This is a genomic window from Micromonospora wenchangensis (assembly GCF_002210435.1).
GTDB lineage: Bacteria > Actinomycetota > Actinomycetes > Mycobacteriales > Micromonosporaceae > Micromonospora > Micromonospora wenchangensis.
This window is the reverse complement of sequence record NZ_MZMV01000016.1, coordinates 1-57,671: the sequence shown is the minus strand read 5'-3', so window position 1 is coordinate 57,671 and position 57,671 is coordinate 1. Positions and strand designations below refer to the sequence as shown.

Sequence of the window (57,671 nt, the reverse complement as noted above, 5' to 3'; positions counted from 1 at the left end):
ACAGAAGCTCTGGCGCATCGAGCGGGGCCTGACGTCGGCCAAGACGCCTGACGTCCGGGTGCTCTGCGAGCTTTACCAGGCCACCCCCGACCAGACGAGCGTGCTGCTGGGGCTGGCCGAGGTGAGCCGGGCCGAGGGTTGGTGGCACGCCCACGGAAGTGCCGTGCCGGCCTGGTTCTCGCTCTACGTCGGCCTGGAGAACGTCGCCAGCAGCATTCGCTACTACAACGCCGAGCTGGTGCCGGGGCTGTTGCAGACCCCCGCCTACGCCACCGCGCTCTTCCAGCACAACCGACCCGAACTGGGCGAGGAGGAGCAGAAGAGAGCGGTGAGCTTCCGCCTCCAGCGGCAGGGGCTGCTGGCCCGGCGACTCCCCCCGGCCCCCACGCTGACGGTGATCCTCAGCGAGGCGGTGCTGCGCCGCCCGGTGCCGGGCCGGTCGGTGATGACCGACCAGCTCCGGCACCTGGTGGCCGTCGGCGAGCGGCACAACATCATGGTCCGGGTGTTGCCGCTGGCCGCCGGGCCGCCACTGGCCGCCGAGGCCGGCACCTTCGTGCTGCTCGATTTCCCGCCCTCGGCGCTCGGCAGCCCGAGCGAGCCGCCGACCGTCTACGTCGAAGGGCTCACCGGCGCGCTCTACCTCGACCAGCCGGCGGAGATCGCCGCCTACGAGCGGGTATGGAAGGGGCTGGATTCCCTCGCCCTCGACGCGGGACAATCGACCGAGCTGATCGACGCGATCCGGGGAGAGTGCCATGAGTGACCTGACCGGCGCCCGCTGGCGCACCAGCACCCGCAGCGGCACCAACGGCGGCGAGTGCGTCGAGGTGGCCGACAACCTCCCCGGCATCATCGGCATCCGGGACAGCAAGGACCCGACCGGCCCGGCCCTCACCGTCCCACCCACCGCCTGGTCCGCCTTCGTCACCGACGTCAAGGCGCACCGGCTCACCCCCTGACGGCGGTCCGGTCGGCCCACGGTGCGCCTGCGGAACCCGTCCGCGTGGCGGTCAGCTCACGGTGCGCTTGCCGAGCGCCTGGTCGACGGCCTGCCCGAGGGCGGTGACCACCAGGGCGACCGACGGGCGGACCACCGACTCCTCCAGGCTGATCGTGCCGGAGAACCCGGCCCCGCCCGCGATCTCCTCCAGCCGACGCCTGGCGTCCTGCGCGGCGCTGCCGGTCAGGCCCAGCGCCGGTTCCATCCGCAGCACCGCCACCAGGGTGGCCAGCGCCGACGTCCGCTCGTCGGGAAGCTGCTCGCCGGCCAGCGCCTCGGCCAGCCGCCGTCGACTGTCCTGCTCCACGGACGGGTCGGTGGTCGGGTAGCGGTGCACCACGATGAAGTCCAGCTCGGTCTCCTCGACGTCGCGCACCACACCCCGGTCGACGAGGTCGCCGAGGATGCGGTCACGCAGGCCGTGCCGCAGCCGCTGCACCCAGGAGGAGGGGCTGTGTGGGGTGTCGGCGGCCATCCGGCCCAGCACTCCGTCCAGGATGGGTTCGCCGACCGGCGTCGGGTCGGTCACCGCCAGGTTCCCATCGACGTACGCGATCCGGCCGGCAAGGGCCAGCTCGACCAGGACGGCAGCCGCCATCCCCAGGTCGAGGCTGATCCGGGGCATGGTCGCCTTGCCGGTCTCATCGTCATACGCGAGGAGCAACAACTCCTCGGCCAGCGCAACACCAGTCATGGCCCGAGACGGTAGCGCCTGAACGCACCCCGCGCTCACCGACTCGCTCTCCGTGGGAGGGCAACCCGCACGACCGGCCCGACCACTCCCCCACGACCTGCCGGCCGGCCGCCTGCCCACGCCGGCCGCACCGGCCGCCGGCAGGTCGGAAACACCGGCGGTGGGCAGGTCAGAAGCGGGGCATTCCGCCGAACTGACGGTCACCGGCGTCACCGAGGCCGGGGACGATGAACATGTTGTCGTTCAGCCCCTCGTCGATCGACGCGGTGACCAGCCGCAGTGGCAGCCCCGACCGTTCCAGCCGGGCGATGCCGACCGGCGCGGCGAGCACGCAGAGCACGGTGATGTCGGTGCAGCCCCGGTCGGCGAGCAGCCGGCAGCAGTGCTCCAGCGAACCGCCGGTGGCCAGCATCGGGTCGAGCACCAGCACCGGCAGGCCGGCCAGCTCCCGGGGCAGCGACTCCATGTACGCGCGCGGCTCGTACGTCTCCTCGTCGCGGGCCAGGCCGACGAAGCCCATCGACGACTCCGGCAGCAGCCCGAGCGCCGCGTCGGCCATCCCGAGGCCGGCCCGCAACACCGGCACCAGCAGTGGCGGGTTCGCCAGCCGGGTCCCCTCGGCACCGGTGACCGGGGTCTGCACCGGGTACTTCTCGACGGGGAAGGTGCGCGCGGCCTCGTACACCAGCATGGTGGTGAGTTCGTGCAGCGCGGCCCGGAACGACGACGAGTCGGTCCGGGCGTCCCGCATGGCGGTCAGCCGGGACTGGGCGAGCGGGTGGTCAATGACGTGTACGTCCACGATCGCCCAACCTACCGGTCGCGGTCGGCCGGCAGTACGGGTGCGCGGCGGGCGGCGACGTCGCTCACCCCCCGGCCGGGTGGGTCGGGCCGGTCACCCCGAGAGGTTGTGACCAGGATCACCCGGGTCGCGGCTGCGTAGTATTCGGGGCATGACGGCGACAACGACGTCGGCCCGGTCGGACCTGTCCGAGCTGGGGCGATCCGAGACCGCTTTGCGGACCTTCCTGCACGGCCTGCCCGGGGTGGACCAGGTCGGCGCGGAGCAGCGGGCGGCACAGCTCGGCACCCGCTCGATCAAGACCACCGCCAAGGCGCAGGCGATCGACCTGGCCATCCGGATGGTCGACCTGACCACCCTGGAGGGGGCCGACACCCCGGGCAAGGTCCGCGCCCTGGCCGCCAAGGCGCTGCGGCCGGACCCGGCCGACCCGACCTGCCCGCACGTCGGCGCGGTCTGCGTCTACCCGGCGATGGTGCCGCACGTGGCCGAGGTGCTGCGTGGCAGCGCCGTCCACCTGGCCAGCGTGGCGACCGCGTTCCCGTCCGGGCAGGCGCCGCTGGACGTCAAGCTCGCCGACACCCGGGCGGCCGTCGCCGCCGGGGCCGACGAGATCGACATGGTGATCAACCGGGGCGCGTTCCTGGCCGGGCGTTACCAGGAGGTCTACGACGAGATCGTGGCGACCAAGGAAGCCTGCGGGGACGCCCACCTCAAGGTGATCCTGGAGACCGGCGAGCTGGCCACCTACGACAACGTCCGGCGGGCCTCCTGGCTGGCGATGCTGGCCGGCGGCGACTTCATCAAGACCTCCACCGGCAAGGTCCCGGTCGCCGCCACCCTGCCGGTGACCCTGGTGATGCTGGAGGCGGTCCGCGACTTCCGGGCCGCCACCGGGCGGCAGGTGGGCGTCAAGCCGGCCGGTGGGATCAAGAACACCAAGGACGCGATCAAGTACCTGGTGATGGTCAACGAGACCGTCGGCGGTGACTGGCTGGACCCGGACTGGTTCCGGTTCGGCGCGTCCAGCCTGCTCAACGACCTGCTCATGCAGCGCACCAAGCTGACGACCGGCACCTACTCCGGTCCCGACTACTTCACCCTGGACTGAGCATGATGTTCGAATACGCCCCTGCGCCCGAGTCGCGCGCGATCGTCGACATCAGGTCGTCCTACGGTCTGTTCATCGACGGTAAGTTCGTCGACGGCGAGACCCTCGACAAGACGGTCAACCCGGCCACCGAGGAGGTGCTCGCCGAGGTCACCTGGGCCGGCACCCAGGACGTCGACCGCGCGGTCCGCGCCGCCCGCAAGGCGTACGACAAGGTGTGGGGTCCGATGCCGGGCCGGGACCGGGCCAAGTACCTGTTCCGGATCGCCCGGATCGTCCAGGAACGCTCCCGCGAGCTGGCGGTGCTGGAGTCGCTGGACAACGGCAAGCCGATCCGGGAGTCCCGGGACGTCGACCTGCCGCTGGTCGCCGCGCACTTCTTCTACTACGCCGGCTGGGCCGACAAGCTGCCGTACGCCGGGTTCGGGGCCGAACCGCGACCGCTCGGGGTGGCCGCGCAGGTCATCCCGTGGAACTTCCCGCTGCTCATGCTGGCCTGGAAGGTCGCCCCGGCGCTCGCCGCCGGCAACACGGTGGTGCTCAAGCCCGCCGAGACCACCCCGCTGACCGCGCTGCTGTTCGCCGAGATCTGCCAGCAGGCCGACCTGCCGGCCGGCGTGGTCAACATCGTCACCGGCGCCGGCGACACCGGCCGGGCGCTGGTGGAGCACCCGGGCGTGGACAAGGTCGCGTTCACCGGCTCCACCGAGGTCGGCAAGGCCATCGCCCGGTCGGTGGCCGGCACCGGCAAGAAGGTCACCCTGGAGCTGGGCGGCAAGGCCGCCAACATCGTCTACGACGACGCGCCCGTCGACCAGGCCGTCGAGGGGATCGTCAACGGCATCTTCTTCAACCAGGGCCACGTCTGCTGCGCCGGCTCCCGGCTGCTGGTCCAGGAGAACGTCGCCGAGCAGGTGCTCGACGCGCTCAAGCGGCGGATGGCGCTGCTGCGCGTCGGTGACCCGCTGGACAAGAACACCGACGTCGGGGCGATCAACTCGGCCGCCCAACTCGCCCGCATCCGGGAACTCTCCGACGCCGGAGCGGCCGAGGGCGCGCAGCGCTGGTCGCCGCCGTGCGAGCTGCCCGAGCGGGGGTTCTGGTTCGCGCCGACCATCTTCACCGGGGTCACCCAGGCCCACCGGGTCGCCCGCGAGGAGATCTTCGGCCCGGTGCTGTCCGTGCTGACCTTCCGCACCCCGGCCGAGGCCGTCGAGAAGGCCAACAACACGCCGTACGGGCTGTCGGCCGGGATCTGGACCGACAAGGGCTCCCGCATCCTGTGGACCGCCGACCGGCTGCGCGCCGGGGTGGTCTGGGCCAACACGTTCAACAAGTTCGACCCGACCTCGCCGTTCGGCGGCTACAAGGAGTCGGGTTACGGCCGCGAGGGTGGCCGGCACGGGCTGGAGGCGTACCTCAATGTCTGAGCGGGTCGCGGTACGCAAGACGTACAAGCTCTTCATCGGCGGGAAGTTCCCGCGCAGCGAGTCGGGACGGTCGTATCTCGTGCAGGACTCGAACGTGTCACTGGCCTCCCGCAAGGACGCGCGGGACGCCGTGGTCGCCGCCCGCGCCGCCGTGAAGGGCTGGGCCGGGGCTACCGCGTACAACCGGGGTCAGATCCTCTACCGGGTGGCCGAGATGCTGGAGGGCCGGCGCGAGCAGTTCGTCGCGCTCGGCGTCCCCGGCGACGAGGTGGACGCGGCGGTCGACCGCTGGGTCTGGTACGCCGGCTGGGCCGACAAGCTCCCCCAGGTGTACGGCGGCGCGAACCCGGTCGCCGGGCCGTACTTCAACCTGTCCGCGCCGGAGCCGACCGGGGTGGTGGCCGTGGTGGCCCCCGAATCCCCGGCGCTGCTCGGCCTGGTCAGCGTGATCGCCCCGGCCATCGTCACCGGCAACACGGTGGTGGTGGCGGCCTCCCCGTCGGCTCCGCTGGCGGCGGTGACCCTGGCCGAGGTGCTTGCCACCTCGGACCTGCCCGGCGGGGTGGTCAACCTGCTCACCGGCCGGATCACCGAGACCGCGCCGACGCTGGCCGCGCACCTCGACGTCAACGCGATCGACCTGGCCGGGGTGGCCGACCCCGAGCTGGCTACCGACCTGGAGGCCAGGGCGGCGGAGAACCTCAAGCGGGTGCTCCGGCCGACCCCGGCCGACCACGACTGGACGGGCGACCCGGGCCTGGGCCGGATGACCGCCCTGCTGGAGACCAAGACGGTCTGGCACCCCAAGGGGGTGTGACCGGCCGGGTCACGGGTGCCGGGTCAGCGGCCCACCGCCAGCGCGACGACCGGACGGTCGAACGTGATCGGGGCGGGGGCCGCACCGGGGGCCGCGTTGATCCGGTAGACGGTGCGGGAGTTGTTTCCCGCCTGGCAGCCGAGGTAGAAGACGGACTCGCTGTCCCGGGACCAGGCGACCGGGTAGCCGGTGCAGTAGTTGGCAGGCGTCAGGCTCCACAGCCGGGCGCCGGCCGGCGAGTAGCCGTACACCCGGCCGCTGTCCGTGCCGAACGCGATCGTCGCGCCGTCCGGCGACCAGGCGGCGGGGCTGAAGCCCTCGTCGCGTCCCCCGGTGTGGAGGGTCTTCTTCCCGCTGCCGTTCGTGGCGCTGGTGTAGAGCGTCGCGGGCTGGGTGGCGGTGGTCACCGCCCACCGGTCGCTGGTCGGGTTCCAGGACGGCGGCCCGTCCCACCGGTTGGCGCTGACCCGGGTGGGGGTGCCGCCGCCGGCGGGGACCACGTATGTGCCGTCCGACGGGCAGGTGTAGTTCCCGAAGCTGCTGCTCCGGGAGAAGCTGACGCTCGCGCCGTTCGGGGACCACACCGGGAACGTGTCGAAGGTGTCGATGCCTGTGCACTTCGGGTCCTGGGCGGTGAGCTGGCGGTCCTGCCCGGTCGCCACGTTACGGACGAAGAGCGGCTTGCCCCGGCCGGAGAAGGTCCGCTCGTAGACCACCTCGGTACCGGCCGGGTTGACCGCCAGACCCGTCACCCCGCCGGAGAAGGTGCCGCCGATCTGCCGCCTGCCGCCACCCCGGTCGTCGGTCTGCACCAGGCGCAGCGAGGTGTAGCAGTCGCTGCTCACGCACTCCACCGCGTAGAGGTGCTGCGGCCAGGGGGCGTGGGCGAGGGTCCGGCGGTAACGCAGGATCGACGGGTTGCTCTGGTCGAAGCCGAGCGAGGGCAGGGCGATGCCCGCCCCGGCGTCCAGGCCACCGGTCAGCGTCCACCACGGTTCGGCGGCCGGATTCGCCGACAGGCCGACGGTGCCGTCCGCCGTCAGGTACGGGCCGGCCACCCCGTACAGGAAGAGTTCGAGCCGGGGGCCCACCCGCGCGGCCACCGACGCGCCGCCGGACGGGGTGGGCGTCGTGTAGGTGAAGCTGCTGTTCGTACGGGCGATCGGCCGCAGGCCGGTGGCCCCGGACCAGGACAGCCCCAGCGTGCCCTCGGCGTGCTGGTTGGCACCGGCGGTGACCTGGGCGCTGACGGTGCCCTCGGCCGACAGGTAGAACTGCACCTGCGGGGTGACCACCACCGGCACCGGCCCGATGCTGAACGTGATCGGCGTGAACCGGATCGGCGTGGGCAGCAGCGGCACCGGCCCGAGGTGGCAGCCGCTCGCCGCCTTCGCGGTGGCGGTCAGCGCGGCATCCTGGGAGAGGGTGCCGGTGAACGTCACCGACTGCACCGAGAACCAGCCCCACTCGACCGAGAGGTCGACCGACGGGCTCACGCTGACGCTACCCACCACCGCGACCGACCCGCCCCCGGAGCAGCTCACCGTGCGGTTGATGCCCTGCCCCACCGGGCTGGTCGCCTCCCGCCCGGCGAGCCGTCGACGCAACCGGTCCGGGGTGAGGGGGGCGGGCCCCGCCCCGGCCGGCGTCCCGGCGGCCACGACGTCGTCGGCGGACAGCGGGGCCGACATCGCGAAATGCCCGGCCCCGAACGCCTCCTGCAACGTCGCCGGTTCGGTGGCCAGCACCCGGTTGCCCTGGGCGTCGGTGCCCGTGTCGACGACCCTGACCAGCAGCCCGTCGGGGGTCGCCGCGCCGGGCCCGGCGGACAGCACCTCACCCGGTTGCGGCGTCGCCGCCGTCGGGGCCAGCACCACCTGGCGGTCACCGTCGGGTGCGCCGGTCACCGCGCGGACGTCACCGGCGCTCACCTGGCGGGTGCTGCTGGGCACCGCCGTGTCGCCGAGGAAGTAGCCGACCACGTCCACGACGACGTGGGTGGCACCGGCCGAGTTGTGCACCAGCGCGCCGCCGTCGACACCGAGCGGGGCGACGGAGAGGTTGGGCACCACCGTGCCCGGGGTGAAGTTGAGGTCCGAGGCGGTCGGGCGGGCGGTGACGGACGGGTAGACGGTCAGGAACCCGGCGCTGGTCGGCTGGACCGCCGTCACGTTGGCGACCAACCCGGTGGGCGGCAGCGCGGCGGTGGCCGCCGGAAGGCCGGCCCGTCCCGCCACGGCCACCGGGAGGGAGGCACCCCCGGCGACCGGCCCCTTCCCGGCCCCCAGGCCGCTGCGGGTGTCGACGATCCGGGTCGGCGGGACGCTGGCCAGGTAGGCCCCACCGACCGACGGGTCGGACCCGTCGCTGAACCAGCCGGTGACGTCGACGACGAGCGGGGTCGATCCGGCCCGGTTGTAGAAGCTCACCCTGCCGTCGGCCCCGACCGGCACGATCACCCGGTTGGCGAGGACCTGCCGCGCCACGAAGTTCAGCGTCGAGGCGGTCGGGCGGGGCTGCCCCGTCGGGTAGGCCGTCACGAACCCGGCGGTGTCGGCACCGGCGACGGTGGTGTTGAGCACCACGGCCGACACCCCGGAGGCGGGCACCCCGCCGGCCCCGGTCACCTGGACGTCGAGCTGCCCGTCCGGGCCGGGGGTGACGCCGCCGAGCCCGGCGCGGGTGTCGACCAGGCGGGCGGGGGCCAGGCCGTGGAACAGGCCGGCGGCCGGTGAGGCCGTACCGGCCGTGGAGAACCAGCCGGCGACGTCGGCGACCAGGTGGGTCGGGGCGGAGGAGTAGAGCACGACGGTGCCGTCCGCGCCGACCGGCACCACGGCCAGGTTGGCCACCGTCTGCCCCCGGGCGTAGTTCACGTTCGAGGCCGTCGGCCGGGCCGTGCCGCCCGGGTACGCCGTGACGAAGCCACCGCCGGCCGGGGCGGTGACCGTGACGTTCAACGCCACCGCCGCCACCGCCGTACCGGGGACGCCACCGCGCCCGGCCACGGTCAGGGTCACCTGCCGGGTGGCACCGGCCGGCGCGCCCAGCCCGGAGCGGGTGTCCAGTAGCCGGGCCGGGGGCACCGCGACCAGGGAACCGCCGGGCGCGGCCACCGTGACGGCCCCACCGGCCCGGGTGGGGGTCGACTGCTCGGCCCCGGCCAGGGCGGTCACCTGGGCGACGTAGCCGGTGTTCGGGCGCACCCCGGCGAGCACGGCGCGGTGCGCGTCGGCCGGAAGGTCGAGGGAGAGCCCGGCGGGGACCGTGCTCACCCGGTAGCCGGTGATGCCGCTGCGGTCGGCGGGAGGTGTCCACTCGACCCGCAGGGCCAGCCCGTCGACCTCGGCCGCGACGGAGACGGGGGCGGCCGGCACCCCGGCGGCGGACGCCGGCACGGCCGGGAACGACCCGAGAACCGTCGCGGCGAGGACGACGGTCAGCCGACGGACGTGAGCCTTCACGGTGCCTCCTTCACAGACTGGAGATCGTCTACCAGCCGGGGTCGGACCTCCGACAGTGGACGGTCCGGCAACGGACAGCGCCGGGCCGGATCAGGTCCGAACGGCCCCGGTCGGCCTCAATCGGCCGGCGTCCGCACCGACCCGAGGGGCCACCCGCTTCCACCCGACGGCCCCGGATCGTCCGTGCGGTCCGGCCGGGTCGGTCGGTCGCCAGGTGGTCCGACAACCGGTCGTACTACCGGGGGTAGGATTACCTGGTGACTCGGCTGGGCGATCTTGAGCGGGCGGTGATGGACGTGCTCTGGGACGGGGTCCCGGGCACGTCGGACGGGGTGACCGTGCGCGAGGTCGCCGAGGCGCTGGACGGACGCGAGTTGGCGTACACGACGGTGATGACCGTGCTGGACCGGCTCGCCGGCAAGGGCATGGTGCAGCGCGAACGCGAGGGGCGGGCCTGGCGTTACCGGGCCGCCGCCAGCCGCGAGGCGCACATCGCCCAGCTCATGCTCGACGCCCTCGACCTCGGTGGCAGCCGGGACGCCGCGCTGGTGCGTTTCGCCCGCTCGGTGACCGGCACCGAGGCCGAGGTGCTGCGGGCGGCGCTCGGCGCGGAGGCGGGGCTGACCGGCCCCGCACCGGCCGGACCCGACGCCGGGTCGACCGGGGCCGGGCTGACCGACCGGGTCGGGGACCCGCGCGCCGGCCGGCCCAGGGCCGTCGACGAGGCCACGGACCGGTAGGGCGAGCGCCGTGGCGTACGCCGTGCACTTCGCCGGGGCGGTCCTGGCCTGCTGGCTGACCGCCCAGGTGCTGGCCCGCGCCACCTGGACGTGGCGGGCCCCCCGGGTCGCGATCGTCTGCTGGCAGGCGGTCGGGTTGGCGCTCGGCCTGTCCGCGATGGGCCTGCCGATGGCGTTGGGACTGACCGCGTACGACCGGCCGACCGGCGGGGCGCTGCTGGCCCTCGCCGACGACCTGGCCCACGGCACGCTGCCGGCCGGGGTGACCGCCGTCCACCTGGGCCTGGTGGGGGTGGGCTTCGGCATCGGCGCGGTGCTGCTCGGCACCACCGCCCGCAGCGTGCACTCCACGGTGCGGGCCCAGCGTCGGCACCGGGACCTGCTCACCCTGGTCGCCCGCCGGGACCCGGCGATCCCCGGCGCGCTGGTGCTCGACCATCCCGGCGCCGCCGCGTACTGCCTGCCCGGGGTGCGGCCCCGGGTGGTGGTCAGTGCCGGCACCCTCAGCCTGCTGGACCGGGCCGAGTTGGCGGCGGTGCTCACCCACGAGCGGGCGCACGCCCAGGAGCGGCACGACCTGGTGCTGTTGCCGTTCACGGCACTGCGCCGGGCGCTGCCGTGGTTCCGCTGGGTCGGTGCCGCCCACGAGCGGGTCGCCCTGCTGGTCGAGATGCGCGCCGACGACAAGGCCCGTGCGCTGCACGCCGAGGCTCCGCTGGCGGGGGCGCTGCGCCGGTTCGCCGCCGCCGGGCACCGGATCGCCCCGGCCGGCACGCTCGGTCTCGGTGACCGGGACCTCGACGTCCGGGTGCAGCGGCTGCTGGTCGCGGACCGGCCGCCCCGGCTGCTGGGGGCCGCCGCGCTGGCGGTGACGACCACCCTGGCCGCCCTGCCGATCTCGCTGTTCCTGAGCTGACGCCCCGCGTACCGGGCGGCGGTTCCGCGCGCGCCTATAGGTAGCCAAGCTACGTGTAGCATCCCTACGACAAGCGGGACTACCTCTGGAGAGGTCCATGGACACCCTGCTCCTCGCGCGCCTCCAGTTCGCCACCACCACCTCGATCCACTTCCTCTTCGTGGCGGTCACCCTCGGCCTGGTCACCCTGCTGGTCGGCCTCCAGACCACCTGGGTGCTGACCGGGGACCCGAAGTGGGAACGGCTGACCCGGTTCTGGGGCCAGCTCTACGTGATCAACTACGTGCTCGGCATCGCCAGCGGCCTCGTGCTGGAGTTCCAGTTCGGCCTGAACTGGAGCGGGCTGTCGCGCTACGTCGGCAACGTCTTCGGGGCCCCGCTGGCGATCGAGACGCTTGTGGCGTTCTTCCTGGAGTCGACGTTCCTCGGCATGTGGATCTTCGGCTGGCACCGGCTGCGGCGGGGCGTACACCTGGCGCTGCTCTGGGGGGTCGCGCTCACCGCGTACGCCTCGGCCTTCTGGATCATGGTGGCGAACGCCTGGCTCCAGCACCCGGTCGGCTACCGGGTGCGCGACGGGGTCGCCCACCTCACCGACTTCGCAGCGCTGCTCACCAACCCCACCCTCGGCATGGCGCTGGGCCACGTGATCGCCGCCAGCCTGCTCACCGGCGGCATGCTGATGGCCTCCGTCAGCGCCTGGCACCTGATCCGGCGGACCGCCGACTTCGCCCTGCACCGCACCGCGCTGCGGATCGGGCTGGTCACCGCCGCCCTGTCGGTCAGCCTGGTGCAGGGATTCGGCTTCGCCCAGTTCGGGCCGGTCGGCGAGCTGCAACCCACCAAGTTCGACGCCGGCCCGACCGCCGACGCCCGGATCGCCGAGTGGACCACCCGGTTCGGCCCCGGTGACTACACCCCGCCGGTGCTGTCCAACGTCGGGCTCGGCTTCATGATCCTGATCGGGTTCACCCTGGGCTGCGTGTGGCTGCTGCTGCCGCTGCTCTGGCGGGACTGGCTGATCCGGCTGCGGTTCCCGCTCTGGCTGACCCTGCTCGCCCTGCCGCTGCCGTTCGTCGCGGTGATCCTCGGCTGGCTCGCCCGGGAGGTCGGCCGGCAGCCCTGGGCCGCGTACGGGCTGCTCCCCACCGACCAGGCCGTCTCCCGCGTCGACCCGGGCCTGATGCTCGCCTCGCTGATCGGCTTCAGCCTGCTGCTCGGCGCGCTCGCCGTCACCAACTGGACGCTGCTCGCCCGGCACGCCGCCCGGGGCGCGGTCGACCCGGCGCTCGGCCGCCCGCCCGGCACACCCGACGACGACCGCTCCCGGCCCATCCCCGCCCTCGCCTGAGAGGACCCCCGATGCCCCTGCTCTGGTACGCCCTGCTCGGTCTCTTCTTCGCCGGCTACCTCGTCCTCGCCGGCTACGACTACGGGGTGGGGCTGCTGCTCGCCCGGCGCGACACCCCGGCCGCCCACCGCGCCGGGCTCACCGCGCTCGGCCCGTTCTTCCTCGGCAACGAGGTGTGGCTGGTGGCCACCGTCGGCATCCTCTTCGGCGCGTTCCCCACCCTGGAGGGCGAACTCCTCTCCGGCCACTACCCCGCCGTGGCCGGGGCGCTGGCCGGGGTGATCCTGGTCACCGTCGGGGTGCAGCTACGCAGCCGGCCGAGCGGCCCGGCCGCCCGCCGCGGCTGGGACCGGGTGATCGTGGCCGGCAGCGCGCTGGCCGCCTTCGGCTGGGGCGCCCTGCTCGCCGGGCTGCTCCAGGGCCTGCCGATCGACGCCGCCGGCCACGTCGCCGGGCAGACCCACCTGGCTACCCCGTTCGTCGCCGCCACCGGGCTCGCCCTGCTCGCCCTGGCCGCCGCGCACGGTGCGACGTTCCTCACCCTGCGCCTGCCGGCCGCCGACGCCCCGGCGACCGCCCGGCTGGCCCGCCGGCTGCTCGTCGGGGCGCTCGCCGCGGTCGCCACGGCCACCGCGCTGGGCCTGCTCTCCGACCGGGTACGCGCGGCGACCCGCCAGCCGCTGCCCGCCGTACTGCTGGTGGTGGCGCTGGTCGGGGCGCTGCTGGCGGCCCGCGCGGCGCTGCGCCGGGGTCGGCCCGGGGTGGCCCTGGCCGCCACCGGCGCGGCCCTCGCGCTACCGGTGGCCCTCGTCGGCGCGGCCCGCTGGCCGGCCGTGCTGGTCTCCACGGTCGACCCGGCGGCCACCGTGACCGTCACCGACGCGGCGGCCAGCGGGTCGACGCTGCGGCTGCTGGGCTGGCTGCTGCTGCCCCTCCTGCCGGCCCTACTAGGCTTCCAGGCGATGAGCTGGTGGGTGTTCCGGGGACGGACCGACGGCAGGGCACCGGTGTACTGGTGAACCGCCGTCCCTTCGACCCGCGTCTGCTGCGCCGGGTCCCCGCGGCCCGGCGCGACCTCGCCGTGCTCGCGGCCCTCGGCGGGCTCACCGCGCTGCTGGTCGTCGCACAGGCCACCGCCCTGGCCACGGTGCTCGCCGCCGCCGTCCACGGCCGGCTCGCCACCGGCGCGCTCGCCGGCTTCGTCGCCGCCGTCGGCGGCCGGGCCCTGGTCACCTGGGGGCAGGGCACCGTCGCCGCGCGGGCCGCCGCCACCGTCAAGGCGACGCTCCGCGCCGACCTGCTCGCCGCCGTCGGCCGGCACGGGCCCGGCTGGGTCGCCGGCCAGCGGGCCGGGCAGCTCGCCACCCTCACCGGGCGCGGCCTCGACGCCCTGGACGCCTACTTCACCGGCTACCTCCCCCAGCTCGTGCTCAGCGTCACCGTGCCCGCCGCCGTGCTCGCCCGGTTGGTCTTCGCCGACTGGAGTTCGGCCCTGATCATCGTGCTGACCCTCCCGCTGATCCCGGTCTTCGGCGCGCTGCTCGGCTGGCAGGCCCAGGCCGCCACCGAACGGCAGTGGCGGCGGCTGTCGATGCTCGGCGGGCACTTCCTGGACATGGTCGCCGGGCTGCCCACCCTGCGCGCGTTCGGCCGGGCGCGGGCGCAGACCGGGGTGGTCCGCCGGATGGCCGACGGGCACCGCGTGGCAACCATGGGGACGCTGCGCATCGCCTTCCTCTCCGCGCTGGTGCTGGAGCTGGTCGCCACCCTGTCGGTGGCGCTGGTCGCGGTGCCGGTCGGCATCCGGCTGCTCGACGGCGGGATCACCCTCGCCACCGCGCTGCTGGTGCTGCTGCTCACCCCGGAGGCGTACCTGCCGTTGCGGGCCGCCGGCAGCCGGTTCCACGCCAGCATGGAGGGGCTGACGGCGCTGGACGAGGCACTGACCGTCTCCGCCGTACCGGCCGGAGGTGCCCCGGTGGCCACCGGACGCGTCCGGACGCCGTCCGGCGACGGCGAGATCGTCCTCTCCGGCGTCACCGTCGCCTACGAGCGGACCACCGCCCTGCGGGACGTCACGCTCACCATCCGGCCCGGCGAACGGATCGCCGTCGTCGGGCCGAGCGGTGCCGGCAAGAGCACCCTGCTCGGCCTGCTGCTCGGCTTCGTCACCCCGACCGCCGGCCGGATCACCGTGGCCGGGGTCGACCTGGCCGACGTCGACCCCGACGACTGGCGTCGGCAGATCGCCTGGGTGCCGCAGCGCGCCCACCTGTTCGCCGCCACGCTCGCCGACAACATCCGGCTCGGCGCACCCGACACCCCCGACGCCGACCTGGCCCGCGCGGTCACCGACGCCGCGCTGGACGAGGTGGTGACGGCCCTGCCCGACGGGCTGGGCACCCTGCTCGGCGAGCGCGGCCACGGACTGTCCAGCGGCCAGCGGCAGCGGGTCGCCCTGGCCCGCGCCTTCCTCCGGGCCGCCCCGCTGGTGCTGCTCGACGAGCCGACGGCCCGGCTGGACACGGCGAGCGAGACGACCGTCCTGGACGCCACCCGGCGGCTGGTCGCCGGGCGTACCGCCCTGCTGGTGGCGCACCGGCCGGCCCTGCTGGCGGACGCCGACCGGGTGCTGCACGTCGACGCCGGCCGGGTCACCGAGCTGACCCCGACCGCGGAGGCCGGCCGGTGAGCACCGCCCCTGCCCCCGGCGCGGGAGGCCCGCCGCCGGGCACCGGACCCGAGCGGGTGGTGCTGCGGCTGGCCCGGCCGTACCTGGGCCGGCTGGTCGGGGCCGGGCTGCTCGCGTCGGCCACCGAACTCGCCGGGCTGGCCCTGATGGCCACCGCCACCTGGCTGCTGATGAGCGCCGCCGGCCAGCCACCGCTGGACCGGCTCACCGTCGCCATCGTCGCCGTCCGGGCGCTGGCCGTGAGCCGGGGCGTGCTGCGCTACACCGAACGGCTCGCCGGTCACGACGCCGTGCTCCGCATGATCACCGACGTGCGGGCCCGGGTCTTCGCCAGCCTCGCCGCCCGCCGCGGGCAGGCCGGTCAGCGCAGCGGGGACGCCCTGAGCCGGCTGGTCTCCGACGTCGAGGCGGTGCAGGACCTGCTGCTGCGGGTGCTCGTGCCCGGAGCGGCGGCCGCCCTGGTCGGGGTGCTGGCGGTCGGCGGGGCCGCGCTGGTCTCGCTGCCCGCCGCCGGGGTGCTCGCGGTCGGGTTGCTGGTCGCCGGGGTGGCGCTGCCGGTGCTGGCCACCGCGCTGACCCGCCGGGCCGCCGACGAGGTCGCGCCGCTGCGCGGCGCGCTCGCCACCGACGCCGTCGACCTCACCCACGGTGCCGCCGACCTGGCCGCCTTCGGTGCCACCGACCAGGCGCTGCGGGCCGCCACCCGGCGCGCCGACCGGTTGGCCCGGCTGGAGCGCCGGCTCGCCGCGACCGGGTTCGCGGTGGACGCGGCCGGGGTGCTGGTCGCCGGGCTGACCGCCGCCGGGGTGGTGCTCGCCGCGCTCCGCGCCGACGTGTCCGGGGTGCTGGTGGGGGTGCTCGCCGTCGGCACCCTCGCCGCGGTGGAGATCGCGTTGGCGCTGGTCGGCGCGGCACGTCAGCACACCCAGCTCCGCGCCGGCCTGGCCCGGGTGGCCGCCCTGCTCGACGACGCCCCCACCGCCGACGCCGACGGTGACCCCGGGGCCGGGTCCGGTCGGCGGCCGACGCCGGAGCCCGGCACCGAGGCGGCGGACGTGCGGTTCGAGGGGGTCGTCGTCCGGTACCGGGAGGGGGCCGCGCCCGCGCTGGCCGGGTTCGACCTCGACCTGCCCGCCGGACGCCGGATCGCGGTGGTCGGGCCGAGCGGGGCGGGCAAGAGCACCCTGGCCGCCGTCCTCACCGGATCGGTACGACCCGACGCCGGCCGGGTCACCCTCGCCGGCCGGGACGTCTCGGCGTACCCGCCCGAGGAGCTGCCCCGGATGGTCGGTGGCCTGCTCGCCGAGGCGTACGTCTTCCACGCCTCGGTCCGGGAGAACCTGCTGCTCGGCCGGCCGGACGCGGGCGAGGCGGAACTCGTCGACGCGACCCGCGCCGCCGGCCTGCTGGACTGGGTACGGGAGCAGCCGGAGCGCTGGGACACCGTGGTCGGCGAGGAGGGCGGTCAGCTCTCCGGGGGGCAGCGGCAGCGGCTCGCGCTGGCCCGGGCACTGCTCGCCGCGCCCGGCGTCCTGGTGCTGGACGAGCCGACCGAGGGGCTCGACCCGGTCGCCGCCGACGCGGTGCTCGCCGGGACGCTGGCGGCCACCCCCGCCGGCCGCTCGGTGCTGGTGATCACCCACCGGCTCAGCGGCCTGGCCGGGCTGGACGAGATCGTGGTGCTCGACGCCGGGCGGGTCGTCCAGCGGGGACGGCACACCGACCTGGTGGCCGCCCCCGGCTGGTACCGGGACCAGTGGCTGCTCCAGGCGGCCGCCGAGCGCGGCTACCTGGCCCTGACGCCCTGACCCGTCGCGGCGTACCGGGCCGGCCCCGGAGCGCGGGTCCGGGGATCTCCCCGACGCGCGGGCGCACCGACGCGTGACAGGGTGGTGCCATGCGTGCCTGCGACGGGACGGGGATCGACGAGCGGCTGCGGGACCTGGGGTCCCGGCTGCGGGGTCCGGCGCGGCTACGGGCCGGACTGCTCCGCGAGGTACGCGACGCGCTGGACGACGCCGCCGAGGCGTACCGGGAGCGGGGGCTGCCGGCACGGGAGGCCGAGCGGCGGGCCGTGGCCGACTTCGGTACGCCGGCCGAGCTGGCCCCGACGTACCAGGCGGAACTGGCCGCCGGGGCGTTGCGCGGGCTGTCCCGGCGGGCGCTGCTGATCGCCGTGGTGCTGACCCTCGGCGGTGACCTGACCTGGCGGGGGTCGAGCTGGAGCGGCGGGCCGCCCCCACCGCCGGGCTACCAGGTGCTCGCCGCTTCGATGGACGGGATCTGGCTGGTCGTGGGCGGGCTGGCGCTGGCGGCCCTGCTGGGCGGGCGTTGGGCGGCCCGACGGGGCCGGACCGCCGCGCCGGCCGGGCGGGTGCTCGGGCTCGGGTTGGCCGGCACGCTGGTCGTCGGCGCGCTCGCCGGGGTGGCGCTGTTCGCCTGGTCGGCCGGGCTGTGGGAGGCGGCCCTGACCTGGCCGCCGATGATCATCGGTTCGGTGCTGGCCGGCGCCGCCTACTTCACGCTCTTCCGGGCCACCCGGCTGTGGCTGGTGGCCGCCCGCTGACGCCACGTCCCGGCGGCCGCCCGCCCGGCCGGCCCGGGGTCAGACCGGCGGTCAGGCCGGCGCGGACGGTGGGGCGGCGGGGTCGAGGAACCGGCCGACGGTCGCGCTGAACTCGCGCCAGCCGGCCCGTTCACCGGCCAGCGACGCCCGGCCGGAGTCGGTGAGCCGGTAGGTGCGCCGCTCCCGACCGTTGACGGTGCTCCAGGAGCTGGCCACGCGACCGGCCCGCTCCAGCCGGCGCAGCGCGGGATAGATGGTGCCGGTCGGCAGGTCGAGCTGCCCGTCGCTGCGGACGCGCAGGGCCTCGATGACGGCGTAGCCGTGCAGCTCACCCTGCTCCAGCACGGCCAGGAGCAGGGCGTCGAGGTGACCGTGCAGCGCCTGAGCCTTCATGCGTAGTTACGCTACTTGTCGGCCCGCCGGACCGCCAGCGGGACACGGGCCCCGGACGCCATCGGGGTGCCGCCTCCCGGTGCCGCCGAGGTGCGGGTTCGCGCCGCCGCCGGGGTGCGGGGTCCGCCGACGCAGGGACGCCCATTAGGGTATGTGCCCAGAGTCACTCGGCGACCGCGCGGCCGCCGGGTGGGCAAACCCGACGCACACGGAGGTCAGCGTGGTCCGCCAGTCGCCCCAACGGCCCGACGCCGACGAACCCGAGCTCGACGACACCGACGGGCCGGCCGGGCCCGACGTGGAGCCCGGCCCGGTCGACCGCTCGCTCTGGGACGAGCTGAACATCGATCCGGTCGAGATCGCCCTGCCCGCCGGCACCGGCTTCACCCTCCGGGCGTACCGGCCGGCACGCGAGCTGACCCCGACGGACGTCGTCGAGCGCGACGAGGACGACCCCTTCCTGGCCCGCCGTCAGGTCGTCGAGGCCGAGGACGACGACGAGGTGGTCATCCTCGACGAGGAGTTCGCCGCCCTCACGGCGGAGGACGACGAGGCGGACGCCAAGGCCGGGGGCGACGGCAAGCGGGCCGACCGCAAGCGCGACACCGCCGACGCGGACGGCGACACCGACACCGTCGACCCGGACGCCGACGCCACCGACGACGACACGGACGCGGACACCGACGGCGACGAGGAAGCCGACGCCGAGGGCGACGAGGAGGTGCCGGTCTTCCTGAGCCACAAGGGCCGGCTGCTGCTGTTCAAGACGCCCGAGTCGTTGGTCAGCTTCGTCCGCTCCGGCGCGCCCAACGACATGTCTCAACTGGACGGTTGGAATGAACTGTCCGAACGGGTGGAGCCCGCCGACATCGCCCCGCGCGACGAGGACACCTACGAGCTCGACCTGGTCGTGGAGAACCTGCGCGGCGGGCACGACACGTGGGATCCCACCCTGCTCATCGAGGCCGGCGAGGTCGCCCGCGACCTGTCGTACGCGCTGCGGCTACCCGCCGTGCTGGACATGCTCTCGGCCGGTTCCAGCCTGGACGACCTCGACGAGGCGCTGCGCGCTTCTGTCAACGGCGGAGTCGGTGGTTTTCTCGGCCGTAGGCGGCTGAAAAAAATCGGGGCCCAGACCGCAAGCTTGGGATGGCGCACCATTGTCGGCAAGATCTCTGCCGTCGTGGACTGGCGCGACTGACCCCGAGCGGGGAGCATCAGTGGCTGGCAGTGAATAGACCGGTGTCCCGGGAGGAGGACGACGCCTTGGCGCTCGTGCGCGTGTACTGCGGTCTGGCCTCGGCAGATCCGGCCGACCGACCGGCCTCGGCCGGATCGACGCTGACGTCCGCCGTGGTCGACGACGCAGGCCGTCTGCTGCATGTCTACGAGATCAGCGACGACGCGGCCGGCTACGCCCGGCTCGTCACGCTGTTCGTGGAGCGGTCGGGCGGGCCGAGTGGCGTGGCGATCGCCGCCGACAGCGACGACCACGCGGTCACCTCACTGCTGAGCGCGGCCGGCCGTCCACTCGCGATCGCCGACGACGACTCGGTCGACGACTTCGCCGAGCGGTTCGCCGACGACGACTCCCTGGAGGAGATGCAGTCCGCGCCGGCCGAGCGGCGGGCGGTGGGCCTGGCCCGCGCCCTCCAGGCCGGCGCGCTCTCCGCGGTCACCCTGCCGACCCCCCGGGACCTGGCCGGTTTCAAGCAGGTCCTCGCCGCCCACGCCGCCCTGTCCAGCGGCCGGCACTCCGCCGCCGTGGCCCTGCGCGAGGTGCTCCGCGAGCTCTACCCGGCGGCCCTGCGGGCCTACCCGGACCCGGCCGAGCCGGTGGCGCTGGCCGTCCTCGACGCGTTGCCCGAGCCGAACATGCTCACCGGCACGTCGGCCCGGGGCCGGGACATGTCGGTGGCCGCCGAGGCGGTCACCGCACGGCTCACCGCCGACGGCGTCGCCGAGGCGGGGGAGATCGAGGCGGCGGTGACCGCGCTGCGGGTGGCCATCTCCGAGACCCCGCGCCGGGCCGCCGTCAACCGGGCGCTCACCTCCGCCGTCGCCGAGACCGTCAGGCAGTCGGTCGCCGCGGTCCGCGCCTGCGACGCCGGCTGCGAGGCCCTGGTGGGCGCGCTCGCCACCCGGGTCAGCGCCCCGAGCCCGTTGCCCGGTCGCCGCGCCGCCGCCCGTCGGGGCGAGCAGGTCGCCGAGCTGACCGGGATCAGCGGCACCGGTCCCGGGCTGCGTCCGGTCCGGCCCGCCGAGCCGGCACCACCGGTACCGACCGGTCGTCGTAGCCGCCCCGAGCCGGTCCCCGGCAGCGGTATGCCGACCGCACCCCGACCGCTCGGCCCGCCGCCGGTGGCACCCGCCCCGATCACCCCGCCCCCGGTGGCCCCGGCACCGGTCACCCCGGCCGCCGCGGCCGGCCTGCCGACCTCGGTGCCGCCCGCGCGTACCGACCCGGGCATGCCGGCGGTCCGTCGCGGGTCGGACGCGCCGACCACGATGATCCCGCCGATCCGTCGCGGGATGGACGCCCCGGCGAACCGGCCGGTGTCGGCCCCGCCGCCGCCTCCCCCGGGGATCACCCCGATCGCTCCGGCGCAGCGCGGCACCGTGCCACCCGCCGAGGCCGGTGAGCCGTTCCGGCCGACGCTGACCACCGCCGCGATCAACAACGCCCGCGCCGAGCGGCAGCGCACCGTGATCCCGCCCCGGCCGAAGACCACCGGTGCGCTCTCCACCCCCACCGGCGGATTCAGCGCCACCGACCTGAACGTCCCGGTGCCGGTCAGCCGGCCCGAGCCGGAGCAGCCCACCGCCCCGCCCGGGTCGCGGGCGAACTGGCCTCTGGTCAACAACCCGGAGGACCCGGCCGACAGCTCCGCCAACAACCCGGTGGTGCCGGGGTACGGCGAGCGGGCCGGCCGGTCGGCCGACGCCCCCACCGACACCGGTGCCGGGCGGCGCATCACCCCGCCGTGGCTCGCCGACGACCTGCCGCAGGAGCCGCCGATGTTGCGGCTGGTCGAGCCGCCGCCGCTGGCCGACCGGGCCCTGCGGGACGGGCTGGACACCCCCGCCGACCCGCACCTGGACACCCCGCCGCTGCGGCTGGTGGACCGGGACGAGGCCGGCCGGGCCGGGCGACCCCACCGGGCCGAGCGGGCGGAACAGCTGGACCGCCCCACCCGGGCCGAGCGACCGGGTCGGCTGGACCGCCCCGCCGACCGGCTCGACCGCCCGGAACGTCTGGACCGGGCGGAGCGGCCGGAGCTGCTCGACCGGGTCGAGCGGCCGGCGCGCGGTGAACGGCCGGGCCTGGAGCGGCGACCGGAACCGGTCGAGCGCCGTCCCGCGCCGATGGAGCACCGCCCGCCGCCGGTCTCCGACGAGGGCGACGGCGACCTGCTGATCTTCGCCCAGGCCAAGTCGGCCTGGTTCGTCGGGCACGGCGACGAGAGCGACCTGCAGTGGTCGTCCACCGCGGACACCGGTTGGCAGGCCGCCGAGAAGGTGGCGCAGCCGGCTGTCGGCGCGGAGACATCCGCCGGGCTGCCCAAGCGGGTTCCGCAGGCCAACCTGGTGCCCGGTTCCCCGCTGCGCGAGGAGCGTCCGCTGCGGATCGTCAGGGACGCGGCGAGCCTCGCCGAGAACACCACCGGTTACTTCCGTGGTTGGCGTCGCGGCCAGGAGATCGGCGGTTTCGCCGTCGGCGGCCGACCCGGCCGGGAGGCGGCCGGCGGCTGGGACTTCAGCCGCGACCCGACCGAGCGCGACGACGACCGGGAGTACGAGTTCCGCTCCGCCGGCTACCGCTCCTGACCCTCTGACGGCTCACCGCTGGCCCGACCGGTTCCTCCGGTCGGGCCAGCGCCGTCGTGCGGGCCTGACCGCACCCGCCCCACCCCGGGACTCTCTCCTAAGGTCGTCGACCCCGCACAGCGGCCCGCAGAGCCGGCGCACGGGCCGGGGCACCGCAGGCCCTCCCCACCACCGCACGCGGGCCCGGGGCACGGGAGCACGACGGCGCAGGGCCGCCGGTCTGCTCCCGGCGTACGGGTCGGGAAACACGGACGCGCCCGGTCGCGGCCGGAGCCGCCACCGGGCGCGTACGAGGTCGGTCAGGCCGGGGCGACCGCGCGCGAACGACGCATGGTCAGCACGTACTCGACCAACGAGATCAGCACGTGCTTGGTCGACTCCCGGTTACGGGCGTCGCACGCGACGACCGGCACGTCGGTCGAGATCGCCAACGCGTCCCGGACGTCCTGCGGGTCGTGATACTGCATCCCGTCGAAACAGTTGATCGCCACCAGGTACGGCAGCCGCCGGTGCTCGAAGAAGTCGATCGCCGCGAAGCAGTCGGCCAACCGGCGGGTGTCGACCAGCACCACGGCACCGATGGCACCCCGGACCAGTTCGTCCCACATGAACCAGAACCGCGTCTGACCGGGTGTACCGAACAGGTACAGGATCAGATCCCGGTCGATCGAGATACGGCCGAAGTCCATCGCCACCGTGGTCGTCGTCTTGCCCGGCACCTGCCGGGTGTCGTCGACGCCCACACCGGCGGAGGTCATGATGGCCTCGGTGGTCAGCGGCGTGATCTCCGAGACCGAGCCGACCAGCGTCGTCTTGCCGACGCCGAACCCACCGGCGATAACGATCTTCGCCGACGTCACGCGCCCGTTCGGGGCAGGCGGCCGCTGCGACATGTCAGAGCCTGCGAAGTCCACTCAGCACCCTCTCCAGCAGTTCAGTGCCCACCGCGTCGTCCGAGTCGTCCAAGATGGTCGGCTCGTGGACCGCGACCAGGCCGTCCGTCGCCATGTCGGCGATGAGCACCCGGGCCACGCCGAGCGGAAGCTGCATCCGCGCCGCGATCTCGGCGAGCGACTGCACACGTCCGTCACACAGCGCGGCGATGTACTGGTGCTCCCGGCCCTGACCGCCGTTGCCACCGGCAGCAGCGCGACCGCGCACCGTCGTCTCGACGAGCGCCTCCAGGGCGATGTCGAGCCGGGGACGGGTACGACCGCGGGTAACGGCGTACGGCCGGACCAACGCACCTGTCGGTTCGTCACGATCGACCATGTCGCCGCTCACCTCCTTCGTCCCCGGCACCGGCTCTCGCCCGGTGGAACCCGTCGTTCTTGTCGTTCCGTGCCGACCAGGCGGTCAGCCCGGTCAGCCCATCATCCCGACAGCCGTACGGGCCTGCGGCGTGAGCGCGTCACCGACCCGGTCGACCAGCAGCGCCATCTCGTACCCGACCTGACCGACGTCGCAGCTGCGCGCGGCCAGGACGGCGAACGACGAGCCGTCCGAGATGGACATGAGGAACAGGAAACCGTTGTCCATCTCGACGACGGTCTGCAACACCGCGCCGCCCTCGAAGCAGCGGGCCGCGCCCTGGGTCAGGCTGACCAGGCCGGACGCGATCGCGGCCAGCTGGTCGGCCCGGTCCCGGGGCAGGTCACGCGACGAAGCGAGGAGCAGGCCGTCGGCGGAGACCGCGACCGCGTGCGCGACACCCGGCACCCGGTCGGCGAAGTTGGCCAGCAGCCAACCCAGATCCTGCGTACTTGTCATCCTTCTTGCTCCTTCTGCCCGCTCCCGCCCGCCAGGCCGGAGCCAGACGACGAGGATTGCTGCCCGCCCGGAGTCGCGTCCGGGTTGGTGGGGTTGTCCGAGGTGGTCCGGCCGCGTTGCACACCTCGATGGTAGGCCGAGAGCAGACCCCTGACCGCTTCCGGCGTCCGCCGCTGCACCGACGTGGTCGGCTTCTCGATCGCCCCCGGCACGAGCTGCGCCATCGGCGTCCGCTTCGGCAGGCCGGTCTGGGTGGTGCCGGCCACCGGTGCCTCGGTCGCGGCCACGGCGGCCCGCCAGCCCTCGTCGGCGGCGGTCTGCCAGCCGGCGGGCGGCGCGGCGGAACGTCGGGTCGCCGGGCCGTCGCCGCGCCCGGGGAACCCGCCGCCGTTCACTGTCGACCCGTTGTCACGCGGCACGCCCCCGGCCGGCGCAGTGTCTGCCATCGGTGCGCTACCTGTCGTCCCTGGTGCGGTGTACTGGGCCGGGTGACCGGCGGTGTCGACGGCCGCATGGGTGGCCGTCGTGCCGTTGGCCGCCTGCTTGGCGCCGGCCGCGTCCTCGGGGCCGGGCTTACGGGTACGGAACCAGGCCGACTCCAGCTCCCGGAAGATCGGCAGCTCCATCGTCTCGTCCGCGTACCGCTGCTGGGGAACCTGCTGCGGTGCCGACGGCCGGTTGACCGGCGTCGTCTGGGCGGCCCGCACCGGCGGGGCGGGCTGCCGCGTGACCGGTGCCGCCGGCTCGGAGCGGGGCACCCGGGGCAGCTCGGTGGTCATGTCCAGCGCGGCGGCGAGCCGCTCGGGAACCGGCGGGGTGGCCGTGTCCCGCTCCGGGTTCGCCACCGGCGGCCAGGCCGGCGGGGCGGCGGCGCCCGGCGCGGCCCCGCCCGAGGTGGGCCGGGACGGCAGCGGGCCGGTGGGCGACCCGGAGACCGGCGCGACCGGACCCGGCTGACCGGAGTACGGGGACGCCGACACCGGGTAGCCCGGTGCGGGCTGACCCGACACCGGGTAGCCGTAGGTCGGCTGGCCGGAGACCGGCTGACCGGAGACCGGCTGGCCGGACACCGGGTAACCGGAGACCGGCTGACCCGAGACGGGCTGGCCGGACACCGGCGCGACCGGGTACGCGGGCGGCAGCGGCGGGGCCGACACCGGCGGTACCGGCGGCGAGCTGTACGGCCGGGCCTCGGGGCTGCTCGGCAGCTGGCGCGGGATGACCGGCTGCTGGCCGGTGCTGTCCGGGTCGTCGGTGCTCCGCCGCTGCGGCAGCGGGTCGATCGCCTGCCCGTTGGTGGCCCGCGGGTTGGTGAAGCCGTCACCACCGTTGATCCCGCTGGCGCCGGTGAGGTCGGACCAGGCGGGCATCCCGCGTCCGCCGTTGGCGGGGGCGGGCGAGCCGTTGCGCGGTGCCGGGTCGAAGGGCCGGCCGCCGAGGGTGACCTGGTTGCCGGAGTCGCCCGGCCGGGGGGCCGGCGGTTGGCCGTTGCCGAGCGCGGGAAGCGCACCGAAGGTCGACGGGGTGCCGGCACCGCCGAAGGCCGACGCGGCACCGGAGCCACCGAACGCCGGGGCAGCGCCGCCGAACGCCGGGGCGGACCCGCCGCCGAACTGCGGGCCGCCGGCCGGCAGTCCCGGCGTGCCGGGGGCCCGGCCGCTGAGGGCCCGGGGTACCAGCACCGACGTGGGCAGGACGACCTCGGCCACGGTGCCCCGGTCGGTGCCGGGCCGCAGCTCGACCTTGACGCCGTGCCGGGACGCCAGCCGGGCCACCACGACCAGGCCCATCATCCGGGAGACGGCCACGTCCACCTGGGGTGGCGTGGCGAGCCGCTCGTTGAGGTCGGTCAACTGCTCGGCGCTGATGCCGATGCCCCGGTCCTCGACGTAGAGCGACGCGCGGTCGCCGACCCGCCGGGCCTCGACCATCACCTGGGAGTCCGGCGGGGAGAACGCGGTCGCGTTGTCGAACAGCTCGGCGACCAGGTGCACCAGGTCGTTGACCGCGTGCGCGGAGACCTCGATGTCCCGGTCGATGACCCCGAACTCGATCCGGGTGTAGTGCTCGACCTCGGACTGGGCGGCGCGCAGCACGTCGATCAGGGCGGCCGGTTCGCGCTGCACCCGGGTCGAGTCGGCACCGGCGAGGACCAGCAGGTTCTCGTCGTTGCGGCGCATCCGGGTGGCCAGGTGGTCGAGCTGGAACAGCTCGGCCAGCCGGTCCGGGTCCTCCTCGCCGCGCTCCAGCCGGTCGAGGTGGCCGATCAGCCGGTCGACCAGGATCTGCGAGCGGCGGGCGAGGTTGACGAACATCGTCGCGACGGAGGAGCGGAGCGCGGCCTGCTCGGCGGCCGTCCGGACGGCCTCCAGGTGGACGGCGTTGAACGCCTCGGTCACCTGGCCGAACTCGTCGCGGCTGCGGACCGGCAGCGGCTCGGCGATCTGGTTGGCGAGCTGGGCCGGGGACTGCTGGCCGGTGAACTGCGGGTCGCGCAGCCGGGCCACCGCCTGCGGCAGGCCGAACTGGGCGATGGACAGCGCGCCCTGGCGCAGTTCCCGCAGGGAGCGGGCCATCGACCGGGCGACCAGGTAGGCGAAGAGGATCGCCAGCAGCAGCATGCTCAGCAGCAGGCCGGTCTCCAGGAAGACCTGACGCTGCACGTCGGAGCGCAACTCGTCGGCCTTGGCCACCACGTCGCTGTCGAGGCGTACCTCGACGGCCCGGTTGAGCTGGGCGTACGCGACCATGGCCGCGTCCCACTGGTCGGTGCTGAAGGTGAGGCCGTCGAGCTTGTCGCTGTTGAGCGCGCTGACCTGGCCGGCGTAGATGTCGGCCTGCCGCCGGTCGGAGCCGGAGACGGTCTGGTCCTGGAACTCGCGTTCGGCGCGGCTCGCCACGGCCTGGAAGCTCTGCAGGGCCTGCTGTTCACCGGTGTTGCTGGAGATGTACAGCTCACGCAGGGCCGGGGTGTACGCCCGCTGGAGCAGCACCTGGTGCACCGCGATCCGGCGGACGGAGGCGTACTCCTTGGCGCGGGCCATCGCGGCGGCGGCGCGCATCTGGTCGCTCAGGTCGTTGTCGCCGGCGAGCTGGGTGGCCGAGTCACGGATGGTGATCAGGTTGTTGATCAGGCCGGTGTACCGGCTGACCGCCTCGCTGAGCCGCAGTTTGCCGTTGTAGACCTGGCTGCGGATGCCGGGCATCTCGGTCAGGTCGCTGTCGATCCGGTCGAGCTGCGTCTCCAGGGTGGCCGGCAGTCCCTCGATCTCGGCACGCTGCTGCGAGTACGGCGCCTTGGACTGGTCGACCCGCTGGTTGACCCGGTTGTACGCCTCCTGGTATTGGGCGCGGGCCTGCCCCTTGGGCGAGCCGAGCAGGAGGACCGCGTTGGTGCGCTCGTCCTGGAGGGTGTTGACGAGGTCGCCTGAGTAGCCCACCAGGTTGGCCAGGTCACCGGCCCGGTTGGCGTTGTTGAGCGTCTGCAGGTGGTCCACCAGGCCGCTGGTGCCCACGACGACCGTGGCGATGGTCGGCACGATCATGATCAGCCCGAGCTTGGACCAGATCGGCATGTCGCGGAGCCGGCCGGCCGGCCGACGCAGACGCGACAGGAAGGAGTTCGCCGTCGTTGGCCGTTTGCTCACGTCACCGCCCTCGCGATTACAGCGTCTCCGCGTTGCCACGGGCAACGCCCAGCGGCCGACCCGGCGGGTCGGACCTCCGAGATTCCATCACGCCTCCCCTGAAAGAGAAAGCCCAGGTTGTCGGTCGCCGGAGGTGTGATGAGATGTTGATGCAATTTGATCGCAATCCGTCTTTCCGGAGTTACCCAAAGTAATGGAATATCGCCACCGCGTCGTCCTCCTCGCCGGTCCCTCCGGGTCCGGAAAGTCGTACATAGCGCAACGAACCGGCCTTCCCGTGCTCTGCCTGGACGACTTCTACAAGAACGGTGATGACCCTACGTTGCCGCGACAGAACGGACTGGTCGACTGGGACGCGCCCGAGTCGTGGGACGCGGGAACGGCGGTGGAGACAATTGCCCAACTGGCCCAGCAGGGCCGGGCCGATGTGCCGGTCTATGCGATCGGTGCCGATCGACGGGTGGCCACCCGGCCATTCGAGGTGACCGGATCGCCACTCTTCATCGCCGAAGGGATTTTCGCCGCCGAGATCGTCGCGGAATGCCGCCGCCGCGGGCTGCTCGCCGGGGCGTACGCGCTGCGCCGGCCGCGTGGGGCGACCTTCGTCCGGCGGCTGGCCCGCGACCTGTCCGAACAGCGCAAGGCACCGCGGGTGCTGATCCGGCGCGGGCTGGCGCTGCTGCGCGCCGAACCGGCGGTGCTGCGGCGGCAGACCGGCCTCGGTGCCGAGGCGGCCCACGCGCGGGAATTCCTGCGCCGGGTGGCCGACCTGGTCGCCGGCCACCCGCACCGCTGAGTCAGCCGATCAGCTTCGCGTACGCCGGCTTGATCACCTCGTCGATGATCGCCAACCGCTCGTCGAACGGGATGAAGGCGCTCTTCATCGCGTTGACCGTGAACCACTGGAGTTCCTTCCAGCCGTAGCCGAAGTTCTCCACCAGCAGTGCCATCTCGCGCGACATCGAGGTGCCGCTCATCAGCCGGTTGTCGGTGTTCACCGTCACCCGGAACCGCATCTCCCGCAGCAGCCCGATCGGGTGCTCGGCGATCGACGCCACCGCCCCGGTCTGCACGTTCGACGACGGGCACAGCTCCAGCGGGATGCGCTTGTCCCGCACGTACGCCGCCAGCCGGCCGAGCTTCGGCACCGGCCCGGGGGTGATGTCGTCCACGATCCGCACCCCGTGGCCGAGCCGGTCCGCCCCGCACCACTGGATCGCCTGCCAGATCGACGGCAGCCCGAACGCCTCACCGGCGTGGATGGTGAAGTGGAAGTTCTCCCGCTGGAGGTACTCGAAGGCATCCAGGTGGCGGGTGGGCGGGAACCCGGCCTCGGCGCCGGCGATGTCGAAGCCCACCACCCCGGCGTCACGGTGCCGCACGGCCAGCTCGGCGATCTCCTGCGACCGGGCGGCGTGCCGCATCGCGGTGAGCAGGGTGCCGACCCGGATCGGGTTGCCCGCCCCGGCGGCCTCCGCGCTGCCCTCCACGAAACCGGCGACGACCGCCTCGACCACCTCGTCCAGGGTGAGGTTCTGCTCCAGGTGCTGCTCGGGGGCGAACCGGACCTCGGCGTAGACCACGCCGTCGGCGGCCAGGTCGAGCGCGCACTCCCGGGCCACCCGACGCAACGCCGGGGCGGTCTGCATGACCGCGACAGTGTGCGCGAACGTCTCCAGGTAGCGCTCCAGCGAGCCGGAGTGCGCCGCCTCCGCGAACCACCGGCCGAGCGTGTCGGGATCGGTGCTCGGCAGCTCGTGCCCCACCTCGGCGGCCAGCTCGACGACCGTCGCCGGCCGCAGGCCGCCGTCGAGATGATCGTGCAGCAGCGCCTTCGGGACCTTGACGATGTCCTCGTATCGGATTGCGACCATCCCCCGACCCTAGTCACGCCCCCCGACCGCCCGCGATCAGGCTCGCGCGCGCCGCCCGGCCCGCACGGTCCGCACGTCGGGCGCACGTCGGGCGCGCAACGTCGCCGATACGGCGGTGTCCGCGCGAACGGATGCCGCCACCTCGTCCCACCTGCGCCGGGCAGGATTCCCGAGGTCGGGAGGCACCTCCGCGCCGGGCAGGGCTCCCGAGGCCGGGAGGGACGCCCGCGCCGGGCAGGCACACCGTCGGCCCGGTCGGGGGTGCGCCGTAGGCTGCTGCGGGTGACCGCGCCGCACCCGTTCGAGCAGCCCGTCGACGCGACGCACCCGCAGATCGTTGCCCGGCTGCGCTGCCCGGTCTGCGCCCTGCCGCTCGCCGCCGCCACCGACACCCGCGCCCTGCGCTGCCCCCGCCGGCACAGCTTCGACCTGGCCCGCCAGGGGTACGTCACCCTGCTCGCCGGCCGCGCCCCGCACGTCGGGGACACCGCCGACATGGTCGCCGCCCGGGCCGACTTCCTGGCCGCCGGGCACTACGACGTGATCTCCTCCGCCCTGGCCGAGGCGGCGACCTCCGCCCTGGCGACACCGACCGGCCCCGCCGGGGCGAGCGCACCGACCGGCCCCGCCGGGGCGGACGGGCCGGAGCGGGCGGGCTTCGGGGCGTACCCGCTGGTGGTGGAGGCCGGGGCGGGCACCGGCCGGCACCTCGCGGCGGTGCTTTCGGCATGGCCGGACGCCGTCGGCCTGGCCCTGGACGTCGCCAAGCCGGCGCTGCGCCGCGCCGCCCGCGCCCACCCGCGCGCCGCCGCCGCGCTCGCCGACACCTGGCAGCGGTTGCCGCTGGCCGACCGGTCGGTGGCCGTGCTGCTCGACGTCTTCGCCCCGCGCAACGGCGACGAGTTCCACCGGGTGCTGCACCCGGCCGGGGTGCTGCTGGTGGTCACCCCCACCGACGCCCACCTCGCCGAGCTGGTCGACGTCCTCGGGCTGCTGCGGGTCGACCCGGCCAAGGCCGACCGGGTCGCCGACAGCCTCGCCGGGCGGTTCACGCCGGAGCACACCGCCGTGCACACCGCCCGGCTCACCCTCGACCGGGCCGAGGTCGGCACCCTGGTCGGGATGGGGCCGAGCGCCTGGCACACCGACCCGGCGCGGCTCGCCGCCGCGATCGACGCGCTGCCCACGCCGGTCACGGTGACCGCGTCGGTACGCCTGACCACCTGGCGTCCCCGCACCACGACGTGACGGGACACGGGCAGGCGACGCCACCGCGGGCGCGGCAACAATCAGGTGGAGAGGTCGACCTCTTCCCAGCCGGGCGGCTCGTCGTGGTAGGGGCCGCGCAGCACCACCGCCCACTCCAACGCCCACCGGCGCTGGCCGATCGCGTTCGCGTCCACCAGGCCCGGCAGCCGGTGCCCCGACTTCTCCACCTCCAGGTACGCCCAGTCCAGGCAGTAGTGCAGGTCGAGCAGGGCGGCGGCGTCCGCCGGGTGCTGCGGGGCGGCCAGGATGCGGGCCTGCCACTGACCGAAGGTCTCCCCCCCGGCCAGGTACGGCATCCGCTCCACCAGCCGTTCGTCCACCGGGATGGTCGGGTCGAGCTGCTTGCTCAGACCCAGCACCCAGGACAGTGAGAACAGCGCGTCGTGGTGCAGGACGAAGGAGCGGTGGTCGCCCTTGCCGCCCACCACGAACTGCCACTCGGGCGGGGTGACCATGTCGACCAGGTGGGATTCGAGCAGCCAGCTCATCGCCGTCTGCGCCGGCATCCCGAAGCACCGGGCCAGGATCAGGTGCAGCACCGCGATGCGCGCCTCGATCTCCCCGGTGGGTCGCAGTTCGATCTCGTCGCCCGGCTCCCAGACCAGGGGAAACTGGGCCGGCGGCAGGGGCAGGCGCAGCCGGGACAACTCGTCGAGGCTCGCCTCGCGGACCTCGCGGGGATCGGGCGCGGCTACCAGCACGATCGGATTCCCTGTCTGCTCACGCGGCGTCACCGCCGTTCGGTCCCCCTGACCAGGGAGGATAGCGTTCCGTCGCGGCCGGCACCATGCCGGCCGGCCCCCATCGGGCCGACCGGTGGCCGGTGTCGCCGACCGTCAGCCGATCCGCTCGATGACCAGCGGCGACACCGACGGCGCGGTGGCCGAAACCCGGACCGCGCGGGCCGCCTCGGCACGCGCCGCCGGCAGCCGTACCGTGTCGTCGGCACGCAGCTCGTACAGCGGTTCACCGACCCGCACCGGGTCGCCGGGCCGCTTGTGCAGCACCACCCCGGCGGCGGCGCTGACCGGGTCCTCCTTGCGGGCCCGCCCCGCGCCGAGCCGCCACGCGGCCACCCCGATCGCGTACGCGTCGACGGACTCGACGAAGCCGTCGGTGTCGGCGCGGACCACCTCGACCTCGTTGGCGGCGGGCAGCTTGGCGTCCGGGTCGCCGCCCTGGGCGCGGATCATCGTGCGCCAGGCGTCCATCGCCCGTCCGTCGCGCAGCGCGGCGGCCGGGTCGGCGTCGGGCAGGCCGGCCGCGTCGAGCATCTCCCGGGCCAGGGCCAGGGTCAGCTCCACCACGTCGGCCGGGCCACCGCCGGCGAGCACCTGCACCGACTCGGCCACCTCGACGGCGTTGCCGACGGTCAGGCCGAGCGGGGTGGACATGTCGGTGAGCAGGGCGACCGTGCGCACCCCGTGGGCGTCGCCGAGCGCCACCATCGTCCGGGCCAGTTCGCGGGCGTCGGCCACGGTCTTCATGAACGCCCCGGAGCCCACCTTGACGTCGAGGACCAGCGCCCCGGTGCCCTCGGCGATCTTCTTGCTCATGATCGAGCTGGCGATCAGCGGGATCGCCTCGACGGTGCCGGTGACGTCGCGCAGCGCGTACAGCTTGCGGTCGGCCGGGGCGAGCGCGGCGCCGGCCGCGCAGATCACCGCGCCGACGTCGCGGAGCTGGGCGATGAACTCGTCGTTGCTCAGGGCCGCCCGCCAGCCGGGGATCGACTCCAGCTTGTCGAGGGTGCCGCCGGTGTGCCCCAGCCCCCGGCCGGAGAGCTGCGGGACCGCGCCGCCGCAGGCCGCCACCAGCGGGGTGAGCGGCAGGGTGATCTTGTCGCCGACGCCGCCGGTGGAGTGCTTGTCGACAGTCGGCCGGTCCACCGCCGACAGGTCCAGCCGCTCGCCGCTGGCGATCATCGCGGCGGTCCACCTGGCGATCTCCGGCACCGACATGCCGCGCAGCAGGATCGCCATGGCCAGCGCCGACATCTGCTCGTCGGCCACCAGCCCCCGGGTGTACGCGTCGACCACCCAGTCGATCTGGCCGTCGCTGAGCACACCCCCGTCCCGCTTGGCCCGGATGACGTCGACCGCGGTAAAAGCACTCACCGTTGAGTTCCCTCTGAAGTCGTTGCAGTGACCGGCGCGCGGGCCGGACGGGTCAGGACGCGGCCCAGCGGGCCGGGATCTCCACCGGCGGCTCGCCCTCACCGGCCCAGAAGATGGTGCCCTCGGCGTCCACCACCACGACCCTGGGCGTCCGGGCCAGCCCCCAGGTGATCGCCTCCGCCGGGTCGCCCCAGCTCGGGCCCTCCTCCAGCACCCCGGGCCCGGCCTCGTCGCTGTCGCCCGCCGACCGTTCCCAGTACGCCGTCCAGATCTGCTGCCCGGCGGAGAGGTCCGGGTGCACGAAGACGGTGCCCCGGCCCCGCCAGGCGGCCAACCGGTCCGGCACCACCGGCACCGGGTTCTCGCCGACGACCGCCTCGATGTCGGCCACGTCGAAGGCGTGCGGCAGCAGCTCCGCCATCCGCAGCGGACCGGTCCTCGACTCGACCAGGCACTCCGGGCCGCCGTTCTCCCAGAGCAGTTGCCGGCACCTGCCGCACGGCATCAACGGCTCCCCGGTGGCGTCGACGCAGGACATCGCGACCAGCCGGCCGCCGCCGGTGGCGTGCAGCGCCGAGACCACCCCGCACTCGGCGCACAGGGTCACCCCGTAGCCGGCGTTCTCCACGTTGCAGCCGACCACCACCCGGCCGTCGTCGACCAGGGCCGCCGCGCCGACCGGGAACTTCGAGTACGGCACGTAGGCGTGCCGCATCACCTCGGTCGCGGCGGCCCGCAGGCGTTCCCAGTCGATCTCGCTCATCCCCTCATTCTGCCCAGGTCACCCCGCACGGGTGCGGGAAGGGTGCCGGTCGGCCGTCCGCCGTGTCCGCGCCGGCCCGCTGCGGGAGTCGGGCCCCGCCCGCCGAGAACGGCACGGGCCCGGCGGGGAGGTCCCCGCCGGGCCCGCACGGGGGCCGTCGTTCAGCCCTTGACGTACGGCTTGCCGTCGGCGGCGGGTGCCCGGACCCGACCCACCAGCCCGGCCACCGCGAGGATGGTCGCCAGGTAGGGCAGCATCGCCAGGAACTGGTTGGGGATGCTGCTGCCGATCGCCCCGAGGTAGGTGGCGAGCTGGTCGGCGAAGCCGAAGAACAGCGCGGCGAGCAGCGCGCCGGTCGGGCTCCACCGGCCGAAGATCAGCGCGGCCAGGGCGATGAAGCCCTTACCGCCGATCATGTTCTTGGTGAAGCTGTAGAGCGCCAGGGTGTACGACGCGCCGCCGATGCCGGCCACCACGCCGGCCAGCAGCACGTTGCGGTACCGCAGGCTCAGCACCTTGACCCCGAGGGTGTCGGCGGCGGTCGGGTGCTCACCCACCGAACGGGTCCGCAGGCCCCACCGGGTACGGAACAGCGCGAGGTGGATGACCAGCACCAGCAGCAGGCCGAGGTAGAGGAAGATGTTTCCCCTGAACAGCGCCGGACCGAGCAGCGGGATGTCCTTCAGCAGCGGGATCTCCCAGTTGCCGAACCGCGGCGCGCTGTTGTATTTGTCCGCGTCGGTCTGCATCAGCCGCTCGTAGAGGAAGCCGGTGACGCCGACCGCCAGCAGGTTGAGCACCACCCCCATCACGACCTGGTCGACCAGGTAGCGGATGGCGAAGACGGCAAGCAGCAGCGAGATGAACGCGCCACCGACCGCCGCCGCCACCAGGCCCACCCAGACGTTGCCGCTGAGGCTGCCGAAGAGCGCGCCGCTGAACGCGCCCATCAGCAACTGCCCCTCGATGGCGACGTTGACCACGCCGGACCGCTCGCAGAGCACCCCGGCCAGCGCACCGAAGATCAACGGCAGGGCCAGCACGAAGGTGCCCCGGACGATGTTGACCATCGGCATGAAGTTACGGCCCTCGGGTGCGGCGGAGACCTGCCAGCACAGGAAGCTCAGCACGAAGGCGACCAGCCCGACCCCGAGGACCAGGGTGAACCAGCGCTTCGGGACCCCGGCCAGCAGCGCGCCGCCGGCCCCGGCGGCGACGACCCCGAACAGGATCGCGCCGAGGGTGCCCTGGATCTCCAGCGCCGCGCCGCCCTCGGTCTCGCTGAGGGTGAACCGGGCCTGCTGGCCGGTGGCCAGCGCCCCGAACAGCACGGTGGCGAGCACGCCCAGCGCCAGCAGGACCGCGCCGACCTTACGGGGACGGGTCCAGAAGCCCTCGTCGACCGCGGCCACGGCGACGTCGGGGACAGCGGTGGTGGACATGCCTCACCAGCCCTTCGCGAGGCTCGTCTGCAACCGGGCGGCACGGGCGGCCCGGAGCTGGAAGATCGCCTTCACCAGGGCCGGCGCGGCGATGAAGATGACGATCAGCGCCTGGAGCACGGTGACCAGCTCCAGCGAGATCCCGGAGTACGACTGCATCCGGTTGCCACCGGCCTGGAGCGCGCCGAACAGCAGCGCGGCCAGCAGCACACCCCACGGCTTCACCCGGCCGAGCAGCGCCACCAGGATGCCGTCGAAGCCGATCTGCGCGATCACCAGCGGGGTGAGCGCGTTCGCGGTGGAACCCAGCACCATCTGGCTGCCGCCGAGGCCGGCGAGCATCCCGGCGATCACCATCACCAGCACGTACGTCTTGGTGACGCTGATGCCGGCGGTCCGCGCCGCGTCGGGGTTGGCCCCGACGGCCCGCAGCTCGAAGCCGAGCGTCGACCGGTTGAGCAGCCAGGCGATCGCCCAGGTGGCGAGCACCGCGAGCAGGATGCCGGCGTGCACCCGCAGGTTGTCGCCGAGCAGCCGGGGCAGCGCGGCCGAGGAGTCGACCGGGCGGCTGATCGCGTCCGCCCGGTCCGGGTTCTGCACGCCGTTCTGCACGATGATCCAGGACAGGAAGTAGACGGCGACGTAGTTGAGCATGATCGTGTTGATCACCTCGTGCGCGCCGGTCCGGGCCTTGAGGATGCCGGGGACGAAACCCCACACCGCACCGCCGGCCGCACCGGCGATCAACGCGACGACCAGGTGCACCACCGGGGGCAGCGGCAACGCGAAGCCGGCCACCGCGGCCAGGATCACGCCCATCGTCGCCTGACCCTGGGCACCGATGTTGAACAGGCCGCCCCGGAAGGCGAGCGCCACCGACAGGCCGGTGAACACCAGCGGCGCGGTGTAGGTGAGGGTCTCCGAGATCGGGCTGAGCGCGGCGGTGAAGCCGGACGCCTCCGGGTCGAAGACCGCCCCCTTGAACAGGTTGGCGTACGCCTCGCTGACCACCGTCCAGCTCGCGTTCAGGGCGTCGGTCGGGCGGGCCGTGATGTAGCCGTAGGTGGCCAGCACGTCCGGGTCCGACACGATGATCAGGACCGCGCCGACAAGCATCGCCAGCACCAGGGCCAGCACGGTGACGGTGACCGTGTTGGCGGCCCAGAGGTTGTCCAGGAACAGCCGGCCCAGCGTTGGCCGGGGCCCCGGCGCGGACTGCTTGGGTGAGGTCATCGTGGCGCCCCGGTCGGCCTTGCCGGTCAGCGCCAGCTCCGCCTCGGTCGCCGGTTCCTTGTCCGGGGAGCCGGACACCGGGTTGGGGTTGCTCATGCCTCGTCCTCGTTACCAGGGCGTTCGGGGGCCGGCGTCGCGCCGCCGGCCGTACCGCCGGTCGCCTCGCCCGGGGTGGCCGCGCCGTCGGCCGGGGCCGGTGCGGGGGCGTCCGGGGTGATGCCGGCCATCAGCAGGCCGATCTCCTCGCGCGGGGTGTCCGGGCCGACGATGCCGATGATCCGGCCCCGGTACATCACCGCGATCCGGTCGGCGAGGCCGATCACCTCGTCCAACTCGCTGGAGACCACCATGACGGCGGTGCCGACGTCGCGCTCCCGGACGACCCGGCTGTGGATGAACTCGATCGAGCCGACGTCCACGCCCCGGGTGGGCTGGGCGGCGATGAAGAGCTTCAGCGGCCGGGACAGCTCCCGGGCCACGATCACCTTCTGCTGGTTGCCGCCGGACAGGGTGCCGACCGCCGCGTCCGCCGACGGGGTACGCACGTCGAACTGCTCGATCCGCTCCTTCGCCGAGGCGGCGATCGCCTCCGGCCGCAGCGCCAGGCCCCTACCGAACGGCGGCCGGTCGTAGATGTCGAGGACCAGGTTCTCGGCGACGCTGAACTCCTTGACCAGGCCGTCGACGCTGCGGTCCTCGGGGACGTAGCCGACCCCGGCACGGAGCACCTTCTTGGTGGACCAGCCGTGGATCGGCTCACCGTCGAGGGTCACCGTGCCGGCGAGCGTCGGGCGCAACCCCATGATCGCCTCGATCAGCTCGGTCTGCCCGTTGCCCTGCACGCCGGCCACGCCGAGCACCTCACCGGCGCGTACGGTCAGGTCGACGCCGTCCACCGCGCGGACCTGCCGGTCGTCGTCGACGACCAGGCCGGCGACCTCCAGGATCGGCCGGCCCGGGGTGGCGGGCTGCTTGTCGACGGTGAGCCGGACGTCACGGCCGACCATCAGCGCGGCCAACTCGTCCCGGCTCGCCTCGGGGGAGGCGGTGCCGACGGTCCGGCCGCGCCGGATCACGGTGATCCGGTCGGCGATGGCCTTGACCTCGCCGAGCTTGTGGGTGATGAAGACGATCGACTTGCCGGCCGCCTTGAGCGACCGCATGACCGTGAGCAGTTCCTCGGTCTCCTGCGGGGTGAGTACGGCGGTCGGCTCGTCGAGGATCAGCAGGTCGACGTCGCGGGTGAGCGCCTTGACGATCTCGACCCGCTGCTGGATGCCGACCGGCAGGTCCTCGATCACGGCGTCCGGGTCGACCCGCAGGTTGTACCGCGCGGAGACCTCGGCCACCTCGCGGCGGGCCCGCCGCCGGTCGAGGAAGCCGACGATGCCGCCCCGGACCTGCTCCGCGCCGAGCATGATGTTCTCGGCCACGGTGAAGACCGGCACCAGCATGAAGTGCTGGTGCACCATGCCGATCCCGGCCCGGATCGCGTCCGAGGGGCCCTTGAGCCTCAGCGGCTTTCCGTCGACCAGGATCTCGCCCCCGTCGGGCTGGTAGAGCCCGTAGAGCACGTTCATCAGGGTCGACTTGCCGGCGCCGTTCTCGCCGAGCAGGGCGTGGATCTCTCCAGGCTCCACCGTCAGGTCGATGTGATCGTTGGCGACCAGATCACCGAACCGCTTGGTGATGCCGCGCAGTTCGAGTCTCAGCGCAACCTCCTGGGGTGCGAGCGATGGTGCAGCCTAGCTGCCGGATCGGCCGGTCACCGGGGTGCCGGCCGACCGGTGCGCGGACCGGCCGCCCCGACGCCCGTGGGTTGCCCACGTACGCCGGGACGGCCGGTCGTCATGCCTGGTGCCCGCCGGCCGCCGCTGCCGATGATCCCATCGTGGCGGCCGGCGCGGCGGTCACTTGGTCGGCTGGGCCTTCGAGGTGACCGTGATGGTGCCGGCGGCGATGTCCGCCTTGAGCTTCTCGACCTCGGCCTTGAGGTCCGCCGGGACCTTGCTGTCGAAGTCGTGGTACGGGGCGATCGAGACACCGTTGTTGGCGAGGTTGCCGACGAAGCCCGGGGTGGCGGCGAGCTTCTCGCCACCGGCGGCCTTGAGCACGGCGTCCTTGACGGCGTCCGGGATGTTCTTGACCACGGTGGTCAGCAGCGCCGCGCAGTCCGGGGTGCTCTCGCAGCCGTCGACGTCGACCCACACGACCGAGTACTTGCCGCCCGACGCCTTCGCCGCGGCGGTGGTGCCGAGGCCCGCGCCACCGGCGACCGGCATGACGATGTCCGCGCCCTGGGCGACCAGCGCGTCGGAGACCTTCTTGCCCTCGTCCTGCTTGGCGAAGTCGTTGGTGAAGGAGCCCTTCTGGGTCTCCTTGTTCCAGCCGAGCACCTGGACGTTCTTGCTCTTGGTCTTGTTGTAGTGCGCCACGCCGTCGGCGAAGCCGTCCATGAAGATGGTCACCGGCGGGATCGGCAGGCCACCGTAGGTGCCGACCTTGCCGCTCTTGCTCATCCCGGCGGCCAGGTAGCCGGCCTGGAAGGCGGCCTGGGCGGTGTCGAACTGCATCGGGTAGACGTTCGCCGTGGCCGGGTTCGCGTCCACGATGCCGAACTGCTGGTTCGGGTTGGCGGCGGCGATCTTCTTGGTGGCGTCCGACATCAGGCCACCGACGGCCAGGATGAAGTCGCACTTCTGGTTGACGTACCCGGTCAGGTTGACCTCGTAGTCCGCCTCGGCCTTCGACGCGACGTACTTGATGTCGATGTTGTCGTTGGCCTTCTTGGCCTCCTCCAGGCCCTTCCAGGCGGAGGTGTTGAACGACTTGTCGTCGATGCCGCCGACGTCGGTCACCATGCAGGCGCTGTACTTCTTGTCGCCGCTGCCACCGGCGTTGTTGTCGTCGTCCGGGGCCTCACCACACGCGGCGGCACCCAGCACGAGCCCACCCGCCGCGATGGCAGAGGCGATCCGCATCCCACGCACAGAGCGCAAGACGTCTCCTTCCATTGCTCACCGCCTCGTGCGGTGGCAGCCCTTGAACCGACAGGCGTTGTGCCGCCGGCATCCCACGTTACGGACGGGAGCGTAGCCCCGCGTCCACCCACCGGCCGCCAATCGTGCACGACTGTTGAACGCTCGTTATCCCGGCGTAACCCTGGGGTGGGGCACATCACTCAATGTGCCGGCGTCGACCGGTCCGGTGTCACGAACATCCGTTTCCGGCGACCTCCGACGGCTACCGCCAGAACACCGCCACAGCGGCCGTGACCAGGGTCAACCCGATGATCGCCAGGAAATGGCCACGGGCCACCTGCGCCCGCTTCCGGGAGAAGAAGACCATGACGAAGATGAGCAGGGCCAGCACCAACTTGGTAACAAGCTTCGCGGGGGCCGGCTCGTCGCCGTCGCGCAGCGGCGCGGACAGGCCCAGGCCGGTCAGCAACTGGATGACCGAACCCCAGAGCATCGCCGCGTTGATCCGCAGCCGGCCGCTGACGTACTGGGCGACCGCGCCGCCGAGCAGCAGCGCGAACCCGATCAGATGGACATAGAGAAGGACCAGTCGGAGAGCTTCCACGCCGGCCATCCTCCCTCATCAACGACAGTTTGTAGTAGGTGGCCCGCCGGCTGAGTTCAATCCGTGATCTCGCCGGCCCGGGCAGCGGGCCGGCCCGGCGGCGGGCCGCCCCCGGACGGGGTGTCAGAGCCGCCAGACCTGGAAGGTCGGGCCGTCACCGGGCAGGGTGGTCCCGCCGTCGGCGGCGGGCCGCAGGGCCGGGGCGCCGCCGTAGACGTTCTCCCCCGCCGGGCCGGACCCGGCGCTCCCGGTGGCCGGCAGGCCGGTCAGCCGGACCGGCGGGCCGGCGGCACGCCGGGCCAGCACCAGCACCGTGCCGTCCGCCGCCTCCCGCAGGAAGACCAGGGTGTCGGCGTCGGCGTGCACCCAGCGCAGCCCGCCGTGCCGCAGCGCCGGGGTGTCCCGGCGCAGCGCCAGCAGCGCCCGGTACGTGGCGAACGTGCCGACGTCCCAGCTCTGCGGCCGGTGCCACGGCATCGGGGTACGCGAACCCTCGCCGTTGCCGCCGGTCAGGCCCAACTCGTCCCCGGCGAACACGACCGGGGTGCCGGGCATGGTGGCGAGCAGCCCGGCGGCCACCTCCTGCCGGGCGGCGTCACCGACCACGGTGCGGATGCGGGCCGAGTCGTGCGAGCCGAGCAACTGCCACGAGTGGGTGTACGACCGCCAGGAGATCAGCGACCGGAAGCTGTTCATGGTGGCGAGCACCGCGTGCGCGTCCCGCCGCCGCACGCCGCCCGGGGTGCCGAGGAAGTTCGGCACCGGCGCGTCACCGTCGGGCCACCCGCCCGCACCCGGCCGCTGCCCGGCGGCGTCCCCGGGCGCGGAGTTCTCGCGGCGCAGCCAGGACCAGACCGGGTCGGTGAAGCCGACGTAGTTCATCGTCCCGTGCCAGCCGTCGGAGTCCAGATCACCGGTGTGGTCGTGACCGTGTTCGGCGAGCAGCAGCCCGTCGGCCCGGGTCTGTGCGACCACCGCCCGCAGCAGCCGCGCCACCTCGTGGGTGTACGCGTCGGCACCCCGTCGGCCGGTCATGTTGGCCACGTCGACCCGCCACCCGTCCAACCCGTACGGCGGGCGCAGCCAGCGGCGCAGCAGCGAGTCCGGTGCGGTGGCGAAGCGGCGGCGCAGCTCGGCGCTGCCCCAGTTCAGCTTCGGCAGCGACCGCACCCCGTTCCACGACTCGTACGTCGGCTCCCCGTCGCCGGTGGCGACGTCGAAGTAGTACAGCTCCCGCTCGGGGGCGTCGACGTCGGCCAGGGCGCGGGTGAACCACTCGTGCGCGTCGCCGGTGTGGTTGCTGGTGATGTCGCCGAGCAGCCGCCAGCCCCGGGCCCGGACGGCGTCGGCGAGCCGGACCAGGGCCGCGTCCCCGCCGAGCAGCGGGTCGACGGTGTCGAAGCCGGCCGCGTCGTAGCGGTGGTTGGAGCGGGCCGGGAAGATCGGCGTCAGGTAGACGGTGTTGACGCCGAGCCGGTCCAGGTGGTCCAGCCGCTCGGTGATGCCGTCCAGGTCACCGCCGTAGAACTGGCGTGGGGTCTCCGGTCCGTGCCCGATGACCGGGGTGTCCCAGTCGCAGGGGATGGCCCAGTCCGGCGGGGTGCGGCCGTCGGCGGCGGCGGACCGGGCGAACCGGTCGGGGAAGATCTGGTAGATCAGCGCGTCCCGCGCCCAGGCGGGCGGCGGGGCGTGGCTGACCAGCTTGAAGTCGCCGTGGTCGGGCACGTCGTGGTCGACCGGGCCGGCGGCGTTGAGCCAGCGGTAGCCGGTCGTCCCGGTGAGCATGAACCGGTAGTTGCTGACCGGGTTGCGGACCTCGACGTCGGCCCGCCACCAGACGTCGGGGCCGTCCCGGCGGTCCACGGTGGCCTCGACGAAGCGCGGCTCACCGTCGCCGGTGGTCCGCACGTGCACCTGCCGGACGTCGGTGCCCTCGGGCACCCGGACGAAGACCGGCACGGTCTGCCCGAGGGCGGGTTCCTGCTCGGGCACGTACAGGGCCGAGCCGTCGTGGTGCGGCGACAGGGACATGGTGTGGCCTTCCGATTCATCCCTTGACGGCCCCGGCGGTGAGGCCGGAGACGATGTAGCGCTGGAGGAGCTGGAAGACCAGCACGGTGGGGACCGCGGTGAGCAGGGTGCCCGCCGCGAAGATGCCGAAGTTGTTGTTCCGCTCCCCCGCCACCAGGCCGAACATGCCGACCGCGAGGGTCTTGGACCCGGTGTCGGTGAGGAACACGTTGGCGATCATGAACTCGTTGATCGTGCCGATGAACGACAGCAGCGCGGTCACCGCCAGGATCGGCGCCACCAGCGGCAGCATGATCCGGAAGAAGACCTGGGCGTGGCTGGCGCCGTCCATCGTGGCCGACTCGTCCAGCTCGCGGGGCAGGGTGTCGAAGAACCCCTTCATCAGCCAGGTGTTCATGCCCAGCGCGCCACCCATGTAGAGCAGGAGCAGGCCCCACGGGGTGTTGAAGCCGATCGACGGCCACAGGTCGGTGACCCGGGTGAAGATCAGGAAGATCGCCACGATCGCCAGGAACTGCGGGAACATCTGGATCAGCAGCAGGGTCAGCAACCCGAACCGCCGCCCGGCGAAGCGCATCCGGGAGAACGCGTACGCCGCCAGCGAGGACAGGAAGATCGACGCGCAGCTCGCGCCGCCCGCGACGAGCAGCGAGTTGAGGAACCAGCGGCCGAACTCCGTCCGCTCGAACAGGTCGCCGAAATTCGACAGCGACGCCCCGGTGGGCAGCAGCTCGGTCGACGAGAGGGTGCCGAGCGGGTTGAGCGCGGCGGAGAGCACGAACAGGATCGGGAAGAGGCTGAACGCCACCGCCAGCACGCCGACCACGTGCCGCCAGCCGACCTGGGTGAACCACCGGCCCGGATGCCGGCCGCCGCGTACCGCGGCACCCGGCCGACCGACGCGCGGCCCGGCGGCATCCGACCGGACGGCGGGCGCGGCGGGGGCCTGCGGCCCGGCGCTTGGACGGGTCGTCACGAGTAGACCTCCTCCTGCTGGCGGGTGCGCCGGAAGCTGACCGCCGAGACCGTGGCCACGATCGCGAAGATGAAGATCGACACCGCGGCGGCCAGGCCGAACTCGGCGCCCTGCGCGCCGAAGGCCAGCCGGTAGGTGTACGTGATCAGCAGGTCGGTGGCCCCGTTCGTCGGGTTGTCCGGCGCGAACGGGCCGCCCTCGGTGGTCAACCAGATCGCGTTGATGTTGTTGAAGTTGTACGCGAACGACGCGATCAGCAGCGGCGAGAGCGCGACCAGCAGCAGCGGCAGGGTGACCGCCCGGAACGACTGCCAGGGCGACGCGCCGTCGACCGAGGTGGCCTCGGTCAGCTCCTTCGGGATCGCCTGGAGCGCCCCCGTGGTCACCAGGAACATGTACGGGTAGCCGAGCCAGAGCTGCACCAGCAGCACCGCCAGCCGGGCCGACCAGGCCTCGCCGAACCAGTCGACGCCGAGCCCGAACAGGTTGTTGACCAGGCCGAAGTCGGTGTTGAACATGTCCCGCCAGACCAGCAGCATGGCGAACGACGGCATCGCGTACGGCAGGATCAGGAAGACCCGGTAGAGGTTGGTGCCCCGCATCCGGGGCGAGTGCAGGGCCAGCGCGACGGCCATGCCGAGGGCGAAGGTGAACCCGGTGGAGCCGATCGCGAAGGCGAAGTTCCACAGCAGGGTGCCGAAGAACGGGCCGGAGATGTTCGGGTCGGTGAGCACCCGGGCGAAGTTCTTGAACCCCACCCCGACCTGCCAGCCCTGGGCGAGCCGCTCGCCGTCGGCGGCGACGAAGGCACCGGCGTCCGGGTCGGCCGTCCAGGTCTTGCCGGTCTCCCCGTCGGTGACGCAGTCGCAGCCCCGGTCGTACGCCCGGACGGCTCTGCCCTCGTAGGCGCGGGACAGGCCGTTGGAGCGCACCGCGCCCCCGGAGGTCGGCACCACCAGGGCGGTGATCTCCTCGCTGCGGACGCTTGCCTGGCCGACGTTGAGCACGGTGTAGCCCTTGGCGGCGGTGACCCGGCCGCTGCCGGCGACGGTCACGTCGGCGGCGTCGAGCGGGCGCAGCCCGGCGGCGTCCCCGGCGGAGACCCGGCCGGTCGCCGGGTCGGTGACCAGGAAGACCAGCGGGCCGGTGGCCGGATCGCCCGTGGTGGCGATGGCCAGGGCGTACTCGGCGGAGCCGGGGACCTGCTTGACCGAGGAGGTCTCGATGGCGACGACCGCGTCGTCCTTGGAGCCCCGGTGGCCGTCGCCGAAGTTCGTGAACGCGGTGCTCGCGGTGTAGAGCACCGGGAACACCTGGAAGGCGATCAGGAAGATCGTTCCGGGCACCAGGTACTTGGCCGGGATGTGCCGGCGGGTCAGGTAGAGGTAACACAGGCCGACGGTGGTGGCCGCCAGGACGGCGAGACCGCCCCAGAGCCGGGCGGCGACGAGCGGGAAGGCCGCCCAGATCGCGATCCCGGCCACCAGGCCGAGCAGGACCACCTTGACGGCCAGGCCGGTCGCGGTGATCGGCGCGTGGTGACGCGCGGTACGGGAGGTGTCCGGGGGCCCGGAGCGCGCGGGCCCCCGGCCCGGGGCCTGCGGGGCAGGTCCCGGGCCGGGCAGCGTGCTCATTACTTGATCTGACCCGAGATCGTCTTGCCGGCGGCGGTGACGGTCTTCGCCGGGTCGGCGCCACCGATGACGGCGGCCTCGGCCTTGCCGAACGGGTCCCAGATCGCGGCCATGGCCGGGATCGCCGGCAGCACCTGGCCGTCCTTGCCCGCCTCGGAGAACTTGGCCAGGTCCGGGTCGGTGCCCTTGACCTGGTCGAACGCGGCGGTCAACGCCGGCGGGCGGGGCTCGGCCTGGTAGAGCGCCACGGCCAGTTCGGGGGTGGTGACGTAGTTGGTGACGAACTCCTGGGCCAGTGCCTTGTTCTTGCCCTTGGCGGCGACGTAGAACGCCTGGACGCCGACGAACGGCTGGGCCGCCTTGCCACCGGCGAAGCCGGGGACCGGGGAGATGTCGTAGGAGATGCCGGCCTTCTTGGCGTCGGCGATCGCCCACGGGCCGGAGACCAGGAAGGCGCACTTCTTGCCGGTGAAGGTGGCGATGGAGTTCTCGCCGGTGATGGAACGCTTGAGCGCGCCGTCGCCCTTCTCGCCGAGCTTGCCGATCTTCGTGAACGCCTCGATCGACTCCGGCTTGCCCACGCCCAGGTCCTTCGGGTCGTAGTCGCCGTTGGCGGCGGTGCCGAAGAGGTAGCCGCCGGCCGAGGTGTACAGCGGGTAGATGTGGTACGCGTCGCCGTTCTGTCCGGACTGGAGGCAGAGGATCTCGCTGGCCTTCTTCTCGGCCTTGAGCTTCTTGCCGGTGGCGACCAGCTCCTCGATCGTCTTCGGTGCCTCGGGGGCCAGCGCGGTGTTGCGGATCAGCGCGACGTTCTCGGTGGCGTAGGGGACGCCGTAGAGCTGGCCGTTGAACGTGACCGCCTTGATCGCGGTCTCGTTGAAGCCGGACTTCTGCTCGGCGGCGAGCTGCACCGGGTCGATGGCCCCGTTCTGCACGAGGTTGCCGATCCAGTCGTGCGCGCCGACCACCACGTCCGGGCCGCTGCCCTGCTGGGAGGCGGTGACGAAGTTGGTCTGGAGGTCCTTGGAGACGGCCTGCACCTCGACGGTGACCCCGTTCTCCTGGCCGAACTTCTCGGCGAACGGCTTGAGCGCCGCGGTCCGCTTGTCGTCCGCCCAGATGACGAGCTTGCCGCTCGCGGCCGGGGAGGTGGCCTTGGCGGCCGGTTCGTCCTTGCTGTTGTCGCCGCCGCAGCCCGACGCGGCGAGCGCCAGGCCGAGAACGGTGACCACACCCGCGGTACGGATGCGCATCGGTACTCCTGTCGTCATGGCGGGTCGCCGGGGGACGGGCGACCACACCGTGGAAACGCTGAAAGTTCTTGCCAACCGACGTCGGGCAGGCCGCGTCGCTGCTGTCGCGTGTTGCCGGGACGTTAGCAAGAGGTTGCAGACAATGGAAGGGCTTGCAGAGGCGTACGCAAGAACTTGCCCGTGAGCTAGAGTGCCGCCATGCGCGCTCGACTGTCCGACATCGCCCAACAGGCCGAAGTCAGCGAGGCCACGGTGTCGCGGGTGCTCAACGACCGCCCCGGCGTGGCCCCCGAGACCCGGCAGGCCGTACTGACCGCCCTCGATGTGCTCGGCTACGAGCGTCCGGCCCGGCTGCGCAAGCGCAGCGCCGGCCTGGTCGGGCTGGTGGTGCCGGAGCTGGACAACCCTATCTTCCCGGCGTTCGCCCAGGTCATCGAGTCGACGCTGGCGCAGAGCGGGTTCACCCCGGTGCTGTGCACCCAGACCCCGGGCGGGGTCACCGAGGACGAGTACGTGGAGATGCTGCTCGACCGGCAGGTCTCCGGCATCGTCTTCGTCTCCGGCCTGCACGCCGACACGGCCGCCAACCACGACCGGTACCGCGCCCTGATCGCCAGGCCGCTGCCGGTCGTCATGATCAACGGGTACGCCCCCGGCATCGCCGCGCCCTTCGTCTCCTGCGACGACCGGGAGGCCACCGAGCTGGCCGTGGCGCACCTGGTCGCGCTCGGGCACCGGCAGATCGGCTTGATCACCGGGCCGGACCGGTTCGTGCCGGTGCAGCGCCGGGTGGCCGGCTTCCGGGCCGCGATGACCCGGCTCGGCACCACCGGCGGCGACCTGGACGCGCTCGCCGAGCTGTCGCTGTTCGGGGTCGAGGGCGGCGAGGCCGCCGCCGGCCGGCTGATCGAGCGCGGGGTCACCGGGATCGTCTGCGGCTCCGACCTGATGGCGCTCGGCGCGGTGCGGGCCGCCCGGCAGCGCGGCATGTCCGTGCCCGGCGACCTGTCGGTGGTCGGCTACGACGACTCGCCGCTGATGGCCTTCACCGACCCGCCGCTGACCACCATGCGGCAGCCGGTGGCCGCGATGGCGGTGGCCGCGGTCCGGGCCCTGGTCGACGAGATCAACGGGCACGCCGCGCCGCACTCGGAGTACCTGTTCCGCCCGGAGCTGGTGGTACGCGGGTCGACCGCGGTGGTACGCCAGGCGGGTGCCGGCCGGCAGCGCCCGGCACCGCCCGCCCTCGCCGTCCCCGCCTGACCACCTGCCGGCCCGCGCTCCCCGTCGACCGGGTCCGCCCCCGGTGGACCGGACGCGCCCACGAAAGACCTGCCCTGGCCACCGGTGACGGACGTCATTTCTTGCGCAAGGTGTGCTTGACTCTTGCAGCATCCGGCCGGCATTCTCTCCACACCCGCGTCCGTCACCCACCGCCGCGCGGGCACCGCCGTCCCGCCACAGAACGGGGATCTCCGCCGATGACCGCCACCGACCCCACGCCGCTGGCCTCCGACGACGACTGGTGGCGCGCCGCGGTCGTCTACCAGGTGTACGTCCGCAGCTTCGCCGACTCCGACGGTGACGGCGTCGGCGACCTCGGAGGCATCCGGCAACGGCTGCCCTACCTGCGCGACCTCGGGGTGGACGCGCTCTGGCTCACCCCGTTCTACACCTCGCCGCAGATCGACGCCGGCTACGACGTGGCCGACTACCGCGACGTCGACCCGCTCTTCGGCGACCTCGCCGACTTCGACGCCATGATCACCGACGCGCACGCGCTGGGCCTGCGGATCATCGTGGACCTGGTGCCCAACCACACCTCCAGCGCGCACCCCTGGTTCACCGCCGCCCTCGCCGCCGGCCCCGGCTCCCCCGAGCGGGAGCGTTACCTGTTCGCCGACGGCCGGGGCGTCGACGGCGAGCTGCCCCCCAACGACTGGGAGAGCATCTTCGGCGGCCCCGCCTGGACCCGGCTGCCGGACGGCCAGTGGTACCTGCACCTGTTCGACCCGGCCCAGCCCGACCTGAACTGGCGGCACCCGCGGGTACGCGCCGAGTTCGAAGACGTGCTGCGGTTCTGGCTCGACCGGGGCGTCGACGGGTTCCGCATCGACGTGGCCCACGGGATGATCAAGGCCGAGGGGCTGCCGGACGTCGGCTTCAGCTCGATGACCACCGGCCGCCGTCAGTCGGAACTGCTCGGCAAGGGCCGGCTGCCCTACTTCGACCAGGACGAGGTGCACGACATCTACCGCGCCTGGCGACCCATCCTGGACAGCTACCCCGGCGGCCGGATGGCGGTGGCCGAGGCGTGGGCGGAGACCCCGCAGCGGCTCGCCCGCTACATCGGCCCGGACGAGCTGCACCAGGCGTTCAGCTTCGACTTCCTCGACGCCACCTGGTCGGCCGACTCGTTCCGCAAGGTGATCGACACCGCGCTGGCCGAGGCGACGATCGTCGGTGCGCCGACCACCTGGGTGCTGTCCAACCACGACCGGCAGCGGCACGTCACCCGGTACGGCGACGGCGAGGTCGGCCTGCGCCGGGCCCGTGCCGCCGCCCTGCTGATGCTGGCCCTGCCCGGCTCCACCTACCTCTACCAGGGCGAGGAACTGGGTCTGCCGGAGGTGCTGGACCTGCCCGACGCGCTGCGGCAGGACCCGGCGTTCCTACGTACCGGGGAGAGCCGTGACGGCTGCCGGGTGCCCATCCCGTGGGGCGGCGAGCTGCCCCCGTACGGCTTCGGGCCGCAGGGCAGCGAGCTGAGCTGGCTGCCGGCCCCGGCCACCTGGCGGGCCCTCTCGGTGGCCGCCCAGACCGGAACGCCCGGCTCGACGCTGGAGCTGTACCGGGCCGCGCTGCGGGTCCGGCACACCCACCCGGCGCTGTCGGCCACCGCCGGTCCGGTGGTCTGGCAGGAGACCGGGCCGGGAGTGCTGGCGTTCCGCCGCGACGCCGACGACGCCGCGCTGACCTGCGTGGTCAACCTCAGCGGTGCCCCGGTCCGGATCGACGGGTACGGCCGCCCCATGGTGGCCAGCGCCGACCTCACCGGGCAGGACGCCGGACACGTCCTGCCGGTGGACGCAGCCGCGTGGTTCGAACGGCGCTGAGCCGGGTAACCCGCCTTTGACCTGGTCGTCCGTTGTGCCCCGCGCCGACGGGCGGCTGGGCTGCCGACCCCTTGTGGTGGGGGGTGAAGGTGGCACCGGCGTCCCGGGAGGTCCGCTTCCCGGGGTGCCGGTGCACCACCGCGCACCGGCGTCGCCCGACCCGTCAGCGCCCGCGCAGCAGCCCCGCGATCCGCCCGAAGCCCGCCCGCACCTGCGCCTCGGTCGGTACGGGCGGCGGCTGCGGCCGGCCGGCCCCGGCGGCCTCCTCGTCCTCCTGCTCGTCGAGGATGTCCTGCTCGTCGAGGACGTCGTCGAAGTCCCCGTAGAGGTCGGCCGCCTCGATCCGGGCCTCCTCGTCGGCGGCGGCGAGTTGCGACGCGGCGATCTCCTGACGGATCTCCCCGGGCGACAGCGCGGGCACCAGCGGTTCGACCACCGCCATGAACCGTTCGTCGGCCACCACCGCCTCGGCCAGGGCCAGCGCGTGCGGTCGCTCGTACGGCCCGCAGACCACGGGTTCCCACTCGGCCGGATCGGCGAGCGGGCCGAACGTGATGATCCAGGGCAGGGTGAGCAGCGGCGAGTCGTCCGGCAGGTCAAGCGTCACGAGTGCGCCCACCGGCCCATCATGGTCGTTCCGGCAGGCGCGACGGGTGGCATTTGCCCCATTCATCTTTTCCGGCGACTGTCGGCATCCCGCTTTCCTCCCCGGACCGGTCCTGCCGTCAGCCGGCCCGACCGCCGTCCCGGTCCCCGGCCCCGGACAGGCCGGCCGGCCGGCCGGCCGGCCGAACCACGCTGCATCCAGCCGGGCCGGGCGGCGACGGCGGCGCGGGCTCAGGCCGGGGACGAACCGCCCAGGGCGGCGTGGACCAGGGCCAACGCGCGGTCCGGCGGCACGCCCAGCCGGGTCGCCTCCTCGGCGTAGCGGGCCGCCGCCCGCTGCAACCGGTCGGCCGCGTCGTCCCGCCCCGGGGCGACGAAGCTGCCGTGCCGGCCCCGGGTCTGCACCAGCCCGGCCGACTCCAGCTCCCGGTAGGCGCGGGCCACCGTGTTCACCGCCAACCCCAGCTCGGCGGCGAACTGCCGGACCGGGGCCAGCCGGGTGCCGACCGCCAGCCGGCCGTCGCCGATCATCGCGGCGAGCTGCGCCCGCACCTGCTCGTACGGGGGCACCGGAGAGCCCTGATCGATCTCGACAGGCATCAGCCCGCCCCTCCCGGCGTACCCGGATCGGTCTCGGTGTCGACGTCGGCCTCGACGTTGACCTGCCGCATCACCGCCCCCTCCGACAGGTCCACCACCCGGCCGTGCCGGCTGGTGGCGGCCAACGCGGCACCGAAGAGCACCAACTGGTTGAGCAGGTAGAGGTAGAGCAGCACGGCCACCGCGCCGGCCACCACGGCGTACGCCGGGTTCCGCTCGGTCCGCACGATGTAGAACCGGCCGACCGTGTTGAGCAGGGTGATGCCGACCGCGACCAGCAGCACCACCGGGCGCAGCCGGCGGCGGCTCATCCGCAGCCGGGGCACCGCCACCAGCAGCGCCGTCGCCAGCACCGCGTTGACCAGCACGCTGAGCACCGCGCTGATGGTGGTCAGCCCCACCGAGCCGGTGGCCCGCAGCAGGAACCGCAGCACCGACTCCAGCGCGTCCACCGCCGCCACCGAGATGCCCAGCATGACGAAGACCAGCAGCAGCACGCCCAGGTCCACCAGCCGGCGGACCACCAGGTTGCCCGGCTGCTGGTTGAAGCCGTACATCAGCCGCTGCGACGACCGGATCGCCTCCACCCAGCCGATCCCGGTGAAGAAGAGGATGACCAGGCCCACCACGCCGACCGCGTTGCTGCTCTCGGCGATCTGCTGCGGGTCGAGGAAGGGCAGGTTGTCCCGCAGGAACTCCGCCACCGCCTCGGAGACCTCGTCGTTGTCCTCCAGGATCGCCCCGAAGACCGAGTAGGCGACCAGGGCGAGGGCGAACACGGCGAAGAACCCGTAGTAGGCGATGGCGGCGGCCAACCGACCGCCCAGCACCTCGCCGTAGAGGTCCACCGCCCGCCAGAGGTGGTCGAGCCGGGGCCACCGGTGCCGGGCCACGGTGAACCGGCGGTCGATGCCGGCCGTCCACCGGCCCCACGCGTCCACCACGTCATCCTCGCCGATCTGTCGTCACCGGGGCCGGCCAACCGGCGGTCGGCCGGAGCGGGTGCCGGCCACCAGGGTGCCACCGGCGGGCGGGGTGCCGCACCGCGGGCCCCTGCGACCGGCCACGGGACGGGTCAGCCGCCGAGCCGGAAGTCCCGGCGCGGCTGCCACCGGGTCGCGCCGCTGTGCGAGAAGAGGGTGAAGCCCTCCACCTCGAACATCGCCGAGAAGTCGGCGAGGTCCTCGTACGCCCGGTCCAGCGCCTCCGGGGCGACGTCCTGCGCCACGGTGACGTGCGGGTGGTACGGGAAGCGCAGCTCCCGGTGCAGGTGCGGGGCGGCGCTGATGGCGGCGGCGAGCAGCTCGCACTCGCTGATCCCGGCCGCGACCGCGACGAAGACCACCTGGGTCACCGGCCGGAACGTGCCGGTGCCCCGCAGGTGCAGGGTGAACGGCAGGTGGGTGGCGGCCACCTCGGCCAGGTGCGCCTCGACCGACTCCAGCGCGGCCAGGGGGATCTCGGTCGGGCCGAGCAGGGTCACGTGCGCGGGGACGACCTGCGGGTCGCCCGTCTGCATCCGGCGTCGGGTGAGCAGTCCACCCCACGGCTCCGGGATGTCCACCGCGATCCCGATCTGGATGGTGTCGCCGGCCACCGGTATCCCGTCGCTGCGATCCACGCTCCGCGCCACCCCTCCGGCCATCGTCTCGACCCGTACCGTCGACCCGCCCACCGTTACGCCACGGGGGCCGACGCCAGGAACCCGACCCGCTCGTACGCTGTGCGCAGCGTCGGCACGGTCACCGCGCGGGCCTTCTCCACCCCGACGGCGAGCAGCTTGTCGAGCTGCGCGGGGTCGTCGAGGTAGGCCCGGGTGCGTTCCTGGATCGGGGTGACGAACTCGCGGACCACCTCGCCCAACTCCTTCTTGAGATCGCCGTAGCCCCGGCCCGCGTACGCGGCCACCAGGTCGTCGATGCTCCGGCCGGACAGGGCGGAGTGGATGGTGAGCAGGTTGGACACCCCGGGCTTGGTCTCGGTGTCGAAGACGATCTCCCGGCCGGTGTCGGTGACCGCCGAGCGGATCTTCTTGGCCGAGCGGGCCGGGTCCTCCAGCAGGTCGATGATGCCGGCCGGGGAGGACGACGACTTCGACATCTTCGCCGTCGGCTCCTGGAGGTCGGTGATCTTGGCAGTGTCCTTCACGATGTGCGGGGCGGGCACCGTGAAGGTCGGCCCGAACAGCGAGTTGAACCGCTGGGCCAGATCCCGGGAGAGTTCCAGGTGCTGCCGCTGGTCCTCGCCGACGGGCACCGCGTCGGCCTGGTAGAGCAGGATGTCGGCGGCCTGGAGGATCGGGTACGTGAACAGGCCGACGCTTGAGCGTTCGCTGCCCTGCTTCTGCGACTTGTCCTTGAACTGGGTCATCCGGCTCGCCTCACCGAACCCGGTGATGCAGCCCAGCACCCACGCCAACTGCGCGTGCTCGGGCACCTGCGACTGCACGAACAGGGCGCTGCGCTCCGGGTCGATGCCGACCGCGAGGAGCTGCGCGGCGGCCACCCGGGTGCGCTGGCGCAGCACCGCCGGATCGTGCCCGGCGGTGATCGCGTGCAGGTCGACCACGCAGTAGAACGCCTCGTGGGTGTCCTGCAAGGCCACCCAGTGCCGCACCGCGCCCAGGTAGTTGCCGAGGTGGAACGAGTCGGCCGTCGGCTGGATGCCGGAGAAGACGCGGGGGCGGGCGGGAGCGTCGGACATGCCGGCAATTCTGTCAGCAACCCCGGGCGTCCGTCATGACGGGCCGGCGGGTCGACTCGCCGCCGGTTCCGCCGGGGCGGTGACCTCGCGCACCGACGCCCGCGCCGCCGCGACGTCGAGCGGTGTCGCGGGGGCGGCGGCCTCCCGGCGCGGCTCCGGCAGCCGGGCGGCGGACACCGCGACCCGGGACACCCGACGCCCGTCGAGGGCGAGCACCCGCAACAGCCACCCGTCGGCCGGGGACGGCTCGTCTCCCGGGGTGACCGGCACCTCGTCGCCGGCCACCGGGAGCCGGCCGAGCGCCGCCATCACGTACCCGCCGACCGTCTCGTACGGGCCGGCGGGCAGCGGCACCCCGGTCCGCTCGGCGAAGTCGGCCAGGTTGAGCCGACCGTCGACCACGGCGGGCAGGCCGGCCGACGCCGGCTCGGGCGGGGCGGCGTACTCGTCGTGGATCTCCCCGACCAGCTCCTCGATCAGGTCCTCGCAGGTCACGATGCCGGCGGTGCCGCCGTACTCGTCGACCACCACGGCGAGGTGGTGGCCCTCGCGGCGCATCTCGGTCAGCGCGGCGAGCACCCGCTTGCTGCCGGGCAGCCGCTTGACCTCCCGGCTCAGCCGGCCCACCGTGGTCGCCGGGTCCAGGTCGGGACGCATCAGGACGTCCCGCAGGTGGACGAAGCCGACCACGTCGTCGTGGGTGCCGTCGACCACCGGGTACCGGGTGTGCGGATCGATCCGGACCAGGCGCTCGGCCTCGGCGAGGGTCAGCCCGGCGGCGAGGAAGACCACCTCGGTGCGGGGCATCATCACCTCGCGCACCAGGCTGGCCCCGGCGACCAGCACCTCGTCGATGATCCGCCGTTCGTCCGGGTCGAGGACGGTGTTCGCGGCGACGAGGTCGCGCAGCTCGTGCTCGCTGATCCGTTCCCGGCCGGCGGTGGGGCTGGCGCCGAGCAGGGCGGTGACGAGCCGGGTGGCGCCGTCGGCGGCCCGGACGACCAGCCGCGCGACACTGCGGGCCACCGGCCCGGGTACGCGTCGGCTCCGCCCCGGCGCGCGTCTCCGGGGCCCGGGACCACCCGCTTCCCGCATGGAAGTGATGGTAGGGCCGGCGGACCCGGCCGGTGGGCAATGTGCGGATCTGTTCAATCATGAAGGTTCATGATGGAATGGGAGTGACCCCACGACGCACAGCGCGGCGACAGCACCCGGCCGTAGGGTGATCACGAACGGCCGCAGCCGGCGCGGCCAGGCAGGAGGACCGACGTGAAACTGCTCGTCACCGGCGGTGCCGGCTACATCGGCAGCGTGGTGACCCGGATGCTGCTCGACGCCGGCCACCGGGTGACCGTCCTGGACGACCTGCGCACCGGGCACCGGGCGGCACTGGCCCCCGACGCCACCCACGTCGAGCTGCCCGTGCACGAGGCCGCCCGGGTGCTCACCCCCGACGCCGGCTTCGACGGGGTGCTGCACTTCGCCGCACTGATCGCCGCCGGCGAGTCGATGGTCCACCCCGAGCGGTACTGGCACGCCAACACGGTCAGCTCGATCGCGCTGGTCGACGCCGTCCGGGCCGCCCGGGTGCCGCGCCTGGTCTTCTCCTCCACCGCCGCCGTCTACGGCAACCCGGTCGAGCTGCCCATCCCGGAGACCGCCGTCAAGGCCCCCACCAACACGTACGGTGCCACCAAACTCGCCGTCGACCTGGTGCTCACCTCCGAGGCGACCGCACACGACCTCGCCGCCGTGTCGCTGCGCTACTTCAACGTCGCCGGGGCGTACCTGCGCGACGGCCTCGCCATCGGCGAACGGCACGACCCGGAGACCCACCTCATCCCCATCGCCCTCGACGTCGCCGCCGGCCGCCGGGAGAAACTCCAACTCTTCGGCGACGACTACCCCACCGTCGACGGCACCTGCGTACGCGACTACATCCACGTGGCGGACCTGGCCCGCGCCCACCTGCTGGCGCTCACCGCCGCCGTGCCCGGCCGGCACCGCATCTACAACCTCGGCAACGGCAGCGGCTTCACCAACCGGCAGGTCGTCGACGTGGTCCGCGAGGTCACCGGCCACCCCGTGCCGGTCGAGACCGCCCCCCGCCGCGAGGGCGACCCGGCCGAACTCGTCGCCTCCTCGGCGCTGGCCCGCCAGGAACTGGGCTGGGTGCCCGAGAAACCCACCCTCACCGACATGGTCGGCGACGCCTGGGCGTTCTACCGCGCGCACGTGCTGGGGCAGTCGTGACAGGCCGGCCCGACGTCGCCGACCGCGCCACCGCCGGCTTCTCCCACGGGTACGACGCGACGCCGGCCGGACGCTGGGCGGCACCCGGCCGGGTCAACCTGATCGGCGAACACACCGACTACAACGACGGGTTCGTGCTCCCCTTCGCCCTGCCGCTGCGTACCGTGGTCGCCGCCGACCCGCAGCCCGGCGAACGCTGGACGGTCCGCTCGGAGATCGCCGACCGGCCGGTCGACTTCGGGGCCGCCGACGCCGACACCCCCGGCCGGGTCACCGGCTGGGGCGGCTACGTCGCCGGAGTGGTCTGGGCCCTGCGCGAGGCCGGGTACGCCGTCCCCGGTGCCCGGCTGGCCGTCGCCTCGGACGTGCCGCTCGGCTCCGGGCTCTCCTCCTCGGCGGCCCTGGAGGCGGCGGTGCTCGCCGCCCTGGCCGACCTGGGCGGGCTGGACCTGCCCGCCGAGCGCCGGCCCCGGCTGGCCCAACGTGCCGAGAACGGCTACGTCGGCGCACCCACCGGCATCATGGACCAGTCGGCGGTGATCCGCTGCCGCGCCGGCCACGCCCTGTTCCTCGACTGCCGGGACGAGTCCGTCGACCACGTCCCGTTCGACCTCGACGCCGTCGGCCTGGCCATCCTGGTGATCGACAGTCGCGCGCCGCACCGGCACGCCGACGGCGAGTACGCCTCCCGCCGCGCCGCCTGCGAGCGGGCCGCCGACCTGCTCGGCGTACCCGCCCTGCGCGACGTGCCGGTGGCCGACCTCGACGCCGCGCTCGGGCGGCTGCCCGACGACGAGACCCGACGCCGGGTCCGGCACGTGGTCACCGAGAACCAGCGGGTGCTCGACACCGTCGCCCTGCTGCGCGCCGGCCGGGTCGCCGAGATCGGACCGCTGCTGACCGCCTCGCACGCCTCCATGCGGGACGACTTCGCGATCACCGTCCCCGAGGTCGACACCGCAGTCGAGGCGGCACTCGCGGCCGGCGCGCTCGGTGCCCGGATGACCGGCGGCGGCTTCGGCGGCTGCGTTCTCGCCCTGGTCGAGGCCTCGGCCGCGGAACCGGTGGCGGCGGCCGTCCGGAGCGCCTACGCCGGACGCGGCTTCGCCGCCCCCGACACCCTCACCGCCCTCCCCGCCTCCGGCGCCACCCGCCTCCCCTGACCCCGTCCCGCCCGGTGCGGGTTCCCCGCGCCGGTGATCAAGAGCTTTGCGTCAACCGCCCAGCGGAACCTGACGCAAACCTCTTGATCACGAGGCCACAGCCGCGCGACAGGCGGGTGGGGCGTGCTGGGCGGCGGTGATCAAGAGCTTTGCGTCATCCGCCGGGCGGGAACTGACGCGAAGCTCTTGATCACCGAGAGCCGACGAGGCGGGCGGGGTCAGGGCGGGAAGGAGCGGGGTGGGTCAGACCGTGTCGACGATCATGCCGGCGGCCACGGTGCGGTTCGTGGCCTCGTCGATGATGATGAAGCCGCCCGTGGTGCGGTTACGCCGGTACTCGTCGGCCAGCAGCGGGACGGTGGTCCGCAGCCGCACCCGGCCGATCTCGTTGAGCCGCAGTTCGCTGGCGGTCTCGTCCCGGTGCAGGGTGTTGACGTCGAGGCGGTAGTACAGGCCGCGCACGATCGTCCGCGCCGAACGCGTGGTGTGCTTGATCGTGTACTTGCCACCGACCTGGAGCGGACGGGTCTCGTCCATCCAGCAGACCATCGCCTCGATGTCCTGCGAGACGGTCGGGGCGTTGTTCGGCCGGCAGATCATGTCGCCGCGCGAGATGTCGATCTCGTCGTCGAGGCGGACGGTGACCGACATCGGGGGGAACGCCTCGTCGACGGGGCCGTCGGCGGTGTCGATGGCGGCGATCCGGCTGGTGAACCCCGACGGCAGCACCATCACCTCGTCGCCGGGCTTGAGCACCCCGGAGGCGACCTGCCCGGCGTAGCCCCGGTAGTCGGTGACCGTGGTCGACTGGGGGCGGATCACGTACTGCACCGGGAACCGCACGTCGACCAGGTTCCGGTCCGAGGCGATGTGCACACGCTCCAGGTGGTGCAGCAGCGACGGCCCCTCGTACCACGGCATGTTCTCCGACCGGGTGACGATGTTGTCGCCACGCAGCGCCGAGATCGGCACGACGGTCAGGTCCGGCGCGTCGAGTTTCGCCGCGAAGGCGGTGAACTCGTCGGCGATGCGTTCGAAGACCTCCTGGGAGAAGTCGACCAGGTCCATCTTGTTGACGCACAGCACCAGGTGCGGCACCCGCAGCAGCGAGCACAGGAACGCGTGCCGCCGCGACTGCTCCACCAGCCCCTTACGCGCGTCCACCAGGATCAACGCCAGATCGGCGGTGGACGCGCCGGTGACCATGTTGCGGGTGTACTGGGTGTGCCCGGGGGTGTCGGCGATGATGAACTTGCGCCGGGGGGTGGCGAAGTACCGGTACGCCACGTCGATGGTGATGCCCTGCTCCCGTTCGGCCCGCAGGCCGTCGGTGAGCAACGCCAGGTTGGTGTACTCGTCGCCCCGGGCCGCGCTGACCGCCTCCACCGCGGCCAACTGGTCGGTGAACAACGACTTCGTGTCGTACAGCAACCGACCGATCAGGGTCGACTTGCCGTCGTCCACACTCCCCGCGGTGGCGAACCGCAACAGGTCCATCGGCCGGGCCTCGACCTCGGGCGACACCGTCTCGGCGCTCATCAGAAGTAGCCCTCCCGCTTGCGGTCCTCCATGGCGGCCTCGCTGACCCGGTCGTCACCCCGGGTCGCCCCCCGCTCGGTGATCCGCGTCGCGGCCACCTCGTCGATCACCTTCTCCACCGTGTCGGCGTCCGAACGCACCGCCGCCGTGCACGACGCGTCGCCCACCGTCCGGTACCGCACCCGGGCCTTGAACCGCTGCTCCCCGGCCCGGGGCCGGAAGAACTCGTTGACGGCGTAGAGCATGCCGTCGCGTTCGATCACCTCACGGTCGTGCGCGTAGTAGATCGA

Annotated in this window: 48 protein-coding genes and 1 pseudogene (1 of these 49 running past the window's edge); 20 read left to right on the top strand and 29 right to left on the bottom strand. The window is 73.6% G+C overall.

What is annotated here, in order from left to right:
- A protein-coding gene (locus tag B5D80_RS12075; protein ID WP_342747108.1) for a helix-turn-helix domain-containing protein crosses the window boundary here: on the top strand, window positions 1-766 show its 3' portion. Its footprint begins 95 nt before the window's first position; the window shows 766 of its 861 coding nt (coding positions 96-861); the start codon falls outside the window, past its left edge; it ends in the stop codon at window positions 764-766.
- On the top strand, window positions 759-962 hold the full coding sequence (locus tag B5D80_RS12070) for a DUF397 domain-containing protein (RefSeq protein WP_088643928.1): 204 nt from the start codon (window positions 759-761) through the stop codon (window positions 960-962). The genes B5D80_RS12075 and B5D80_RS12070 overlap by 8 nt, the downstream gene beginning before the upstream one ends.
- Before the next feature lie 51 nt (window positions 963-1,013).
- Here B5D80_RS12070 and B5D80_RS12065 read toward each other — a convergent pair whose 3' ends face one another.
- A complete protein-coding gene (locus B5D80_RS12065) occupies window positions 1,014-1,697 on the bottom strand; it encodes a GOLPH3/VPS74 family protein (RefSeq protein ID WP_088643927.1) in 684 nt (227 codons plus the stop codon).
- A 169-nt stretch (window positions 1,698-1,866) separates the two neighbouring features.
- Complete coding sequence (upp, locus tag B5D80_RS12060) at window positions 1,867-2,499, bottom strand: uracil phosphoribosyltransferase (RefSeq protein ID WP_088643926.1); 633 nt, start codon at window positions 2,497-2,499, stop codon at window positions 1,867-1,869.
- Between the two features lie 151 nt (window positions 2,500-2,650).
- On the opposite strand from upp, the gene deoC reads away from it, so the two are divergent.
- The 3 genes from deoC to B5D80_RS12045 are packed head-to-tail and all read left to right on the top strand — an operon-like array spanning window position 2,651 to window position 5,857.
- The gene (deoC, locus tag B5D80_RS12055) at window positions 2,651-3,610 is read left to right on the top strand and encodes a deoxyribose-phosphate aldolase (RefSeq protein WP_088643925.1); all 960 of its coding nucleotides are present in this window, start codon (window positions 2,651-2,653) and stop codon (window positions 3,608-3,610) included.
- Between the two features lie 5 nt (window positions 3,611-3,615).
- On the top strand, window positions 3,616-5,040 hold the full coding sequence (locus B5D80_RS12050; protein ID WP_088643990.1) for an aldehyde dehydrogenase family protein: 1,425 nt from the start codon (window positions 3,616-3,618) through the stop codon (window positions 5,038-5,040).
- A complete protein-coding gene (locus tag B5D80_RS12045) occupies window positions 5,033-5,857 on the top strand; it encodes an aldehyde dehydrogenase family protein (RefSeq protein WP_088643924.1) in 825 nt (274 codons plus the stop codon). The genes B5D80_RS12050 and B5D80_RS12045 overlap by 8 nt, the downstream gene beginning before the upstream one ends.
- A gap of 23 nt (window positions 5,858-5,880) precedes the next feature.
- Here B5D80_RS12045 and B5D80_RS12040 read toward each other — a convergent pair whose 3' ends face one another.
- Window positions 5,881-9,321, bottom strand: a complete 3,441-nt coding sequence (locus B5D80_RS12040; protein ID WP_088643923.1) for a fibronectin type III domain-containing protein — start codon at window positions 9,319-9,321, stop codon at window positions 5,881-5,883.
- A gap of 257 nt (window positions 9,322-9,578) precedes the next feature.
- On the opposite strand from B5D80_RS12040, the gene B5D80_RS12035 reads away from it, so the two are divergent.
- The 7 genes from B5D80_RS12035 (at window position 9,579) to B5D80_RS12005 (ending at window position 17,586) form a co-directional block, all read left to right on the top strand.
- Entirely contained in the window at window positions 9,579-10,061 is a 483-nt protein-coding gene (locus B5D80_RS12035; protein ID WP_088643922.1) for a BlaI/MecI/CopY family transcriptional regulator, read from the top strand.
- Between the two features lie 10 nt (window positions 10,062-10,071).
- On the top strand, window positions 10,072-10,977 hold the full coding sequence (locus B5D80_RS12030) for a M56 family metallopeptidase (protein ID WP_088643921.1): 906 nt from the start codon (window positions 10,072-10,074) through the stop codon (window positions 10,975-10,977).
- 97 nt (window positions 10,978-11,074) lie between these two features.
- A complete protein-coding gene (locus B5D80_RS12025) occupies window positions 11,075-12,328 on the top strand; it encodes a cytochrome ubiquinol oxidase subunit I (protein ID WP_088643920.1) in 1,254 nt (417 codons plus the stop codon).
- An 11-nt stretch (window positions 12,329-12,339) separates the two neighbouring features.
- Window positions 12,340-13,347, top strand: coding sequence for a cytochrome d ubiquinol oxidase subunit II (locus B5D80_RS12020; RefSeq protein WP_088643919.1), 1,008 nt, complete (start codon window positions 12,340-12,342; stop codon window positions 13,345-13,347).
- A complete protein-coding gene (gene cydD, locus B5D80_RS12015) occupies window positions 13,344-15,020 on the top strand; it encodes a thiol reductant ABC exporter subunit CydD (protein WP_088643918.1) in 1,677 nt (558 codons plus the stop codon). Before B5D80_RS12020 ends, cydD begins: the two co-directional genes overlap by 4 nt.
- Window positions 15,017-16,828 carry a thiol reductant ABC exporter subunit CydC gene (cydC, locus tag B5D80_RS12010; protein WP_088643917.1) on the top strand — a complete coding sequence of 604 codons (1,812 nt, stop codon included), beginning with the start codon at window positions 15,017-15,019 and terminating at the stop codon, window positions 16,826-16,828. The genes cydD and cydC overlap by 4 nt, the downstream gene beginning before the upstream one ends.
- 89 nt (window positions 16,829-16,917) lie before the next feature.
- Window positions 16,918-17,586 (top strand): permease prefix domain 1-containing protein, encoded by a 669-nt coding sequence (locus B5D80_RS12005; RefSeq protein WP_088643916.1) that lies wholly within the window; start codon window positions 16,918-16,920, stop codon window positions 17,584-17,586.
- A 51-nt stretch (window positions 17,587-17,637) separates the two neighbouring features.
- Here the strand turns inward: B5D80_RS12005 and B5D80_RS12000 are convergent, their stop codons facing one another.
- Window positions 17,638-17,979, bottom strand: coding sequence for a PadR family transcriptional regulator (locus B5D80_RS12000; protein WP_088643915.1), 342 nt, complete (start codon window positions 17,977-17,979; stop codon window positions 17,638-17,640).
- Between the two features lie 151 nt (window positions 17,980-18,130).
- On the opposite strand from B5D80_RS12000, the gene B5D80_RS11995 reads away from it, so the two are divergent.
- Together B5D80_RS11995 and B5D80_RS11990 are read left to right on the top strand one after the other, a co-directional pair.
- The gene (locus tag B5D80_RS11995) at window positions 18,131-19,180 is read left to right on the top strand and encodes a DNA primase (protein ID WP_088643914.1); all 1,050 of its coding nucleotides are present in this window, start codon (window positions 18,131-18,133) and stop codon (window positions 19,178-19,180) included.
- Window positions 19,181-19,221: 41 nt separating this feature from the next.
- Complete coding sequence (locus B5D80_RS11990) at window positions 19,222-21,807, top strand: serine/threonine-protein kinase (protein WP_088643913.1); 2,586 nt, start codon at window positions 19,222-19,224, stop codon at window positions 21,805-21,807.
- A gap of 299 nt (window positions 21,808-22,106) precedes the next feature.
- Here the strand turns inward: B5D80_RS11990 and B5D80_RS11985 are convergent, their stop codons facing one another.
- The 4 genes from B5D80_RS11985 to B5D80_RS11970 all read right to left on the bottom strand — a co-directional run bounded on the left by B5D80_RS11985 (window position 22,107) and on the right by B5D80_RS11970 (window position 27,224).
- Window positions 22,107-22,700: a GTP-binding protein gene (locus B5D80_RS11985; protein ID WP_088643912.1), complete on the bottom strand. Its 594-nt coding sequence runs from the start codon at window positions 22,698-22,700 to the stop codon at window positions 22,107-22,109.
- Window position 22,701: 1 nt separating this feature from the next.
- A complete protein-coding gene (locus B5D80_RS11980) occupies window positions 22,702-23,079 on the bottom strand; it encodes a DUF742 domain-containing protein (protein WP_088643989.1) in 378 nt (125 codons plus the stop codon).
- Window positions 23,080-23,172: 93 nt separating this feature from the next.
- Complete coding sequence (locus tag B5D80_RS11975; RefSeq protein WP_088643911.1) at window positions 23,173-23,577, bottom strand: roadblock/LC7 domain-containing protein; 405 nt, start codon at window positions 23,575-23,577, stop codon at window positions 23,173-23,175.
- Window positions 23,574-27,224, bottom strand: coding sequence for a nitrate- and nitrite sensing domain-containing protein (locus B5D80_RS11970; protein WP_088643910.1), 3,651 nt, complete (start codon window positions 27,222-27,224; stop codon window positions 23,574-23,576). The genes B5D80_RS11975 and B5D80_RS11970 overlap by 4 nt, the downstream gene beginning before the upstream one ends.
- Before the next feature lie 322 nt (window positions 27,225-27,546).
- Between B5D80_RS11970 and B5D80_RS11965 the strand changes: the two genes are divergently transcribed.
- On the top strand, window positions 27,547-28,020 hold the full coding sequence (locus tag B5D80_RS11965; protein ID WP_245854484.1) for a nucleoside/nucleotide kinase family protein: 474 nt from the start codon (window positions 27,547-27,549) through the stop codon (window positions 28,018-28,020).
- A gap of 1 nt (window position 28,021) precedes the next feature.
- Here the strand turns inward: B5D80_RS11965 and B5D80_RS11960 are convergent, their stop codons facing one another.
- Window positions 28,022-29,098, bottom strand: coding sequence for an adenosine deaminase (locus tag B5D80_RS11960; protein WP_088643908.1), 1,077 nt, complete (start codon window positions 29,096-29,098; stop codon window positions 28,022-28,024).
- 333 nt (window positions 29,099-29,431) lie between these two features.
- Here B5D80_RS11960 and B5D80_RS11955 point away from each other — a divergent pair, with 333 nt between their 5' ends.
- Window positions 29,432-30,346 (top strand): putative RNA methyltransferase, encoded by a 915-nt coding sequence (locus tag B5D80_RS11955; protein ID WP_342747110.1) that lies wholly within the window; start codon window positions 29,432-29,434, stop codon window positions 30,344-30,346.
- A gap of 41 nt (window positions 30,347-30,387) precedes the next feature.
- On the opposite strand, the gene B5D80_RS11950 is transcribed toward B5D80_RS11955, so the two are convergent.
- The 12 genes from B5D80_RS11950 to B5D80_RS11895 form a co-directional block, all read right to left on the bottom strand.
- On the bottom strand, window positions 30,388-31,068 hold the full coding sequence (locus B5D80_RS11950) for a DUF4272 domain-containing protein (RefSeq protein WP_088643907.1): 681 nt from the start codon (window positions 31,066-31,068) through the stop codon (window positions 30,388-30,390).
- Between the two features lie 135 nt (window positions 31,069-31,203).
- On the bottom strand, window positions 31,204-32,484 hold the full coding sequence (locus tag B5D80_RS11945) for a thymidine phosphorylase (RefSeq protein WP_088643906.1): 1,281 nt from the start codon (window positions 32,482-32,484) through the stop codon (window positions 31,204-31,206).
- Between the two features lie 52 nt (window positions 32,485-32,536).
- Window positions 32,537-33,247, bottom strand: coding sequence for a cytidine deaminase (locus B5D80_RS11940; protein WP_088643905.1), 711 nt, complete (start codon window positions 33,245-33,247; stop codon window positions 32,537-32,539).
- A 161-nt stretch (window positions 33,248-33,408) separates the two neighbouring features.
- Window positions 33,409-34,689, bottom strand: a complete 1,281-nt coding sequence (locus tag B5D80_RS11935; protein ID WP_088643904.1) for an ABC transporter permease — start codon at window positions 34,687-34,689, stop codon at window positions 33,409-33,411.
- Window positions 34,690-34,692: 3 nt separating this feature from the next.
- Entirely contained in the window at window positions 34,693-35,922 is a 1,230-nt protein-coding gene (locus tag B5D80_RS11930) for an ABC transporter permease (RefSeq protein ID WP_425437198.1), read from the bottom strand.
- Between the two features lie 92 nt (window positions 35,923-36,014).
- Window positions 36,015-37,574 (bottom strand): ABC transporter ATP-binding protein, encoded by a 1,560-nt coding sequence (locus tag B5D80_RS11925; RefSeq protein WP_342747109.1) that lies wholly within the window; start codon window positions 37,572-37,574, stop codon window positions 36,015-36,017.
- Between the two features lie 258 nt (window positions 37,575-37,832).
- Window positions 37,833-38,903: a BMP family lipoprotein gene (locus tag B5D80_RS11920; RefSeq protein ID WP_204927530.1), complete on the bottom strand. Its 1,071-nt coding sequence runs from the start codon at window positions 38,901-38,903 to the stop codon at window positions 37,833-37,835.
- A 262-nt stretch (window positions 38,904-39,165) separates the two neighbouring features.
- On the bottom strand, window positions 39,166-39,507 hold the full coding sequence (locus B5D80_RS11915; RefSeq protein ID WP_088643987.1) for a hypothetical protein: 342 nt from the start codon (window positions 39,505-39,507) through the stop codon (window positions 39,166-39,168).
- Between the two features lie 123 nt (window positions 39,508-39,630).
- The gene (locus tag B5D80_RS11910; RefSeq protein WP_088643900.1) at window positions 39,631-41,538 is read right to left on the bottom strand and encodes a glycoside hydrolase family 13 protein; all 1,908 of its coding nucleotides are present in this window, start codon (window positions 41,536-41,538) and stop codon (window positions 39,631-39,633) included.
- Between the two features lie 16 nt (window positions 41,539-41,554).
- Window positions 41,555-42,364 (bottom strand): sugar ABC transporter permease, encoded by an 810-nt coding sequence (locus tag B5D80_RS11905; protein ID WP_211291466.1) that lies wholly within the window; start codon window positions 42,362-42,364, stop codon window positions 41,555-41,557.
- Window positions 42,365-42,510: 146 nt separating this feature from the next.
- Entirely contained in the window at window positions 42,511-44,148 is a 1,638-nt protein-coding gene (locus B5D80_RS11900) for an ABC transporter permease subunit (RefSeq protein WP_088643898.1), read from the bottom strand.
- Entirely contained in the window at window positions 44,148-45,401 is a 1,254-nt protein-coding gene (locus tag B5D80_RS11895; RefSeq protein WP_088643897.1) for a sugar ABC transporter substrate-binding protein, read from the bottom strand. The genes B5D80_RS11900 and B5D80_RS11895 overlap by 1 nt, the downstream gene beginning before the upstream one ends.
- Window positions 45,402-45,599: 198 nt before the next feature.
- On the opposite strand from B5D80_RS11895, the gene B5D80_RS11890 reads away from it, so the two are divergent.
- Both B5D80_RS11890 and B5D80_RS11885 read left to right on the top strand, forming a co-directional pair.
- On the top strand, window positions 45,600-46,664 hold the full coding sequence (locus B5D80_RS11890; protein ID WP_088643896.1) for a LacI family DNA-binding transcriptional regulator: 1,065 nt from the start codon (window positions 45,600-45,602) through the stop codon (window positions 46,662-46,664).
- Window positions 46,665-46,882: 218 nt separating this feature from the next.
- The gene (locus tag B5D80_RS11885) at window positions 46,883-48,517 is read left to right on the top strand and encodes a glycoside hydrolase family 13 protein (RefSeq protein WP_088643895.1); all 1,635 of its coding nucleotides are present in this window, start codon (window positions 46,883-46,885) and stop codon (window positions 48,515-48,517) included.
- Window positions 48,518-48,680: 163 nt separating this feature from the next.
- On the opposite strand, the gene B5D80_RS11880 is transcribed toward B5D80_RS11885, so the two are convergent.
- From B5D80_RS11880 to B5D80_RS11855, 6 genes are all read right to left on the bottom strand, one after another.
- Window positions 48,681-49,136 carry a hypothetical protein gene (locus tag B5D80_RS11880; RefSeq protein WP_088643894.1) on the bottom strand — a complete coding sequence of 152 codons (456 nt, stop codon included), beginning with the start codon at window positions 49,134-49,136 and terminating at the stop codon, window positions 48,681-48,683.
- Window positions 49,137-49,354: 218 nt separating this feature from the next.
- Window positions 49,355-49,723 carry a GntR family transcriptional regulator gene (locus tag B5D80_RS11875; RefSeq protein ID WP_088643893.1) on the bottom strand — a complete coding sequence of 123 codons (369 nt, stop codon included), beginning with the start codon at window positions 49,721-49,723 and terminating at the stop codon, window positions 49,355-49,357.
- Window positions 49,723-50,634, bottom strand: a complete 912-nt coding sequence (locus tag B5D80_RS11870) for a YihY/virulence factor BrkB family protein (protein ID WP_245854493.1) — start codon at window positions 50,632-50,634, stop codon at window positions 49,723-49,725. Before B5D80_RS11870 ends, B5D80_RS11875 begins: the two co-directional genes overlap by 1 nt.
- 164 nt (window positions 50,635-50,798) lie before the next feature.
- Window positions 50,799-51,368, bottom strand: a complete 570-nt coding sequence (locus tag B5D80_RS11865) for a 2'-5' RNA ligase family protein (RefSeq protein WP_088643986.1) — start codon at window positions 51,366-51,368, stop codon at window positions 50,799-50,801.
- Window positions 51,369-51,400: 32 nt separating this feature from the next.
- Window positions 51,401-52,426 carry a tryptophan--tRNA ligase gene (trpS, locus tag B5D80_RS11860; protein ID WP_088643891.1) on the bottom strand — a complete coding sequence of 342 codons (1,026 nt, stop codon included), beginning with the start codon at window positions 52,424-52,426 and terminating at the stop codon, window positions 51,401-51,403.
- 33 nt (window positions 52,427-52,459) lie between these two features.
- Complete coding sequence (locus B5D80_RS11855; protein WP_088643890.1) at window positions 52,460-53,521, bottom strand: hemolysin family protein; 1,062 nt, start codon at window positions 53,519-53,521, stop codon at window positions 52,460-52,462.
- A 228-nt stretch (window positions 53,522-53,749) separates the two neighbouring features.
- Between B5D80_RS11855 and galE the strand changes: the two genes are divergently transcribed.
- Both galE and galK read left to right on the top strand, forming a co-directional pair.
- Window positions 53,750-54,679, top strand: coding sequence for a UDP-glucose 4-epimerase GalE (gene galE / locus B5D80_RS11850; RefSeq protein WP_245854491.1), 930 nt, complete (start codon window positions 53,750-53,752; stop codon window positions 54,677-54,679).
- Window positions 54,676-55,842 carry a galactokinase gene (gene galK / locus B5D80_RS11845; RefSeq protein WP_088643888.1) on the top strand — a complete coding sequence of 389 codons (1,167 nt, stop codon included), beginning with the start codon at window positions 54,676-54,678 and terminating at the stop codon, window positions 55,840-55,842. Before galE ends, galK begins: the two co-directional genes overlap by 4 nt.
- Window positions 55,843-56,085: 243 nt before the next feature.
- On the opposite strand, the gene cysN is transcribed toward galK, so the two are convergent.
- Together cysN and B5D80_RS11835 are read right to left on the bottom strand one after the other, a co-directional pair.
- The gene (gene cysN, locus B5D80_RS11840) at window positions 56,086-57,381 is read right to left on the bottom strand and encodes a sulfate adenylyltransferase subunit CysN (RefSeq protein ID WP_088643887.1); all 1,296 of its coding nucleotides are present in this window, start codon (window positions 57,379-57,381) and stop codon (window positions 56,086-56,088) included.
- Window positions 57,381-57,671: pseudogene (locus tag B5D80_RS11835) on the bottom strand (sulfate adenylyltransferase subunit CysD); the annotation flags it as partial. The pseudogene B5D80_RS11835 and the gene cysN, both read right to left, overlap by 1 nt.

Coding starts and splice junctions, on each gene's coding strand:
- B5D80_RS12070 (WP_088643928.1), top strand. CDS start 759: ATGAGTGACCTGACCGGCGCCCGCTGGCGCACCAGCACCCGCAGCGGC.
- B5D80_RS12065 (WP_088643927.1), bottom strand. CDS start 1,697: ATGACTGGTGTTGCGCTGGCCGAGGAGTTGTTGCTCCTCGCGTATGAC.
- deoC (WP_088643925.1), top strand. CDS start 2,651: ATGACGGCGACAACGACGTCGGCCCGGTCGGACCTGTCCGAGCTGGGG.
- B5D80_RS12050 (WP_088643990.1), top strand. CDS start 3,616: ATGTTCGAATACGCCCCTGCGCCCGAGTCGCGCGCGATCGTCGACATC.
- B5D80_RS12045 (WP_088643924.1), top strand. CDS start 5,033: ATGTCTGAGCGGGTCGCGGTACGCAAGACGTACAAGCTCTTCATCGGC.
- B5D80_RS12025 (WP_088643920.1), top strand. CDS start 11,075: ATGGACACCCTGCTCCTCGCGCGCCTCCAGTTCGCCACCACCACCTCG.
- B5D80_RS12020 (WP_088643919.1), top strand. CDS start 12,340: ATGCCCCTGCTCTGGTACGCCCTGCTCGGTCTCTTCTTCGCCGGCTAC.
- B5D80_RS12005 (WP_088643916.1), top strand. CDS start 16,918: ATGCGTGCCTGCGACGGGACGGGGATCGACGAGCGGCTGCGGGACCTG.
- B5D80_RS12000 (WP_088643915.1), bottom strand. CDS start 17,979: ATGAAGGCTCAGGCGCTGCACGGTCACCTCGACGCCCTGCTCCTGGCC.
- B5D80_RS11995 (WP_088643914.1), top strand. CDS start 18,131: ATGTGCCCAGAGTCACTCGGCGACCGCGCGGCCGCCGGGTGGGCAAAC.
- B5D80_RS11985 (WP_088643912.1), bottom strand. CDS start 22,700: ATGTCGCAGCGGCCGCCTGCCCCGAACGGGCGCGTGACGTCGGCGAAG.
- B5D80_RS11980 (WP_088643989.1), bottom strand. CDS start 23,079: ATGGTCGATCGTGACGAACCGACAGGTGCGTTGGTCCGGCCGTACGCC.
- B5D80_RS11975 (WP_088643911.1), bottom strand. CDS start 23,577: ATGACAAGTACGCAGGATCTGGGTTGGCTGCTGGCCAACTTCGCCGAC.
- B5D80_RS11960 (WP_088643908.1), bottom strand. CDS start 29,098: ATGGTCGCAATCCGATACGAGGACATCGTCAAGGTCCCGAAGGCGCTG.
- B5D80_RS11940 (WP_088643905.1), bottom strand. CDS start 33,247: ATGAGCGAGATCGACTGGGAACGCCTGCGGGCCGCCGCGACCGAGGTG.
- B5D80_RS11935 (WP_088643904.1), bottom strand. CDS start 34,689: ATGTCCACCACCGCTGTCCCCGACGTCGCCGTGGCCGCGGTCGACGAG.
- B5D80_RS11930 (WP_425437198.1), bottom strand. CDS start 35,922: ATGACCTCACCCAAGCAGTCCGCGCCGGGGCCCCGGCCAACGCTGGGC.
- B5D80_RS11920 (WP_204927530.1), bottom strand. CDS start 38,903: ATGCGGATCGCCTCTGCCATCGCGGCGGGTGGGCTCGTGCTGGGTGCC.
- B5D80_RS11910 (WP_088643900.1), bottom strand. CDS start 41,538: ATGTCCCTGTCGCCGCACCACGACGGCTCGGCCCTGTACGTGCCCGAG.
- B5D80_RS11900 (WP_088643898.1), bottom strand. CDS start 44,148: ATGAGCACGCTGCCCGGCCCGGGACCTGCCCCGCAGGCCCCGGGCCGG.
- B5D80_RS11895 (WP_088643897.1), bottom strand. CDS start 45,401: ATGCGCATCCGTACCGCGGGTGTGGTCACCGTTCTCGGCCTGGCGCTC.
- B5D80_RS11890 (WP_088643896.1), top strand. CDS start 45,600: ATGCGCGCTCGACTGTCCGACATCGCCCAACAGGCCGAAGTCAGCGAG.
- B5D80_RS11885 (WP_088643895.1), top strand. CDS start 46,883: ATGACCGCCACCGACCCCACGCCGCTGGCCTCCGACGACGACTGGTGG.
- B5D80_RS11875 (WP_088643893.1), bottom strand. CDS start 49,723: ATGCCTGTCGAGATCGATCAGGGCTCTCCGGTGCCCCCGTACGAGCAG.
- B5D80_RS11865 (WP_088643986.1), bottom strand. CDS start 51,368: ATGGCCGGAGGGGTGGCGCGGAGCGTGGATCGCAGCGACGGGATACCG.
- trpS (WP_088643891.1), bottom strand. CDS start 52,426: ATGTCCGACGCTCCCGCCCGCCCCCGCGTCTTCTCCGGCATCCAGCCG.
- B5D80_RS11855 (WP_088643890.1), bottom strand. CDS start 53,521: ATGCGGGAAGCGGGTGGTCCCGGGCCCCGGAGACGCGCGCCGGGGCGG.
- galE (WP_245854491.1), top strand. CDS start 53,750: ATGCTGCTCGACGCCGGCCACCGGGTGACCGTCCTGGACGACCTGCGC.
- cysN (WP_088643887.1), bottom strand. CDS start 57,381: ATGAGCGCCGAGACGGTGTCGCCCGAGGTCGAGGCCCGGCCGATGGAC.